This window comes from Streptomyces djakartensis, from assembly GCF_014651075.1.
GTDB lineage: Bacteria > Actinomycetota > Actinomycetes > Streptomycetales > Streptomycetaceae > Streptomyces > Streptomyces djakartensis.
In genome coordinates this window covers 288,358-344,958 of the sequence record NZ_BMWE01000004.1, presented here as the reverse complement: position 1 = coordinate 344,958, position 56,601 = coordinate 288,358, and the positions used below count along the sequence as shown (strand labels likewise).

The window sequence follows — 56,601 nt, the reverse complement described above, 5'->3', positions numbered from 1 at the left end:
GTCCCGGCTGGCCGGGCACCTGGACGATGTACTTCCGGGCGGCGAGCGTGGTCACGAGCTCGTGCACGGTGGTGCGCGGCAGCTGGAGCCTGCGCACGATGTCGGGAGCGGAGAGCGTCCCGTCCCCGTCGAGGAAGAGCTCGAGAATGTCGAGAGCCCGGGTCACGGCTGGCACGAGGCGTCCCACGTCCGGTCCCCCTCCCTATGTGTTCTCAGGCGCCTGCGTTCGAGATATCAACAGGCGATCGGCATGACGAACACAGGCTAGCCATAGTGAGGGGGCCGGGCAATGGGCAGCTCAGCTCCGGCGCCGGTGGCTCTTCCCGCCGAGCTCCCCCCGCAGCCGCTGCGCGCGCAGTACCAGTTCCAGTTCGAAGCGGCGGTCGGGGTCGTCTATCTCGTCGCCCCACAGTTCGCGGATCTGGCGGAGGCGGTAGCGGACCGTCTGGGGGTGGACGCCGAGGCGGGTCGCGACCTCGGGGGCTCCTCCCCTGGTCTCCAGCCAGGCCAGGAGGGTTTCGGCGAGGCGGCGGCCGTGGGTGGGGCCGCAGTGGGTCAGGGGGGCCAGGCAGCGCAGGGCGAGGTCGTCGATGAGTTCCTCGGGCTGGAGGAGGACCAGGGCCTCGGTGTGTTCGGTGCAGTGGAGGACCCCGCCGGAGGGGAGCAGGTCGCGTTCCATGAGGCGGACCGCCGCCTCCGCCCAGCGCAGCGACTTCGCCGCGTCGGCCAGCGGGACGGGCGGGCCGATCGCGCCGGACCAGCCGGCCAGGGCCCGGTGCAGCAGTTCGTGGCGGCCCGCCGCGTCGGGCTCGGGGACGACCATGCGGGGCTGCTCGTACTCCATGTCGAGCAGGACGTCCTGCCCGACCGCGGGGGCCATGGCCTCCCGGGCGGGGCGGAGCAGGACGCCGACCGCGACCTTCGCCGGGAGGGGCCAGCCGATGCGGGCGGCGCGTTCGGTGAAGGCCTCGGTGGGGTCGCCGCGGTGGTGCTCGGCCAGTAACAGCTCCATCAGGCGGCGTTGCAGACGCAGGCGTTCGCCGGCCTGGCGGGCGGCGGCCTCGGCGTAGCCGCGTACGGACTGGTCGACCAGGCCGTCGAGGTACTCGTAGCCCGCGTCGACGAGTTCGTACATCGCCGGGGGCGGTATCTCCACGCGCTGGCCGATGTCGGCGAAGCGGCGCCAGGCCAGGCGTACGCCCAGGCGGTAGATGGCCTGGAGGGAGTCGAGCGAGCGGCCGTTCAGCCCCTCGCCGCGGCCGAAGTCCTGGAAGACGCCGGGCGGGACGGTGGGCCGCCCCTCCGAGTTCTCCAGGTGCTGCACGAAGACCTCGATGGCGCGGCGGATCCCGACGAGGGCCATCGGCTCGCCGGAGTCGTCGAGGACGAAGGGCAGATGGGGGTACTCGCGCTGGATCTCCCCGAGGATCTCCTCGGCGAGCGCGGGCGCCTCGGCCATGGCGACGGCCGCGAACCGGCGCACCTGCAAGCGCGGTACGTCGTGCCAGGCCGAGCGGGTGGTGACGGTTCCGGTGCGGGCGGCCGCCATCCGTCAACTCCCCTGCCCGGTCTGCTCGTACGTGATCAGGGGCGTGTTGGGCTGGTCGGGCGTGGCTTCGAGCAGCGCGACGACGCCCAGCGCCGCGCCCACGGCGAGGGCGGCGGCGAGCGTGACGGTCAGCGCGGCGGCTACCAGTCTGGACATCGCAGGGTCAGCCTCTCTGTCCGGCTTCGTCCGGAGATCATCCGGAGGTCGTCCCCACCCCGGCGTCCCGTCCCTGCCCGTCGCGCCCAGTGTCGACAAGCATTGACACCCCGTCAAGAGCGGCCTACGGTTCCCGGCCCAGCCGCACGCGCCGCACGCCGAGCCGTGCCGCCCCCCTCGTACGTCGAGCCGTCCCAAGCCACTGGAGTGCCCGGATGCGCCGTACAACCTCTCCGTTTTCCCTGGTCCTGCTGGGTCTCGGCACTTTCCTGCTGGTGCTGGCACCACTGCTCGCCTGGTATGTGCAACCGCGTGCCGCGGTGAACCCGATCGACATCGACACCACCGCCGTCTACACCGGCCGGGGCAGCGTCTTCGACACTGACCGGATCGAGACGGTGCCCGGCCGGAAGATCACCGTGACCCAGCGGGTCCGGGGCGACGTCGAGGACAGCGAACGCAGCGGCGCTGCCGTGTGGGACGTGATCACGTCGGTCGACACCGACAAGTCGCTGCCGGCCGCCGACCCGCACGACGCGCTGGACTTCAAGCCGCACCGGTGGGTGATGGACCGGCAGACCACCAGGCCCGTGCACTGCTGCGGGGAGAAGCCGTACTTCGAGGGCGAGGCCTATCTGAAGTTCCCCTTCGACGTGCAGAAACGCTCCTACCAGTGGTGGGACAACACCCTCGGCGACACGGTCGTGCTGCGCTACCGGGGCACCGAGAAGGTCCAGGGGTACACGGGTTACAGGTTCACCGGCTCCGTGCCGCCGACCAGGACCGGTACACGGATGGTGCCGGGCCGCCTCGTCGACCAGAAGGACCGGCCGCAGGTGCTGGCCGAGGAGTGGTACTCCAACCACGGGCTGGAACTGGTCGTCGACCAGGCCACCGGCCGCGTGCTCTACGCGCAGACGGGACCCAGGCGGACCTTGCGGGCACCGGGCGGGAAGAAGGACGCGGCGGTGCTGCTGGACAGCCGGAAGGTCTCGTTCACCACCGGGACGCAGAGGGAAGCGGTGCGGCAGGCGAAGCGGGACAGCGGGCAACTGCGGCTGCTGGGCGAGACGTTGCCGATCGGGGCGGCAGCGGCGGGGTTCGTACTCGCGGTGACGGGCGGGGTTCTCGTGGCACGTGGACGAAAGGAACCGGATCAGCCTGTTTCATCCGAAACCTCCGATACGCCCCAGCCGACCCTCACGATGTGATGTGACGTCAGCTCCGACAAAGCCCGAAATTGTCACGCCGGTGAGTAGCCGTGGCGATGGTCCGGGCGAAAACTGTCCAACCCCACCCCGAACACGACCCGTCCACACTCCCCTCCCAGGAAGAGCTCAGGCCCCCCACAGGCCGATCCCCCGCATCGGTCCGCCCCACGTTCCCACGCTGAGTTCCGCACCCCGAACGAGTTGGAGCACCCATGCCCCAGCACGTACCGTCCCAGCTGCGCGCCGCGCCCCCCAGCGCGCCGCAGCACCGTCCGGCGCTCCCCCCACATCCGCGCCGGATCGTCTTCCTCGCCCATCGTGATCTGGACAACCCGTCCGCCGGCGGCTCCGAGCTGCTGGTCGACAGGCTCGCCGACGGCCTGACCCGGCTGGGCCACCAGGTGACCCTGCTGTGCGGTGGACCCGCGGCCTTCCGCGACTACCGTGTCGTGTCGGCGGGCGGGCCCTACGCCCACTACCTGCGCGCCCGGTCGGCCTTCAGCCGCCAGGTCGGCGACTGCGATCTGCTGGTCGAGGTGTGCAACGGCGTGCCCTACCTGGCGCCCCTGTGGCACCGGGGGCCCACGCTGTGCCTGGTCAACCACGTCCACACGGACTTGTGGAAGATGCGCTTCGGCGGGCCGCTGGCGCCCGCGGCACGGATCGGACGAAGACTCGAACACTGGGCGCTGACCGGGGCGCAGCAGCGGAGCCTGCTGGTCGCGGTGTCCTCCTCCACCGCTCAGGCGCTGGGTGCGATCGGTGTGGAGCGGGAGCGCATCCGTGTCGTGCACAACGGGGTCGAGGAGCCGGGACCGAGGGCCGAGCGCTCACCGGAGCCGTTGTTCGTCGCCGTCGGCCGGCTCGTCGAGTACAAGCGGATCGATCTGCTGCTGCGGTTGTGGGAGCGGGTGCGGCCGGTGACCGGCGGACGGCTGCTTATCGTCGGGGACGGGCCGGAGAGATCCCGGCTCGAACAACTCGCCGGTCCCGGAGTCGAGTTCACCGGTTACGTGTCGGAGGCCGAGAAGCACCGGCTGTTGTGCGAGGCCTGGTTGCTGCTGCATCCCTCCGCCGTGGAGGGATGGGGACTCGTCGTCACGGAGGCCGCGGCCCGGGAGACACCGAGTGTGGCCTTCGACGTTCCGGGGCTGAAGGACTCGGTGGTCGACGGTGAGACGGGGGTCCTCGCACGCGGTGAGTCCTCCTTCGCGGCCGCCTGGTGTGCGCTTGCCCTGGCCGGGCGGGAGCGGGAGTTGATGGGGAAGGCCGCGCGGGAGCGGGCAGCTTCGTATCGGTGGGACCGGACGGTTCGGCAGTTCAGGGCTGTCGCCACGGAGGCGGTGAGGGGCTGGGCCCCGTGACACCACTCATGCGCCCACGCGGCGGAGCCTCACATGTCACTGCCCCGCGCCCCTACGGGCACGATCCCTCGTTCCGACGATCTCTCGCCCTGTTCCGTGCCTTCCTGCGTGAGCAGGACGATCCCGAAGGCTGTTACTCGCTGCTCGCCCGCGACGCGGCCGACCAGGTCGAGGCGTACGACGGTCCCGTCGCCGGGCGCACCGTCGTCGATGTCGGCGGCGGCAGCGGGTACTTCACGGAGGAGTTCCGGCGGCGCGGGGCGCACGCGTTCCTCTTCGAACCGGACCTGACCGAACTCGGTGACAGGCCGCCCGACTCGGCCGTCGTTGCCGACGGGTACCTGCTGCCCCTCCGCGACGGGGTCGCCGACGTCACCTTCTCCTCCAACGTGCTGGAGCACGTGGCCGACCCGGAGACGTTCCTCAGTGAGCTGGCCCGGGTGACGCGGCCGGGCGGGCTGATCTACGTGTCGTTCACCAACTGGCTGTCGCCGTGGGGCGGGCACGAGTGGGCCCCGTGGCACTACTTCGGCGCCGAGCGGGCCCGGGCCCGCTACGCGCGGCGGACCGGCAGGCCCGCCAAGCACCGGCTCGGCGAGAACCTGTTCGCGGTGCACATCGGCTCCACCCTGCGGCAGGTGCGTGCCCGGGACGACATCACGGTCGTCTCGGCGCGCTCCCGCTACTGGCCGTTCCTCGCGGAGACCGTCGTCAAGGCGCCCGGGATCCGCGAGTTCGCCACCTGGAACCTCCTCCTCATCATGCGGCGGTGTCCCACTTGACTTCCTCCCCCTCATGAACGAGGGGGATTCCTACGGCTCGCGCCGTGGGGTTTTCTGCTTCATTGCCGACTGCCCGCCCGGAGTTCTCCGTTGAGGTCTTACACCGGCTCCACAGACAGACACCGCCAGCCCGGCGGCCAGAAGGTTGTTCGCCGCGTTCACGTCCCGGTCATGGGCCGTACCACAGCTCTCACACGTCCACATGCGGACGCTCAGCGGCATCTCCGGCTGGAGAGTGCCGCAGTGGGAGCACAGCTTGGAGGAGGGGAAGAAGCGGTCCACCGCGACCACCTCCCGCCCGTACCAGCTGGCCTTGTACTCCAGCATGCTCCGGAACTCCGCCCACGCGGCATCACTGATGGCGCGGGCCAGGCTCCGGTTCTTGACCATCGTGCGCACGGTCAGGTCCTCGATCACGAGCGTTTGGTTCTCACGCACGAGTCGAGTGGTCAGCTTGTGCAGCACATCCCGCCTGCGATCAGTGATCCGGGCATGGATCTTCGCCACCTTCGCCCGCGCCTTGCGCCGGTTGGCACCATCGCCCCTGGCCTTGCGGGACAGCTCCCGCTGCGCCCGGGCCAGGCGGACGCGGTCCCGACGCTCGTGCCGGGGATTGGCGACCTTCTCCCCGGTCGACAGCGTCAGCAGATGGTCCAGACCGACATCGATACCCACCGCTGTACCGGCAGCTACGAGCGGCTTGATGGAGGGATCCTCGCACAGCAGCGAGACGAACCAGCGCCCGGCGCTGTCCCTGCTCACCGTCACCGTGCTCGGTACGACCCCCTCGGGCAGGGGGCGGGACCAGACGATGTTCAGCGGGTCGGCCATCTTCGCCAGAGTCAGCAGGCCGCCACGGAACCGGAAGGCGGAGGAGGTGTACTCCACGCTCGCACGCGACTTCTTCTTCACCTTGAACCGCGGATACCTCGCGCGTTTGGCGAAGAAGTTCGCGAAGGCGCTCTGCAGGTGCCGCAGCGCCTGCTGCAGCGGAACGCAGGACACCTCGTTCAGGTAGGCCAGTTCCTCGGTCTTCTTCCACGCGGTCAGCATGGCCGAGGTCTGGTTGTAGTTGACCCGCTCCTGCCGCGCCCAGGCCTCGGTGCGGGCGGCGAGGGCCATGTTGTAGACCTTGCGCACGCATCCGAACGTGCGCGACAGCTCGGCCGCCTGCGCATCGGTCGGATAGAAGCGGTACTTGAACGCCCGCTTCACATGAGTGGCCATGACTCACAAACTATCATCACAACTTGTTGCCAAGCGGTGACTTTTAGTGATGAGCGTCGGTCCGTCCGGAAGGCGATTCAGCTTCCCCTGCCCTGCTCGGCAGGAGTCCGTTTCCTCCCCCGCCTGCAGACGGGGGTACCCACGGAGGAATCCAGATGACAACCACGGTCCAGGCTCCTCCACCGGCAGCCGTCCCCACCACCGCGGCCGCGGCGGGCCCGCCCGAGGGCCCGCGGTCGCGGCGCTGGCTGCTGGGCTTCTGGGCCGTGGTGTTCGTGTTGTTCCTGGTGGTGCGACCGGGGCGGCAGACCTTCGACACCAAGCTGGGTGTCACCGTCGATCCGGGGCGGTTCCTCGCCGATCTCGGGCAGTTGTGGCACGACCGGGCCGGTTTCGGCGGGATCCAGGACCAGTACGTCGGCTATCTGTGGCCGATGCTGCCGTTCTACTGGCTGGGCGACCTGGTGCGGCTGCCGGTGTGGCTGGCGGAGCGGCTGTGGTTGTCGGTCGTGGTGTCCGTCGCCTTCTGGGGGGCGTTGCGGCTGGCGGAGCGGCTGCGGGTGGGGAGCGGTGCTTCGCGGTTGCTCGCGGCCGTGGCGTACGCGCTGTGGCCGGTGTTCACGACCGTCATCGGGTCGACGTCGGCCGCCGCGCTGCCCGGCGCGTTCCTGCCGTGGGTGCTGCTGCCGCTGACGAACGAGAAGTACGCCGCCCGGGTCGCGGCCCTGCGATCGGCGCTGCTGGTCCCGTTCATGGGCGGGGTGAACGCCTCGGCGACGCTGGCGTCCCTGCTGCCGGCCGGACTGTATCTGCTGTCCCGGCCGCCCGGGCCTCGGCAGCGCAAGCTGATCGCCTGGTGGGCCCCGGCCGTGATCGTGGTGACGGCCTGGTGGTGGGTGCCGCTGCTGCTGCTCGGCGTCTACGGCGAGAACTTCCTGCCCTACATAGAGACGGCGCGGACGACGACCGACACCATGTCGGCCGCCGAGGCGCTGCGCGGCGCAGGGAACTGGGTCGCCTACCTGCACTTCGGTGAGGCGTGGCTGCCCGCGGGATGGGCCGTGGCCTCGTCGGTCGTGGTGGTCGTGTGCTCGGCGCTGGCCGCCGGGCTGGGGCTGGCGGGCCTCGCCCGGCGGGACATGCCCGAGCGGCGGTGGCTCGTGCTGACCGTGCTGGTGACGGCGCTGGTGCTGCTCGCCGGGTACGGCGGGGCGTTCGGGGCGCCGTTCCACGGGGTCGTGCAGGGCTGGCTGGACGGGTGGCTGTCGCCGTTCCGGAACATCTACAAGTTCCAGACGGGACTCGCGCTGGCGCTCGTGCTGGGTCTGGCCCATCTGGTGGGTGTGGCGGCCGAGCCGCGCGGGGCCCGGCCGGTGCGCGGCCGGCGTCTCGCCCCGCTGCTCGCGGCGGTGCTGATCCTGCCGGGGCTGCTGTGGCCGTACCTCAACGGCTCGATCCTCAACCCCGGTTCCTTCCGGAAGCTCCCCGCTTACTGGCAGGCCACGGCCGACTGGCTGGAGAAGTACTCGCCCGACTCGCGCGCCCTGGTCGTCCCGGCGACCGCGCACGGCCTGTACACCTGGGGCTCGCCGATCGACCAGCCGCTGGACGTGCTCGCCGAGTCCCGCTGGGCGCAGCGTGACTACGTCCCCTTCGGCACGCCCGGCAACCGGCGCGCGATGGACGCGGTCGAGCAGGCCCTGATGACGGGGGGCGAAGTCCCGGGCCTGGCCGACTATCTGAGCCGCGCCGGGCTGTACTACGTCGTGGTGCGCAACGACCTCGACCCGGACCAGATCGGCCACGTGCCGACCACGACCGTCAAACGGACGCTGGAGCAGTCGGGGTACGAGCGGGTGACGGGGCTCGGCCCGGTGATGACCGGCGGCAGGATCGCGCGGGGCGCCCCGCTCCAGGTCGAGGGGCTGTACCCGCGGCAGCGGGCGGTGGAGATCTACCGGCCGGCCGGGCAGGACGTGCTCCGGCCCGGGCAGGCGGGGCTGATGCCGGTCTCCGACACCGCTGTGGTGTCCGGCGGCCCGGAGGCGCTGTTGCCGCTGGCGTCCCGGCTGCGCGGGCGGCCGGCGGTGCTGACCGGTGACAACCACCCCGGGCTCGGCACACCCGCCGTGCAGGTGGTGGGCGACGGGATGCGGCGGGCCGACACCCGGTTCGGCCTGGTCAACGCCAACACGTCGTACACGTACACGCGTGACGAGCGCAACGCGCCCGACGGCGAGCAGGACCCGGGCGGGAAGCCGCGGCAGATCCTGCCCGTCGGGGGAAGCGGTCACCAGACGGTGGCGGAGTTGCGCGGCGCCCGCTCGGTGACGGCGTCCTCGTACGGCAACTGGCTCTTCCACCTGCCGCAGTTCGACCCGGTGAACGCCTTCGACGGCAACCCGGACACCGCCTGGACGGAGGGCGCGCCGGACACGCCGGACGGGCAGTGGCTGCGCATCGGCTTCACCGGCTCCTACGACCTGCCGGCCTCCTTCAAGGTCACCCCGTTGCCGCAGGAGAGCGTGCGGGCGGCGGCGACGAAGGTGCGGGTGGAGACGGAGAAGGGCTCGAAGACGAGCTTCCTCCAGCCGAACGGCAAGGCGCAGCGCGTCAAGGCACCGGAGGGCGCCACGCGGTGGATGAAGCTGACGATCGTGGACTCGGTGGAACGCCGGGCCGGACTCACCGGCGCGGGCTTCTCCGAGATCACCCTGCCGGACGTACGGGTGACCCGGCTGCTGCGGCTCCCGTCGGACGCCGACGAGGCGGCTCCGGCCGCCACGGTCGTCTCCCTGCACCGGGCGTCCGACCCGACGGGCCTGTCCGCGACCGGCACCGAGGCCGGGCTGCACCGCCGCTTCACGACACCGGCCGCCGGCACGTACGAGGTGCGGGCGAGCGCCGTACCCGTGCCGGGCGAGGCACTCGACCGGCTGCTGTACGAGGTCGCGCCCGAGCAGCGGTCCCGGATCGTCGCCACGGCCGACTCCACGGCGGGCCTCGGGGCGGGGCTGTCGGCACGCAACCTCACCGACGGCGACCTGACGACGGCGTGGATCGCGGGCGGCCGGCCGACGATCCACCTGAGCTGGGAGGGCGAGCAGCCGGTCGGCGAACTGGTCCTGGCCCCCGCCGGCGGCCTGTCCACCCGCGCGTCCCAGGTGCACATCAGCTCCCCGGACGGGGCGACGATCGCCGCCGTCGACGAGAACGGCTGGGTCCGCTTCCCGCCGATCACCACGGACCGGCTCGACATCACGGTCACCGACACCGCCCCGCTGACCCTGCACAACCCGGTCGCCGACGAGGACCTGCGGCTCCCCGTGGGCATGACGGAGGCGTACATCCCCTCCCTCGACCAGTACCGCACCCCGCAGCCGGACAGCACCCGGAAGTTCTCGCTGCCGTGCGGCAAGGGACCCGACGTGGCGCTGGACGGCGAGCTGTACCAGACGAGCGCGAGGGGAACCGTGCGGGACCTCACGGAGCGACGGCCCGTCGACATCACCCTCTGCCGCGAGGGCCAGGACGAGACCGAGGTGGAGCTGTCCTCGGGCGACCACCGGCTGGAGGGCGGTGACGCGGGCCCGCTCACGCTGACGGACGTGACCCTGACCCGCGGGACGGTCCCGGAGGCCGCCGCGGCCGGGCGTGAGCTGAAGGTCCGGGACTGGCTGGGCGACCGGCGCGAGGTCACGGTCGGCTCCGGCGCGGCCTCGTACCTGACGGCCTACGAGAACTTCAACGACGGCTGGAAGGCCACCCTGAACGGCAAGGAGCTGGCTGCGCTGCGGCTGGACGGCTGGCAGCAGGGCTGGCGGATCCCCGCCGGGGCGGGCGGCACGGTCAAGCTGTCGTACGAACCGGCCACCACCTACGACGCCGGCCTGATCGGCAGCGGCGTCGGTATCGCGGTGCTGCTGGGCCTCGCCCTGTGGCGCCGCCGCGCCCCCGATCCCGACGCACCGCAGCCCGCCCCGCCGCTGCCCGGCCTGTGGCTCGGCACGGTGGCGCTGACGCTGGTCGCGGCCGTCATCGCGGGCTGGCCGGCGCTGCTGGTCCCGGCCCTGGCGCTGCTCGCGGCGAGGCGGCACACGCTGCTGGTGCCGATCGCGTTCGTGGCCCTGGCGGGAGCGGGGATCGCCGCCGCGGTGGGGGCCGGGGAGCCGGTGGGGGCGGGCGAGGGGGCGTTCGGTCACCTGGCCCAGCTACTGGCGCTGACCGGTCTGTTCGCGGGCCTTGTGAGTCTGCGCGAACGGGGGGAGGACGAGCCCGCATGACGGCACCGGTACGCATCCCGTTCCCGGTGGTGGACGAGGTGTCCCGCCACTGCCTCCAGGAGGAGGAACCGGAAACGGTCCACATCGAGGTCCATCTGCCCGGCCCGCTCGACGAGCGGCGCCTGCGCAAGGCGTTCACCGAGGCCCTGCACCGGCACCCACGCATCCTGATGCGGGAGGCCCCGGGGTCGTGGTTCCGGCGCCGCTACGAGTGGGAGCTGACGGCCGATCCGGACACGGAGGTCGTGACCTTCACCCCAGCGGGCCCACGCGCCCTCCAGAACGCCCGGACCCGTGCCCTGGCGGAGGCCCCGCCCCTGTCGCTGTCGCCGCCGATACGGCTGGAGGTGGTCGAGCTCGCCCGCGCTGCGGGCGGTCGTGCCGCTGGGGCGGTCCCCCCTGCTCATGGGGGTCCCCCCTGTTCGAGCGAAGCCGAGAACTTGGGGGAGAAGCCGGGAGCTTGGGGGAGGGTGGGCGATGGGGGTCCCCCCTGCTCAAGCGAAGCCGAGAGCTTGGGGGAGGCACCCCGCAACGCCGGGTTGCGGAACCCCCCGCCCCCGGCACCGACGCCCAGCACCCCCGAAGGCACGGTCCTGCTCCTCACCATCAACCACACCGCCCTCGACGGCCCGGCCTGCCTCCGCGTCCTCGCGACCGCCGCGGAGCTGTACGGAGGCCGCGACAACGCCCCCGCCGCCCCGCCCACCCGCGCAGCACGGACGCCCCACGAAATCCCGGACCTCCCGGCCAACTGGTCACCCCCCGCCCGGGTGGCTCCAGGCACACCGGACCCCTCCCCCGGCAACGGCATGCTCGTGGCCGAACTCCCCCTCCCCCACCGCCCCAAGGGTTCCCCCTACACCGTCAACGACCAGCTCATGGTCACCACGGCCCTGACCATCGCCCACTGGAACAGGGAACACGGCACCCGCCCTCGCCCCCTGCGCATCACCATGCCCGTCGACGACCGCCCCCGCGACACCACGATGCCCATCGGCAACGGCACCCGCCTCGTGGAAGTCCCCTTCCTTCCCGCGGAGTTGGACGTCTCAGACATGTCCGCCCTCCTCCGCCGCACCGCGGAGCGAACCCGCGCCCTCAAGTCCCTGCCCCGTCCCCAGCTCGGCCACGGCGCCACCCTCCTCACCACCCCCTGGGCCCCCGTCGGCGTCCGCGCCGCCCTCACCCGCGGCCTGCGCAGAGCCGCCGCGCCCTGGACGTCGACGACCCTGCTCAGCAACATCGGCCGTATCCCGTACCCCTTGGACTTCGGCGAGGAGGCGGGCCGCGCGCACGCCGTCTGGTTCTCGGCGCCGGCCCGGATGCCCCGCGGCCTCACCGTCACCACCGCGTCCACGGCCGGCCGCCTCCACCTGGCCCTGCGCTGGTCCAGGTCGCTGCTCAGCCACGGCGACGGCGCCCGCCTCCGCGACCTCTTCGAGCACCATCTGCACACCACGGAGGTGACCCCGTGACACCGACGGCCCCCACCGCCGCGCCCCCGCCCCGCGAGCTGCGCGACTTCTACGAGAACCCGGCCGTGCCCGTCGCCTCCGGCACCTCACGCGGCGTTCGCCAGGCCCGCATGCTGGCCCGGGCGCTCGGCCCGGCCACCGACGGCACCGGCAGCCGCACCGTCCTCGACATCGGCTGCGGCGACGGCACCGCCGCCGCCACCGCCGCCCCGTTCCTGCCCGGCCACCGCGTCATCGGCGTCGACTGGTCCCAGGACGCCCTCAGACGGGCCCGCACCCGCATCCCGTACGCGGTGCGCGGCGAACTGACCGGCGGCGGGCTGCCGTTCGCCTCCGAGTCAGCGGACGCGGTGCTGTTCAGCGAGGTGATCGAGCATCTCGTCGATCCGGACGCCGCGCTGGACGAGATCCGCAGGGTCCTGCGGCCCGGCGGGCACCTGATGCTGTCCACGCCGAACCTGGCCGCCTGGTACAACCGCGCCCTGCTGCTGGCCGGTGTGCAGCCGGTGTTCTCGGAGGTCAGTCTGCGCGGCATCCACGGCCGTCCGGGCAAGGAGGTGGTGGGACACCTGCGCCTCTACACCGCCCGCGCGCTCCAGGAGTTCGTCGCCGTGTCCGGGTTCACCGTCGTACGGCTCGAAGGCGCTCCCTTCCACGGCGTACCGCGCCCGCTGCGTTTGCTGGACCGGCTGGCCTGCGTCCGCCCCCGCCTGGCGTCGATCCTGCTGCTGCACGCCAGGAGGACGTAGCCCATGTGGTGGGGAGTGGCCGCGGCCCTGCTGGCGAACACCCTGTACAGCCTCGGCTTCGTGCTGGAGAAACGGGCGCTCACCTCCCTGCCCGAGGTGACGATCCGGCAGCCGGCCCGGCTGCTGCGTCTCGTCCTCGGCAGCCCCCTGTGGATCGGCGGTTCCCTCGCGCTCGCCGCCGGTTTCGGAGCCCAGCTCGTCGTCTACCGCACCCTGCCGATCGCCGCCGCGCAGGGCATCTTCGTCTCCGGTCTGGTGCTGCTCGTGCTGCTGTCGGCCCGGCTGCTCGGGGAGGAGACGTCCGGCCGGGAGCGGTACGCGCTGGGCGCGATCCTGCTCGCCCTGCTGATGGTGGTGCTGTCGCTGCGCGAGGGCGCGGACAGCGTCAGCCAGGAGGCGCCCTACCCGTTGATCCTGCTGGTGTGCGTGCCGTCGCTGGCGGGCGGGGTGTGGCTGTACGGCTCCGCCGAGCGGCGGGCCCGCAACCGGCACCGGCGGCCCACGACCGGCGTCGAGTACGGGGTGGCCGTGGGCCTGCTGTACGGCGTCAGCTCGCTCGCCATCAAGGGCGTGTCCAGTCACCTGACGACCAGCGGGATCGGCGGCGCGGTGCTGGACCTGCTGGGCTCCCCGTATCCGTATCTGCTGCTGTTCACCGGTGTGTTCGGCCTGGTGATGTCGCAGGCGGCGCTGCAGCGCTGCCGGGCGTCGCTGATCGTGCCGGTGTGCACGACCGTGACCAGTCTGTTCACGGCGGTGCTCGGCACGCTGTCGTTCGGCGAGGCCCTGCCGGACGACCCGCTGCGGCTCGCGCTGCGGGTGGCGGGCACGGCCCTGGCGGTCGCCGTGCTGCTGACCATGCCGAAGCACGACTCCGCTCCCCGATCCCCCACACCTGCCGAGGAGTTGGCCTCACCGTGAAGCCCGACGACCCGCTGCTGAAGATCCTGGCCTGCCCGCTCGACAAGGGCCCGTTGCATCTGCTGCCCGAGGAGGCCGGGCAGGAGGAGGCCCGGCGGGAGGAGGCGCTGTACAACCCGCGGCTGCGCCGCCGCTATCCGATCGTCGACGGGATCCCGCAGTTGCTGCCGTCGTCGGGCGAGCAGGTGCCGGACGACGAGCACGAGGAACTCCTCAAGAGGATGTCACCGTGACCAGCCTGGCCGCCCGCCTCGCTCCCCTCCTGCCCCCGCGTCTGGTGGCCGCGACGGCCCGGGCGCTGTACCCCCGGTTCGAACCGGAGCTGGCCCGGCTCGCCGAGCTGTGCCCGCCCGGCTGCGGTACGGCCGTGGACGTCGGCGGCTGGTACGGGCCCTGGACGCACCGGTTGTCCCGCCTCGCCGAGCAGGTCGTCACGGTCGAGCCGGTGCCTCGTCTGGCCCGGGTGCTGACCGCCGCCGCCCCGCCGAACGTACGGGTGATCCGTGCCGCCGCCTCGGACCGGCCGGGCATCGCCCGGCTGTGGCTGCCGTCGGGCGACGAGGGTGACCGGGGCGTGTCGTCGCTGGTCCGGCGGGACATCCACGGCCGGTCGCTGGACGTCCCCTGCGTCACGCTGGACGAGCTGGCACTGCGTGACGTCGGCTTCATCAAGATCGACGTGGACGGCAACGAGCCGGCGGTCCTGCGCGGCGCGACAGGCCTGCTGGCCCGGGACCGCCCGGCCCTCTTCGTGGAGCTGGAGTCCCGCATCCAGCCGATCGCGCCGGTGGTGACGTACCTGTCCCTGCTGGGCTATGACGGCTGGGTGCTGCCGGGTGACACCTGGGTGCCGCTGGCGAGGTTCCCGCTGGAGGACCACCAGGCCCGCTCCGCCCACGTCGTCTCCCACGGCCTGCTCCGCCGCGTGCTGCCGTCCTCCCTCCTCAGGGGCCCGCGGTACGTCAACTCGGTCCTCTTCCTGCCGGACGGCCGCCGCCCGGGTACCGCCCCGGTGGGCGACGATGGGTCCCATGCCCTCCGGAAAGCGCCCCGCTAGCCCCTTCACCCCGCTCGACTTCCAGCTGGTGCTGCTGCGCCGCATGGCCGACCACAACCCGGGCCTGGTGGAGGACGCCCGCCACGAGCTGGGCGTGTCGATCGCCGACATGCGCGAGGCGAACAGGCGCTGGCAGGCGATGGTCCGCTCGCCGCGGTCCCGAGCGCCGCTTTCCCGCTACCGTTCCGTGCTGGGGGAGCCGGATTCCCGTGCGCCGCGCCGCATCGGCGATCTCGACTGCGAGGCCTGGCTGTGGCCCGTGCCCCTCTGGCCCTCCTTGCGCTTCGAGGTGCTGACCGCTCCGAACGGCGCCGTGTGGAACGAGTGGCTGGTCCGCGCCCCGGGCTCCGCGGGCCCCGGGCTGCGCACGTTCGACGATCTGGTCCCCTGGTCCTGCACGGTCGACGAGGCTGCCCGTGCCTTCGCCCCGGCCCGCCCCCTGGAGGGCACGGCACCGACCCGGTGGGGGCTGGCGTTCACCGCGCCTGACGCCGAGGGTGTGCGGTGGGAGGTCGTCGCGGAGTTCACCTGGGGTCTGTTGCAGCGGGTGTCCGTCACCGGCCGTCAGGGCTGAGGGGCTCCTCGGTCCCGCGGAAGGCCTCGGCGTCGTGACGTGGTGCGGGTAGTAGGGACAGGAGCGGTTACGTCCGCCCCCGCCCGTCGGCACCGGTTCCGTGCGCCGCGCCGCAGGTCGGCGTCGGCGGTCCGGCGCCCTCACCGGGCGAGGAACAGCAGCACCACCCCTACGACGAACATCACCAGACCGCCGCCGCCCATCACCTGTACCAGACGCCGCTCGGCGCGGAAGTCGATCTCCTGCCGGGTCCCGATCTTCGCCCGGCGTGGCTTCCTGCTGTCGTAGACGACAGGCATGACCGTGCCGACCGGCCCCGGCGAGGTCAGGAACAGCTCGTAGAACTCGGATCTCGGCTCGCCTTCCGGCAGCCGGACCTCGAAGTGGACGCGCGCCTGCCCGGCCATGACGTCCTGCCGTACGGCTATCGCCTCACCCTCGACCCCGTGCCGCTCGAGAGCGGACAGGAGGCGGTGGGTCAGATAGCTCTCCAGCTGCGTGATCAGACTGATGGTGGCCAGGAACACGAGTCCGAAGCCCGAAGCGAGAAGTACGGCGGTCGACGTTGCCACATCGGCAAGGTAACAGCCATCGCTCATGTCAACTGCTCTTACTGCGAACGGCTGTCCTCGGTACGCACCGCCACGCGAGGACCGCCGCCGTCAGGTAGGCCAGTGCGCCGATGCCCATGCTGGTCCGGATCCCGGCCTCGTAGCTCGCGGCCGACGCGAGAAGGCTGCCGCCGAGGGCGACGCCGGTGGCGCTGCCGATCTGCCGGGTGGTGTTGAACAGGGCGGCGGCAGCGCCCGAGTACGCCGCGGGCGCGGCGCCCATCACCGTGGCGGTGGAACCGGTGAGGGCGAAGGACGTTCCGAATCCGGCGGCCATCATCGGAGCCACCAGCAGGGCGTAGGCCGGGTCGGCGCCCGCGGCTGCCCAGCCGGCCAGTCCCAGGGCGGCCAGGAGCATGCCGGAGACGACCAGCGGCCGGTCGCCGGTTCGGCGGGTGAGCCGCCCGGACAGGACGGAGGCGAACATCGTCATGGCCACCGCCGGGAACAGGGCGAGTCCGGTACCGAGGGCGCTGTAGCCGCGCTGGTGCTGGAACTCCAGGCTGGCGGTGAACACCATGCCGTAGAAGCCGAAGTTGAACAGCAGGCCGATGGCGGCCCCGCCGCTCATGGCGCGCGAGCGCAGCAGGCCCAGCGGGAGTGCGGGAGAGCGGGCCAGCCGCTCGCGCAGCGCGAACGCCGCGGCGGCCAGGACGGCCAGCCCCACGCCCGCGAGCACGGCCGGGTCGGTCCAGCCGCGCCGCCCGGCCTCGTTGAGCGACGCGGTCAGCAGCGCCACCGCCGCGACGACCGCCACCTGCGCGGGCCAGTCCAGGGCCCGGTCGGCGCGCCGGGGCGAGCGGGCCATGTGCCGCAGCGTCAGGGCCAGGCAGAGGGCGCCGACGGGCAGGTTGATGAGGAACACCCAGCGCCAGCCCACTGTGGAGACGAGCAACCCGCCCAGCAGCGGCCCGGCGGAGGCGGCGATGCCCGCCATGGAGCCCCACAGTCCGAAGGCCCGCGCCCGTGCGGTCGTCTCCGGGTAGGCCTGCTGGAGCAGTGCCAGGGAGCCGGGCACGATGAGTGCCGCGCCGAGCCCCTCCACCAGCCGGGCCACCACGAGGAAGGGCGCGTCGGGCGCGAGCGCGCACGCCGCCGAGGACACGGTGAACACCGCCACGCCCGCGCAGAACACCCGGCGGTTGCCGAGCCGGTCGCCGAGCGCGCCGCCGGTCAGCAAGAACCCGGCGAAGACCAGGGTGTACCCGTCGGTGATCCACTGGATGCCGGTGAGCGAGGCCGACAGCTCCCGCCCGATCACCGGCACGGCGACGTTGATGACCGTGACGTCCAGGATCACCATGAAGTACCCGGCGCACACCGCGAGCAGCGGGGCCCAGGCCCGTCACTCGGAGGGCATGGTGGTACCACTACACCAAAAGCCTCAGCGAGGGACGTATGCCTCGCGTTCCGGGCTCAGCAGGCGGCGGCCAGCACCGCCTCCACGACCCTCGGCAGGGACTGCGGGTGCAGCCACAGGAACAGGTTCGGCTCGATCAGCTCCAGCTCCATCACACACGGCTGGCCGTCCTCCCCGGTGACGAGGTCCACCCGGGCGTACAGCAGCTCCGGCCGCCCGGGGACGGCGGCCAGGGCCCGCTCGGCGACGGACAGTTCGGCGGCGGTCGGCTCCCAGGGGCGGATGTCCGGGTGGGCGACCTTGTCGGCGTCGTACGGTGTGCCGGGGGCGAGGACGGCGCCCTTGACGCCGGCGTGCAGCAGGCGCCCGCCGAAGAACTGCAGGGCCCGCTCGCCGTGGGTGTCGATGCCGGTCAGATAGGGCTGCACCATGACGGTGAACCCCTCGGCGTGCATGCGCTCCGTGTGCCGCAGGGCCGAGGCGCGTTCCCCGGCCGGGTAGCGGGCGGCGTACCGGGCCCCCGCGCCGGAGGTGGGCTTCACGACGTACTCGCGGTCGGCGGGCAGGTCCACCGGCTCGCCCGGCGCGAAGTACCGGGTGGGCACGGCGGGCACCCCGGCGTCCGCGAGCTGCCCGAGGTACCTCTTGTCCGCGTTCCACCGCACGACGTCCACCGGGTTGGCCAGCCGGGTCACCTTCCCGCACCGCTCGGCCCACGCCGTGAACTCCCCGGCCCGCCAGCTGTAGTCCCAGGTGGAGCGTATGAGGGCGAGGTCGAAGGCGGCCCAGTCGGCGCGGGGATCGTCCCAGTGGACGGCGGTGGCCTCGGCCCCGGCCTCCCGCAGGGCGTCCACCAGTACCGGCAGGTCCCGGTCCTTGCTCTCCTCGCCCCCGGGGTCGTAGGTGACGAGCGCGATACGCGGGGTGCCGGCCACGGCGACTCCATTCTCGGGCGTCTTCCGGCGCAGCAGGCTAACAACCGGTTCCGGAACCGCGACACCGTGTCCGCACGGGCGTCGGCCGTGAGCGTTTCATCCGGCGGCCGATGGTGTACGGAGGGATCGTGGTCCCGGTCGTCCCCGCGGCGGCGCAGGCAGACAGAGCTCAGGCAGACAGCTAAGGAGACGTGACGCGTGACCCCTCTCTTCCCGGCCCTGACCGACGCCCCCGCCGACCGGCCGGCCGTACGGTTCGGCGAGCGCTCGCTGACCTACGGCGAGCTCGCCGCGGCGGCCGGTGCGACAGCCGGACGCCTCCGGGACGCCCGGCGGGTCGCCGTCTGGGCGACCCCCACGATGGAGACCGCCGTCGCCGTCGTCGCCGCGCTGCTGGCCGGTGTGCCCGCCGTGCCGCTCAACCCGAAGTCGGGCGAGAGGGAGCTCGGGCACATCCTGTCCGACAGCGCGCCCGGCCTGGTGCTCACCGCTCCGGACGACCGGCTTCCCGCCCCCGTGCGGGACCTGCCCCGCCTCGACGTCGACGTGCACGGCACCGGTCCCGTCCCCGTGCCCGAGGCGCACGCCGAGGAGTCCGACCCGGCGCTGATCGTCTACACCTCCGGCACCACCGGCCCGCCCAAGGGCGCGGTCATCCCGCGCCGGGCGCTCGCCTCGACCCTGGACGCGCTGGCCGACGCCTGGGAGTGGACCGGTGACGACGTCCTCGTGCACGGGCTGCCGCTGTTCCATGTGCACGGCCTGGTCCTGGGCGTCCTCGGCCCGCTGCGGCGCGGCGGGTCGGTGCGGCACCTGGGCCGCTTCACCACCCAGGGCGTCGCCCGTGAGCTGAACACCGGGGCGACCATGCTGTTCGGGGTGCCGACGATGTACCACCGCATCGCGGAGGCGGTGACCGGCGATCCCGAGCTGGTCAGGGCGCTGACCGGGGCGCGTCTGCTGGTGTCCGGATCCGCCGCGCTGCCCGTGCACGACCACGGCCGGATCGCGACCGCGACCGGGCGGCGCGTGATCGAGCGGTACGGCATGACCGAGACGCTGATGAACACCAGCATCCGTGCCGACGGCGAAGCCCGCCCGGGCACGGTCGGGGTGCCGCTGCCGGGCGTGGAGCTGCGGCTGGTCGAGGAGGACGGCTCGGAGGTCGCCGCGTACGACGGGGAGACGGTCGGCGAGATCCAGGTGCGCGGCCCGAACCTGTTCACCGGGTACCTCAACCGGCCCGACGCCACCGCCGCCGCCTTCACCGCCGACGGCTGGTTCCGCACCGGTGACATGGCGGTGCGCGACCCCGACGGCTATGTCCGGATCGTCGGCCGCAAGGCCACCGACCTGATCAAGAGCGGCGGTTACAAGATCGGGGCCGGTGAGATCGAGAACGCGCTGCTGGAGCATCCTGGGGTGCGGGAGGCCGCCGTCACCGGGGAGCCCGACGACGACCTGGGCGAGCGGATCGTGGCGTGGATCGTCCCGGCGGATCCCGAGTCGCCGCCCGCCCTGGAGGAGCTGGCCGCCCATGTGGCGCGGCGGCTGGCCCCGCACAAGCGTCCGCGGGTCGTGCGTCACCTGGACGCGCTGCCCCGCAACGACATGGGGAAGATCATGAAGCGGGCACTGGCGCATGGCTGAGCGCCTCTCCGCCCGGGGCGTGGTCACCGCCGTCGCCGACGACTCCACCTTCGGCGAACTCCCCGTCCCCACGGGTGAGTCGAGGCCGGACGGGCCGCTCTGCTGGCCGGGCTACGACGCCTCGCTCGCCCGTGCCGCCGAACGCACGGGCGAGACGGAGTCCGTCGTCTGCGGCACCGCCCGCGTCGGCGGCGTCCGGGCCGTGCTGATCGCGTTCGAGTTCGGCTTCCTCGGCGGGTCCCTCGGCAGGCGCACCGGCGACCGGCTGGAGGCGGCGTACACGTACGCCCGTGAGCACCGCCTCCCGGTGGTGCCGCTGGTGGCCACCGGCGGCAGCCGGATGCAGGAGGGCATGCTCGCCCTGACCCAGCTCCAGCGGGTGGCCCGCCAGTCGGCCCTGACCCGGCAGGCCGGTCTGGCCCAGGTCGCCGTCGCGCGCGACCCGACCACCGGGGGCGGCTGGGCCACGCTCGGCGCGGGGGCCGACGTGGTCCTCGCGCTGCCCGGGGCCCAGATCGGCTTCGCCGGCTCCCGGGTACGGCCGGCGGACGCGGACCCGGCCGCGTACACGGCGGAGGCGCAGGTCGCGGCGGGGGCGGCGGACGCGGTCGTACGGCCCGAGGAACTGCGCGAGACGCTGGGGCGGTGGCTGCGGCTGCTGACGTGCCCGTCCACCACGCCCGCACCGCCGCCCGAACCGCTCGGCGACACCGCGGTGCTGCCCGCCACCGGCTGGGACGCCGTCCGGCGCGCCCGCTCGCCCCGGCGCCCACGCGCCGCCGCCTACCTGGACGCCTACTTCACCCACCGGGTCCCGGTCAGCGGCGACCGCTGCGGCGGCACGGACCCTGACGGCATGCTGTGCGGGTTCGGCGAGCACGGGGGCCGTACCGTCGCGTACGCGGCGCAGACCGGGACCGCCACCCGCCCGGCCGGCTACCGGACCGCCGCCCGGCTGATCCGCCTCGCGGACCGGCTGGGCATCCCGGTGCTGACCCTCGTGGACACCCCGGGCGCCGCCAATGACGCGGAAGCCGAGCGGCAGGGCGCGGGCCCGGCGATCGCCGACCTGTTCGGGGCGGTGGCGTCCGCCCGTACGCCGGTGACGACGCTGGTGATCGGCGAGGGCGGCTCCGGGGGTGCGCTGGCCCTGGCGGCACCCGGCAACACCTGGGCCACGCCCGACAGTTACTTCTCGGTGATAGCCCCCGAACTGGCGGCGGCCATCCTCAAGCGACCGCCCAGGGAGGTCGACGCGACCGCGGACCAGCTCCGCATCCGGCCGCAGGATCTGGTGGAGCTGGGGGTGATCCGGGGGGTCGTCGGGCGGTGAGTTCAGGGACTGTACAAACCCCCCGTTCGGCGGCGCCCCGCCCGGCCCCCTCAGAAAGGCGGTCCCGCCGCCTCCCGCGCACGATGCGAGGGAGGACCGCCACCCGGCGGCCCCACGTCTGCGAGGCCCGCCACCTGGCGGCCCCCCACGGTCTGTGCTCTCGGGAGGACCTGCCATGACCGCCAGTCTGGAGCAGTTGCGCCGCTGCCACTTCGCCGTCGACCTGGGGGCGGCCCGCACCCGCGTCTACGTCAAGGGCGCCGGGCTCGTCGTGGACCAGCCGTCCGCCGCCGCCGTGAACACCCGCACCGGGGCGCTGATCGCGGTGGGCGAACTCGCGGAGAAGATGACCGGCCGCACCCCCGACTACATCCGGGTGGTACGGCCGGTCACCGGCGGCACCGTCGTCGACATCGAGATGGCGCAGCGTATGCTGCGGCACCTGCTCGGCGACAAGATGCGCCGCAGCCTGCGCCGCAAGCCGATCCTGCGGGCGGCGGCCTGCACCCCGCACGACGCCGACCCGCTGGCCCAGCGCGCCGCGATCGAGACGCTGGTCGGTCTGGGGGCACGGCGCGTGGAACTGGTCGACACGCTGATCGCCGCCGCCGTCGGCTGCGGGCTGCCCGTGGACCAGCCCGAGGCCACCATGATCATGGTGTGCGGGGCGGCGGCCACTCAGGTGGCGGTGCTGTCCCTCGGCTCGATCGTCACCGCCGAGCGCATTCCGGTGGGCGGGGAGGCCGTCGACCACGCGATCGTGCAGCACCTGCGGCACGAGCACGAGCTGATGCTGCCCAGTCAGTCGGTACGGCCGCTGCAGATCGCCCTGTCCGGCAACGGCCTCACCCCGCACGGCCCGGCCTCCACGGAGATCCACGGCCGGGACGTCGCCACCGGACTGGCCCGCTCCGTCCAGGTCGACACCGCCGCCGTACGGGACGCCATCCAGACGCCGCTCACCGCCGTCCTCGACGGTATCGGGCAGGTGCTGCGGGACTGCCCGCCCGACCTGGTGGCCGACCTGGCCGACCGGGGGATCATGATGGTCGGCGGCAGCGCGCTGCTGCCGGGCCTGGATCAGATGCTGCGGCAGGCGACCGGCATGCCGGTGCACATCGCCGAGCGTCCGGACGTGTGTGCCGTGCAGGGCCTCGGCGCGATGCTGGAGGGCCGGATCGAACCGCTGACGCTGGATCCGCTGGGGAGTTGAGCCGCTCCTCAGCGGGCGAACCAGCAGCGTACGGTCGTCCCGTCGGCGCCCGTGTGCACCCGCACCAGGTCGGAGATCAGGTTGACCAGCAGAAGTCCGCGTCCGCCGCGCTGACCGCGGGGTACGGGCCGGCGTCCGGCCAGGAGGTCCACGAGGCGCCCCTGGTCGCGCACCTCGCACACCACGTGGCCGTCCTCGGTCCACACCCGCATCACGCCCGAGCCGCCCCCGTGCACCACGCTGTTGGTGGTGAGTTCGGCCACGGCGAGGGCCAGGTCGTCGAGCTTGACGCCGGTGAGGCCGTGCCGGGAGCCCTCCCCGACGGCCACGTGCCGGGCCTGTGAGAGGGAGTCGGCGTCGAAGGCGAAGGTCAGCGCGTCCGGTACGAGCGGCAGCGGCTCGTTGTAGCGGGCGACGACGTCACCGGGCGCGTACGTGCCGCTGTCCTGCTCCTGCCGGGATCCGGAGCGGATGACGGTGGGGTGGGTGGCGTGCGCGTCGGCGAGGACCTCTTCGGGCAGCCGCTCGACGTCGTACGGGCACAGGATGGTCGCCGCGCGGCCCTGGAAGGACGCGTTGATGAGCGCCTCGTGCTGGGCGCAGGCGGGGTACTCGAGGTCGGAACGCCCGGCCCAGATGGGCTCGCCGATGATCCGCACCCGGCTGCCGGGCGGCTGGGCGTCGGCGAAGGACCGCAGCACGCCGGGGATGATCCGTCCGGGGTTGCGTCCGGCCTCGCGCATGTCGAGGAGCCGCACCGAGGCGGCGGCGTCGCCCAGCGCGTCGCGGATCAGCTCCAGCCTCTCACCGGGCACGGCGACCGCCACCGGCTCGCCGGCCGCCAGGGCGTCGCGCACGAAGGGGACGGTGACGTCGAGGTATTCCCGCTCGTCCCGGTAGAAGAAGGCGGGGTGGACGAAGGGCTCCGGGGGGCCGAAGGGCTCGGACACGGCTGCTGTCATGACGTCGACACCTCGATACCCGCCTGGTCCGGCCAGAGCAGGTCCAGGGTGCGGCGCAGGGCCGACGGCGGCCGCCGCACCACGAAGCGACGCCCGTCCTGGAGCCGCCCGGCGGCGGCCGCGAGCGCACTCGCGCCCGCGACGTCGACGAACGTCACGTCCGACAGCTCCAGGTAGTACACGTCGTCATCCTCGAGAACGGCCTCTTCGAGTACACCTTCCCAGATCGCGCGGGTCGTCAGGGCGATCTCACCCGCCGCCCGGACCCCGCTCCGCCCGGCCAGCGGAAACACCGCCAGGCGCGGCACGGAGCCGCGTGCGGCGGAGGCCGGTACCTGATGCGGAGTGTTCACGCCCCTCTCCCCACGTTCTGGCAACACCGCGCTCATACCCCTCCGGGGGAATCCCATGCCCCAGCTTCGGGTGTAGTAGGCCGCAGGGCGGGCAGGCGCACCTCACACGGACGTCCACGGGGGCGAGTGACGTCGTGCAGTTCGGTGAGAACGGACCCGACCGACGAGGACCGAGAAGGCGGTGACATGACCTCTTCGGCATCACCACATCTCACAGGAGGGCTGAATCCACTGCTCATCAGTGGTCGCGTGTGTGCCGAAAGGGCGGAGCTGACCCCGCGTGGTGAGCTCGTCAACGGCTGCACCGAAGCCTTGGCCAGAACTTTGGCCGAGCTGCCGCACACCATCACGCGGGTCGACCTGGACATGGGGGACGTGCACTTCATGGACACCGCGGGTCTGCAGTTCCTGGACGTTCTGACCGACTTCGGCCGGCAGCGTTCGCTGACGATCACGACCACCAACTGGAACGGCCAGCCGCTCCGGATCCTGGAACTGGCGGGCCTGGACACCTCGGACCCGCTGCGTTCCGCGACGCACCAGGGCGCCCCGGCCCTGGGCTCCTCCGTGGTCTCCCTGGAACGCGCGGAGCGTCTGCACGTCCTGCAGGAGGAGGTCGAGCAGCTCCGCCAGGCGATCGCCTCCCGCCCGGTCATCGACCAGGCCCGGGGCATCCTCATGGCCATCCACGGCTGCACCTCCGACGAGGCCTGGCACATCCTCCGCGAGACGTCACAGCTCTCCAACACCAAGCTCCGGGACGTGGCCGCCGCGGTGACGGCCAGCGCGGAGACGAACGGCCCGCCCCCGCCACCGGAACTCCGCACCGCCCTGCAGAGGGCCATCGCCCGCCGCCAGGGCTGAATCCCGGCCCGGCGGGATCCTGGGCCGGGGCGGAGGGAGGTGTCGTCCCGAGCGCATGGGCCCGGCCGTTTTCGTCCCTGGCCCCCGGGTACTCGGCGGCGGCCCGCTCCGGTCTGCCGAGGAGTACCCCCCATGGGTTTCAACCCTCTTGAGCACCAAGGCATCCCTCTCGACCGTCAGCTCCGCAGCTGGCGGGAACTGGACGTCGAGCCGGTCGATCCCGACCGCAGTGACCCTTACACCCGCTGCCGCGTCATCACGATGAACGGCATCGAGGTCGAGGCGATCCTCTTCAGCCACCAGTTCGCCCGCCGCTGCCCCGACCCGGAGGTCAAACGGCAGCTCGCCGAGGTCCGCTACGTCGAGCACCAGCAGCAGAAGGCCGTCAACTGGCTGCTGCCGGGTCTCGCCTCCGTCCTGGAGACGACCATCGCCTACGAGCAGGTCGCCGTCGACCTCACCGGCTGGGTCGCCCGCCACGAGCCCGACCCGTACCTGAAGCAGGCGTACGAGTTCGGCGTCCTGGAGGACTTCGACCACCTGTACCGGTACGCCAACCTCTACGAGATGATCGAGCACCGCAAGGCGGAGTCGATCGTCGACGGCCTCACCGAGGTGATGCCGGGGCGGCCCACGAAGTTCCACCACCGCCACCCGCACGACAACGTGCGCGAGCCGTACGACCGGTCGACCACGAACCCGCTGTCCAAGCTGCACGCCCTGACCATCATGTCGGCGGAGCAGCAGACCATGAACTTCTACATGAACGTCGGCCCCCAGTACATGGAGCCCATCGCGCGGCAGCTCTACCAGGAGATCGGCCTGATCGAGGAGGAGCACGTCACCCACTACGAGTCCCTGGTCGACCCGGGTGAGACGTGGTGGGAGCAGCTCGTCAACCACGAGTACAACGAGTGCTACCTCTACCACTCCTTCATGGAGCAGGAGAGCGACCCGAAGGTGAAGGCCGTCTGGGAGCTGCACCTGAACATGGAGCTCGAGCACCTGCGGATCGCCTGCGACCTGATGCGCCGTCATGACGGCCGGGAGCCTGAGGAGATCCTCGCCCCGGAGCTGCCGAACGTGCTCACGTTCGAGCAGAACAAGGCGTTCGTACGTGACCTGCTGGACACCCAGATGGACCTGACCACGCTGGGCACCGGCTACGTCCGGGACGCGCACGAGCGGTTCGAGGAGATGCAGGAGCGGATCCACGGCGGCGAGGAGCCGCCCAGCGAGCGCGTGCTGGCCCAGCACCACGAGATGTTCGGCCGTGAGTACCGCATGGAGACCGAGGGGGAGCACCCGGACCCCGCTCTGAGGGAGAGGGGCTGACCGTGGCCGAGATCGCCGCGAGCGACGCCGACGTCGTGGCCCTGCTGACGCGTCAGCACGGCGACATCCGGAACCTGTTCGACGAGGTGGAGCGGACCAGCGGGGACGAGCGGCGTGACGCGTTCCGCCGGCTGGTCCGGCTGCTGGCCGTGCACGAGACGGCCGAGGAGGAGGTCGTCCGTCCCTTCACCCGGTCGAACGTGCCGGGCGGTGAGCAGGTGGTGGAGGACCGTCTGGACGAGGAGCGGGAGGCGAAGGAGGTCCTGTCCCGGCTGGACGGCATGGACACCGACGACCCGAAGTTCCTGACGGAGCTCCTCGCCCTGCGGCTGGACGTGATGGCCCATGCCCGGGCCGAGGAGCGCTACGAGTTCATCCGCATCCGCCGGCACGCGGACAAGGACCGTCTCGCGTCCATGGCCTCGGCTCTGAAGGCCGCCGAGGCCATGGCCCCGACCCACCCGCACCCGGGCACGGAGTCCGCGGCGAAGAACATCGCCCTCGGCCCGCTCGCGGCCGTGGTCGACCGCACCCGCGACGCCGTCCGCAAGGCCTTGGGCAAGGACGGGTGAGCGACGGCCGTCGACTGACCCGTGGGGCACCGCCGGGAGAGGCCCGCCCGGCGGTGCCCCCCGGCCGGCCCGCACCCCGGCTCGCGGTTCAGGTACTGCGGCGGTGACGCGGTGGTGATCGCCCTGGCCGTGCTGCCGGCGTCCCGGAGGTATCGCGCGCGGGGCCGGTGCCCGCGCGCCCACCGGGGTACACGGCAGCCGACAGCGGCTTGGCCGGCTGCGGTTCAAGGAGGCAACGTGATGAGCGACCAGACCCCGTCGCAGGCCGAAGGCGACCGCGACGACGAGCAGGACCCGACGCCCCGGCCCACCCCTTCCCAGGCGGAGGGCGACCGCGACGACGAGAGCGCGCCGGGCGACGGCGGCGAGGACGAAGACGGCCGCGACGGCCGAGGCGGCACGGCGGGCACCGGCGACGGGGAAGCCACATAGAGGCGCCGTGGCGGGGCACTTGTCCACTCCCACCGGTCAAAGGAGGTAGTTCGTGATCGTCGCCGTCGTCATCGCCGGATGTGTGGTCCTGGCCGTGCTGGCCTTCCTCGTTCCCCGCCTGTCCCGCCACCCCGAGCGCGGCACACAGCGTTCGCTCGGGGCCGGCGCGCGCGCCGGCGGCAAGGCACCCGGCATACTGGGCAGGCTGCTCAGCAAGCCCTTCCACACCAGTTCCCGCGCCGTGGGCCGCAGCGGCTCGGCCGGCCGTCGCACCCGGGGCCGTATGCCGTTCTGACGCCTGACGCCTGACGCCTGACGGGAGGAGACCTTCTCGATGGGCACCGCCGTGCACGTCCCGCAGACGCGGGACATGATCGGGGAGGAACTCTCCGGGGACGAGGCGTTCACCGCGCTGCGGCGCTACGGAGGCCGCCGGCTGTTCCTCGACGCGTTCACCCGGTTCCGCTACGCCGACGGCTTCAGCAGTTCCCGCTCCCTGGCCTTCCAGGTGGTCCTGGGCATGGTGCCGTTCACCATCGCGCTGGTCGGCGTGGCCACCACGGTGCACACCGAGAGCGTGGGCCGGATCATCGAGCTGACCCTGGGCCGGATCGTGCCCGGTGCCAGCGCGAGCCTGGTCGAGGACGCCCTGGACAGCACCGCCCGCAGCGCGGGCTCCAGCGTCTGGGGCGCCGTCGCCATGTGGCTGGGCCTGGCCTTCGCCCTGGTCAACCTGGCCTCGGCGATGGCCCAGGTGGAGCGCGGCGCCAACCGCATCTACGGCATCGAACGCGACCGGCCCTTCCTCGCCAAGTACGGGCGGTCCCTGCTCCTCGCCCTCGCCGCGGGCATGCCGATGGTGCTGGGGTTCCTGGTGCTGGTGGCGGGCGACGCCGTCGGAAGTGCGGTGGTGCGGGCCCTCGGCTGGTCCGGCACCTGGCTCGACTGGTGGGGTTCCCTCGACGTGCCGCTGGGTGTGGCGCTCGCCTGGATCGCCTCGGCGGTGATCTTCCGCTGGTCTCCCCGCCGGGACCAACCGGGCTACACCTGGCTGGCGTTCGGCTCCGCGGTCCATCTGGTGCTGTGGATCGCGGCCACCTGGCTGCTGACGCTCTACGTCGAGCGGAGCGGCTCCTTCGGCGCCGTGTACGGGCCGCTGACGGCCTTCGTCGCCCTGTTGCTGTGGGCCAACCTGACCGGTGTGGCACTGTTCCTCGGCATCGCGTTCGCCGCTCAGCTCGAGGCGGCCCGGGCCGGCATCACCGAGGCCGTGCGGCCGGACCCGGGGCCGGGACCGTGACGTAGCCGGCCTACGGCAGCGGCAGAAGCGGGCCGAAGCGGTGCAGGCCGGATCGCCCACGCCTACCGGGCCCCTGTGATCAACACGCCCAACCAGGACGTATGGTCCTAGTTGTGAGCGATGCGCCTCCCGCGACCACAGCAGCGGCAGACCGACCGGCTACGACCGGCCCGTCGGTGACCGGCGACGATCCGTCCCTGCGGGCGGCGTACCGGCTGTGCCGGCGCCTGACCAGGGAACAGGACCCGGCGGAGTACGCGCTGATCCAGCTGGTGCCCGCGCCGCTGCGCCCGGCGCTCCACGCCCTGTGGGCGGCCGCCAACGCCCTCGACGACCTGGGCGACGACCGTACGGTCCCCGCCGCCGAGCGGGCCGCCCGGGTGGAGGCCTGGATCGCCGCCCTGCACCGCGAACTGGCCACCGGAGCCGGCCCGGACCCGGTCCGCCACGCCCTGGTGGACACCGCGAACCGCTGGCGCCTGGACCTGTCCGAACTGCGCGACGCCATGATCCAGGTCAGGGACGACACCCGCGGCAGGCGCTTCGACGACTGGGCCGCGTGGCGTGCCTGGGGCCGGGAAAACCTGCTGCCCTGGTTCGGCCAGGTCCGCGCCGTCTTCGACCGGGCCGGCGTCCCCGTGGCCCTGCGCCTGGACACCCGGGAGAGCTACGAGGAGTTCCTGGACGGCGTCCGGCTCACCGACATCCTCACCGACCTGTCCGCCGACCTGGCCCAGGGCGACCTCCTCCTGCCCGACGAGGCCCTCGGCCGGTATCCCGGTTCCGCGGCCGATCTGGCGGAGCGCCGCTGGAGCCCCGCCGTGGCCGGCCTGATCACCCACCTGACCGGCCTCGCCCGCCAGTGGGTGACCCAGGACGGCCTCACCCGTGGCATGCACCCCGGTCCCGCCACCGTCCTGCACACCATGGCCGCCCTGCTGCACGCCCAGCTCGACGCCGTCGACTCCGCCGGTCCTGACCTCCTGCGCGCCCAGCCCCGCCCCTCGCTCCTCACCCGCGCCCGCATCCTCGCCCCGGCCCGGGCCCGCGCCGCCCTGGCCTGGTCCCTGACCCCCCTGACGGTCCCGCCGTCCCGGCAAGCCGGCCCGCACGAGCCGCCCGCGCCCGCCCAGCCGTCGCCCGCCGCGGCCTTCCGGCCCCCGCCGCCCCACCCCAGCGGGGAGCGGCCACCGCGGATCCCGTCCGGCGACCTGCCCGCCCACGTCGCCGTGATCATGGACGGCAACGGCCGCTGGGCCCAGCGGCGCGGCCTGCCACGGCACGAGGGCCACCGCGCCGGCTCCGGCGCCGTCCGCGAGATGGTCCACGGGGCCCTGGAGATCGGCCTGCGCCACCTGACCCTCTACACCTTCTCCACCGAGAACTGGAAGCGCGGCGCCGAAGAGGTCGACGCGATCCTCGACCTGCTGCGCCGCGAGCTCGCCGACGACCCCTTCGGCGACATGGACGTGCGTCTGCGCTGGCACGGCCGCACCGGCCGTCTGCCCGCCGACCTGGCCGATCTCCTCCACCTGCGGGAACGCACCACCCGCACGCGCACCGGCCTGACGCTGACGATGTGCATCGACTACGGCGGCCGGGACGAGCTCACCCGCACCGCCGCCGCCCTGGCCCGCCGGGTCCGGGCCGGTCACCTCGACCCCGACCTGATCACCGAGGAGGACTTCGCCCGGCATCTGCCCCTCGCCGACCTGCCGGACGTCGACCTGCTCTGGCGCACCGGCAGCGAACAGCGCACCTCCAACTTCCTCCCCTGGCACACGGCCTACGCCGAACTGCACTTCACCCCCGACCTGTGGCCCGACACCGACCGCCGGCACCTCTGGCAGGCCGTCACCGCCTACACCCACCGCCAGCGCCGCCACGGCACCGCCCCGGCCACGCCCTGAGCCGACAGCTCTAGAGCGCGTCCACGGCGCTCACCTTCCAGCCCTCGGAGGTGCGGGTGAGCGTCATCCGCACCCGGTTCAGGTCCACGCGGGACCCCGTGACCTGGGTGCTCGTGGTGACCTGGTTGACGAACAGCAGCACCACGGCCTTGTCCGGCCCGGCCGACACGACGGACTCCGCGGGCCGGTCACCGCTCGCGGGTGCGGCCACCGTCGCCTTCACCACACCGTGGTACTTCCTGGCGGTCGGTCCGACGACCTTGGCCGTCGTCCTGCCGTACTCGTCACGGAAGGCGCCGGTCAGATGGGTGCGGGCCCGGGCGAAGTCCCGGTCGAGGCGCCGGTAGTCGTACGACAGGACGACGGGCGCCGCCTCCCGCGCGGCCGTGAGCGCCTCGCCCCGCGCCTGTTCCGCGCGCCGCCCCTCGCGGTACTGCCAGCCGAGCACCGCGACGGCGGCCAGGCCTGCCGCGAGGAGGACGCAGAGCGCCACGGTGAGCGGCCGTCGCCAGAACCGCCGTACGGACGCGCTCTCCTCCCGGACCTCCCCGGCCTCGGGCGCCTGTTCCGGCTCCGGCTTGGGCTCCGGCTCCGGCTTGGGCTCCGGCGGGTCGTCCCACCCGCCCGGAGCGTCGATCACCAGCGTGCGCCCGGAGGACGGCTCCTCGGCACGCGGGGGCGCCCCGTCCCCGGGGTGCTCTCCGCGCCGGGTGCGCTTGGCCGCCGCGCGGGCGGCCGCGGTCATGGTGCGGCGGGCGGGCGAGCCGGCGCCGCGGCCTCGCGTGTTCGTGTTCGCCACGGTCTCTCTCCTCACCTCGGGTGTCAGCCCACGAACTCGACGTCGGACGTCAGCCAGTGGCCGTTCCTGAGCACGAGGTCGAGCTGGAGCCGGTAGGTGCGCGGCTCTCCGCCCGGTACGGCCGTGTTGGTCACCTTGCTGTCGGCGACGACCAGGACCCGGGCGGACCGGTCGTCGGACCGCACGATGCCCGCTTCGAGGACCTGCCCCTGGGACACGGACTTGTTCTGTGCGACGAGTCGGGTCAACTGCTCGGTCTGCGCGGCGAACTGCTTCTTGAAGTCGCCGGTGGCGCTCTTGAGCACGTTCTGGCTGTCCCGGCCGTAGTGGCGGTAGTCGAGCGAGGTGAAGTTCAGCGCCGACTGACGGGCCGCCGCCAGGATGTCCTGCCGCCGCTGCTCCGCCGAGCGCTGCCCGGCCAGCCCCACGGCCAGCCAGACCGACAGCACGGTCGTCAGCACGGTCGCGACGACGAGTCCGGCGGACAGCGCCCCGCGGCGCACCCGCTCCCCACCGCCGAGGTTCATGCCATCGGTCCGACGAGTAGCCATTGCCACGACTCCTTTCCGAAGACGGTCTGTTCGCCGCCCGTCGAGCCGATCTCGACGGGTGTCCCGTCCGGGCCGGTGGCGGTGCCACTGTCCGGGTCGTACGGGGTGACGTGAGCGGCCCCTTCGGCGCCGTACGCACCCGTCGGCGCGCCGGGGGCGTTCTGCGCGCCGCGCACCGAGGTGTCGCTGCCGCGCGGCGCCGCGCAGTGCGCGCCGGTGTTCGCCGGGCGCGTGCTGGTGTCGGCGGGGTCGCGCCGCCGCGTCCCGCCGTACCCCTGGGTGCACGGCGGCGGGTCGTCTGCGCCCAGGACGAGGCCGAAGTGGGTGGTGCCGTCGCCCGGGATCACCGTGTAGCTGCCGGCGACGACGACCGGGAAGGTGACCAGGGCCTGTTCGACTCCGGGCAGCCGAGCCACGGTGACCTGGCCGCCGCTGATGAGGTTGGCCAGCAGCACGGGCAGATCGGGCCGGGTGGACTTCAGCAGGGAGTCGATCTCCTGCCCGGCGGGCGTCGCGTTGCCGATCAGCCGGCGCAGGTCGCCGTCGCTCGACTTCAGCTCCCCCGAGAACGCCGCCAGATCGCGGGAGAAGGATCTGATGGCCGAACCCTGGTCGGACTGTGTCTTGAGGACCGTTCGCGAGTCCTCGATCAGCGAGACCGTCTCCGGCAGCGTGTCGGACGCCGCCTCGACGAGTTCGTTGCCGGAGTCCACCAGCCGGCTCAGCCGTGGCCCGGTGCCGGAGAAGGCCTTGCCCAGTTCGTCGACGGTGGTCCGCAGATCGTCCTTGCCGACCGAGTTGACCAGACGGTCGAGGCTGACGACGAGGTCGGTGGTGGGCAGCGGCACCCGGGTGCGCTCGCGCGGTATCGGGCTGCCGTCGAGCAGGTACGGGCCGCCGCCGCGGCGGGGCTGCAGATCGACGTACTGCTCGCCCACCGCCGAGCGGTTGGCGACGACCGCCAGGGTGTCGGCCGGGATACGGGGGGCGTCGTCCTCGATCTCCAGGGCCACCGACACCCCCGAGCCGGCCAGCCGCAGCTCACCCACCCGGCCCACCGGCACGCCCCGGTAGGTGACCTCGGCGCCGGAGAAGATGCCCCCGGACGCCGCGAAGTCGGCCCGCACCGTGTAGCCGCGGTCCAGGACGTCGTCCACCAGGCCCGTGTACTCGGCGCCGACGTACGACACGCCGACGCCGGTAAGGACGGCAAAGGCGAGCAGCTGAGCCTTGACCGTACGTGTGATCACGGCTGTATTCCCTTCAGCATGAGCTCGGCGAGCGCGAGGTCGATCCCGGCCGGGAGGCGGCCGGAGTCCCCTCGGGGGCCGTAGCCGGCGGTGCACACCGGCGGGCACAGCGGATCCCCGCCGTCCGAGGGCGCCGAGGGCTCGGCCGGAGTCCGCGGAACCTTGGGCAGCCCGCTCGGTGCCGGGACACCGGGCACCTCCGGGAGGTCCGGCACCTTCGGCGGGTCCGGCAGATCCGGCAGGTCCGGGGTGCCGGGGCCGTCGTCCCCCTCACCGGATCCGCCGGACCCGCCGGGCTTGTCCTCGACGTTGCCGTAGATGCCCGCCAGGTCGAGGTCGGCGGTGACCGAGAGGTTGACGTAGTCGCCCCTGACCGCGTCGACCACGTTGCGCGGGAACGGATAGGTGGTGAGCAGTTCGAGGGCGTTGGGCAGGTCGTCGCCCGCTTTGACGAGCTGCTGCAGGATCGGCCTTAGCTGCTTGAGATCGGCGACGGCGTCGTCGCGCGATGCGTTCACGACCCGGGTGCCGGTCCTGCTCAGTTCCGACAGGGCGGTGAGCATCCGCGTCAGGTCGCGGCGCTGGTCGGCGAGGACCTTCAGCGCGGGTGGCAGCGTGTCCACGGCCTCGGCGATCGTCTCCCGCTCCGTCCGCAGGCGCTTGGCCAGCCGGTCGATGCCCTTGAGCGCGCGGACGATCTCCGCGCGCTGCCCGTCGAGGCCGCCGAGGAAGGTGTCGAGTTCCGTGAGCAGGGACCTGACCCGGTTCTCGCGGCCCTCCAGGGCCTTGTTGAGCTCGACGGTGATCGTCTTCAGCTGGGCGACACCGCCGCCGTTGAGCAGCGCCGACAGGGCGGACAGCACCTCCTCGATCTCCGGGTTGCGGCCGCTGCGGGACAGCGGCACGTGGTCGCCGTCGCGAAGCCGTCCGACGGGCGCGGTACCGGCCGGCGGGGACAGTGCCACGTACTTCTCGCCGAGCATGCTGGTCTGCCTCAGATCGGCGACCGCGTTGGCGGGCAGCTTCACCGAGTCTGCGACGCGCAGCCGCACCCGGGCGTGCCAGCCGTTCAGCTCCACTTTCTCGACCGCGCCCACGGTGACGTCGTTGACCTTGACCGCCGACTGGGGCACCAGGTCGAGGACGTCCTTGAACTCGACCGTGACGTGGTAGGCGCGGTCGTCCGCCGCCGCTCCTCCGGGCAGCGGGAGGTCGTACCAGCCGTTGAACTCGCAGCCCGTCAGCAGCAGCGAACCGGCAGCGGCCCACGCGGCCACGCCTGTCGTGCGGGAGACGCTCATGCCCGTGCCTCCAGGATTCCGCCGAGCGTGCGGTCGACCGTGCCCGTCGTGACGGGGGCCTTCGGTACCTCGGGCAGGGAGTCGAAGAGCTTCTTCAGCTCCGCGCACTCCGGGTTCTCGCCGCCCTCGTCGCCGGTCGTCCTCAGCAGGGAGCACAGGACGGACGCCGGGTCCTGCGGCCCCTGGGCGTTGTTGCGGGTGTCGAGCGTGCCGGCGGAGGCGTTGTAGGCGTTCTGCAGGTTCGACAGGCCCGTGGGGGCGACCGCCAGCAGTTCCTCCAGCGCGGCGCGCTGGGTGACCAGGACCTTGGTGACCTTGCTGAGGCCCCGCACGTTGGAGGTCAGTGACGTCTTGTTCTCCTTCACGAACTGCGACACGTCGCCGAGCGCGGCGCCCAGGTGCTTCAGTGCCTCCGCGAGGTCCTTGCGCTCCGCGGCGAGCTGCTCCGCCACGTCGGTGAGGCTGCGGTTGAACGACCGGACGCTCCGGTCGTCGGCCGCCAGCGCGGCGGTGAACACCTGGAGGTTCTGTACGGTGCCGAACAGGTCACCCCGCCCGTCGGACAGGGTGGTGACGGCCTGCGAGAGATCCTCGACGGTCTGGTTGATGTTCTCGCCCTGGCCTTCGAGGTTGTCCGCGCTCACGCCCAGCAGCCGCGACAGGGATCCGTCCCTGTTGGCGCCCTTCGGCCCGAGCGCCTCGGAGGTGGTGTGCAGGCTGTCGAAGATGCGGTCCAACTCGACGGGGACGGCGGTGCGCGACTCGGGGATGACGTCGCCGTCCCGCAGCACCGGGCCCTTCCGGTACACCGGCAGCAGCTGCACGTAACGGTCGCTGACCACCGAGGAGTTGATGATGGCGGCCTGCGCGTCCGCGGGCAGCTTGCGGCCCTCCTCGTACTCCAGCTCGACGCGCACCCGGCCGCCCTCCGGCGTGATCCGCTTGACCTCGCCGATGCGGATGCCGAGGACGCGGACGTCCGAGCCGGGGTAGACACCGACGGTGCGCGGGAAGTACGCGGTGACCCGGACGGTGCCGGGGCGCGGCCAGAGCATGACGGCGAGCGCGGCGAGGACCGCGAGCGCGGTGAGCAGCACCAGGGTGCGCCGGACGGGTGAGCGCCGGGTCATCGTGAGCCTCCCGTACGTGGCACCACCGGGGCGGCGACCAGGTTCTGGACGTAGGAGTCGAACCAGCGGCCGTTGCCGAGGGTGTTGCTGAAGACCCGGACGTAGGGCGCGATCAGCTTGACGCTGCGTTCCAGGCTCGCCTGGTTGCGTTCGAGCATCCTGACGAACGTGTTGAGGTTTCTCAGCGCGGGCCCGATCTCCTTCCGGTTGTCCTCGACCAGGCCGGAGAGCTCGATGCCCAGCAGGGCGGAGCTCTTGAGCAGCTTGTGGATCGCGGCACGCCGCCTGCTGATCTCCTTGAACAGCTTGTCGCCGTCCTTCACCAGCGCGGAGAAGTCCTCGGAGCGCGCGGCCAGCACCTTCGTGACCCCGTTCGCGTGGGCGAGGAGCTCGCGCAGCGCCTCGTCGCGGGAGGCCACCGTCCGGGAGATCCGGGACAGTCCCCTGATGGAGGCCCGGACCTCGGCGGGTGAGTCCTGGAAGGTGGTGGAGATCGTGTCGAGCGCCTTCGCGAGCTGCTCGGTGTCGACTTCCTCCGTCGTGGTCGTCAGGTCGCTGAACGCCCGTACGACGTCGTAGGCGGACACCGTCCGCCGCAGCGGGATCTCGCTGCCCGGCCGCAGCCGGCCCGGTCCCTTCGGGTGCAGCGCCAGGTACTTCGCGCCGAGGATCGTCTTGACCCGGATGGACGCGCCGGTGCCGGTGCCGAACTCCGGGTCGTCCTTGACCTTGAAGGTCACCTTGACGTGGTCGCCGTCCAGATCGACGTTCTCGACCTTGCCGACCTTGACCCCGGCGATCCGCACCTCGTCGCCGGGTTTGAGGCCGCCCGCCTCCGAGAAGGCGGCGCTGTACGTCTCGCCGCCGCCGATCACCGGCAGGCTGTCGGCGTTGAACGCGGCCACGGTCAGCAGCGCGAGGGTGGTGAGCCCGGCCACGCCGACGACCACGGGGTTGCGGTCCCGGAAGGGCTTCAGCCGCGGGCGGCCCGCCTTCCGGGACAGCCTGATCCTCGGCAGCTTCGGTGGCAGGACGCGCACCTTCACCAGGGGCTCGGGGCGGCGGCGCCGCGTCCGGCGCGGCGCGATGCGGATCCTCATGCGCCGCACCTCGCCCGCGCCACCTGGAACTGGGGGGTGAGCGCCCGCTTGGTCTTCGGCAGCACGATCCGTCCGTCGAAGTCACAGAGGTAGAAGTTGAACCACGAGCCGTAGGACGCCGTCCCGGTCAGCTCGGTGAGCTTGTTCGGCAGCCGCTTCAGCACGCCCTCCACGGTCTTCTCGTTCTTGTTCAGCGTTCCCGTCAGTTCGCCCAGCCCGGCGATGTCGTCCTTCAGTGGCGGCCGGGCGTCGTGCAGGAGCCCTGACGTGGCCTCGGTGAGGTCGCCGATGCTCACCAGGGACTCCCCGATGGGTTTCCGGTCGGCGGACAGTCCGGAGATCACCCGCCGCAGCTGCTTGAGCAGTTCGGAGAAGCGGGCACCGCGCCGGTCGAGGGTCTTCAGGACGGAGTTGAGGTTGTCGATCACGGAACCGATCAGCTCGTCGCGGTCGGCGAGCGTCGTGGTGAGCGACGCCGTGTGCGCGAGCAGGCTGTTCACCGTGCCGCCCTCGCCCTGCAGGGTCTTGATGATCTCGGTGGCGAGCTGGTTGACGTCGTCCGGGCTGAGCGCGGCGAACAGCGGTTTGAAGCCGTTCAGCAGCGCGTTGAGGTCCAGCGCGGGCTGCGTCCGGGACAGCGGGATGGTGCCGCCGGGCCGCAGCCGGGTGCTGCCGCCGACGCCCTCGGTGAGCGCGATGTACCGCTGCCCGACCAGGTTGCGGTAGCGGACGACCGCGCCGGTGCTGGTGAACAGGGGGCGGTCCGCGGTGACCGTGAAGGTGACCTCGGCCAGCGTCCGGTCCTTGATCCGGATGCCCTCGACCTCGCCGACCCGTACCCCCGCCACGCGGATGTCGTCGCCCTTCTCCAGGCCGGTCACATCGCTGAACACCGCCCGGTAGGTGTCCTTCGGGGTGAGGGAGACGTTGACGATGGTGGCGGCGAGCAGGGCCGTCGCCGCGATCGTGACCAGCGCGAAGAGGCCGAACTTGGCCAGTGGGGCGGCCGCTTGACGGGCTCCCTGGGTCCTCATGCGACGCTCACCGCCGTTCCCCGGGCCATCGGACCGAACAGCAGCGTCGTGACGGGCGGCACCTCGTCCGCCGGTACGCCGAGGACGGGGGCCACGAGCGAGCCCACGGCCCGCTGCTCGGCCTCGGTGGCGGACACCTTGACACCTCCGGGCAGGGCGCCGCCCGGGCCACCGGGCGACGTACCGTCGTTGAGCTTCGTGTGCGGTGCGGGCACCTGGGGGCGGGGCAGGCCCCGGCAGTTCGGCCCGGACCGCTCGGCGTACCGCGGTTCCTCGCCGGGCCGGTAGCCGGCCTGCGGGCGTACGACCTCGAGGGTGATCCGCATCCGGCCGCCCCGGAAGGCCTCCTGGGAGGCCTTGTCCTGCCGGACCAGGCCTTCGAGGAGGCAGGGGTACTCGGGTGAGTAGCGGGCGAACAGCTCCAGGGTGGGCCGGGAGACCCGGCCCAGCGTGATCAGCCGGTCGCCGTTCACGTCGAGGAAGTCCTCCCCGGTGCGCGCCGCGGTCGCCGTGGTGCGCAGCGCGGCGGCCAGCCGGTCCTTCTCGTCGACGATGGTGCGGCTGGTGGTGACCGTGTTCCGCAGGATGCGCATCAGGTCGGGGGCCGCGTCCCCGTACACCTCCGCCACATCGGCGAAGCGCGAGATGTCCTTCTTCAGGGACGGCAGATGCGGGTTGAGGCGGCGCAGATAGCTGTCGACGCGGGTGAGGTTGTCGCCGATCCGGTCACCGCGGCCCTCCAGCGCGGTCGCGAACGCGGAGAGGGTGGCGTTCAGTTGGGCCGGCTCGACCGTGCGCAGCAGCGGCAGCAGGTCGTTCAGCAGCCGCTGGAGTTCCATGCCGGCCTTCGTGCGGTCCTGGGTGATGACGTCCCCGTCCCGGATGGGCCGGGCCGCGGAACCGCGCGGCGGCACGAGGTCGACGTACTTCTCGCCGAACAGCGTCTTGGGCAGCAGCCGGGCGTGCACGTCCGACGGGATGGAGGCGACGTGCTCCGGTTTGAGGGCGATGTCCAGGGTCGCCTTCTCGCCGTCGGCGCGCACCGAGCGCACCTCCCCGACCAGCAGCCCGCGGAGTTTGACGTCGGCGCGCGGATCCAGCTGGTTGCCGAGGCTGCCGGCCTGCAGGGTGATGCGCACCACCGAGGTGAACGCCTGCTGGTAGACGGCCACGGCGAGCGACAGCAGCAGCGCGAGGACCACCAGGAAGGCGATGCCGTACAGCCTGAGTCTCAGTACTCTCATCGGTCTCACCCCGCGATCCGTACGGTCGTGTTGGCGCCCCAGATCGCGAGGCTCAGGAAGAAGTCGAGAACGTTGACGGCGACGATCGAGGTCCGTACCGCGCGGCCCACCGCGACGCCGACCCCGGCGGGTCCGCCGCTCGCGTAGTAGCCGTAGTAGCAGTGCACCAGGATGATCAGTACGGCGAAGACGATCACCTTGCCGAAGGACCACAGCACGTCGACGGGCGGCAGGTACTGCTGGAAGTAGTGGTCGTAGGTGCCGGTCGACTGCCCGTAGTAGACGGTGGTGATGGTGCGGGCGGCGAGGTAGGAGGACAGCAGGCCGATCACGTACAGCGGGATCACGGCGACGAAACCGGCGATCATCCTGGTGGTCACCAGGAACGGCAGCGAGGGAACGCCCATCACCTCCAGGGCGTCGGTCTCCTCACTGATCCGCATCGCTCCGAGCTGTGCGGTGAACCCGGCGCCGACCGTGGCGGACAGGGCGAGCCCGGCCACCAGCGGGGCGATCTCCCGGGTGTTGAAGTACGCCGACAGGAAGGCCACGAAGTTGGAGGTGCCGAGCTGGTTGAGGGCCGCGTAGCCCTGCAGGCCCACCTCGGTGCCGGTGAAGAACGACAGGAAGGCGATGACGCCGACCGTGCCGCCGACGACGGCCAGTGCCCCGCGTCCGAAGCTCACCTCGGCGAGCAGCCGGACGATCTCCTTCTTGTAGCGGCGCAGCGTGCGGCCCGTCCAGGCGAGCGAGCGGCCGTAGAAGGAGAGCTGGGTGCCCAGTTCCTCCAGACGTTGCAACAGCGCCATGCCTCAGCCCCTCTGCGGAACGACTTGGAAGTACACGGCGGTCATCACGAAGTTCGTCACGAACAGCAACATGAAGGTGATCACCACGGACTGGTTGACCGCGTCGCCGACGCCCTTGGGGCCGCCTTTCGCGGTGAGCCCCTTGTACGAGGCGACGATCCCGGCGATCGCCCCGAACACCAGGGCCTTCACCTCCGCCGCCCACAGGTCGGAGAGCTGGGCGAGGGTGGTGAAGGACGCCAGGTAGGCGCCGGGCGTGCCGTTCTGGAGGATCACGTTGAAGAAGTAGCCGCCGGCCACGCCCACCACCGACACCAGGCCGTTGAGCAGCACGGCCACCACCATGGAGGCCAGTACGCGGGGTACGACCAGCCGGTGGATGGGGTCGATGCCGAGCACCTGCATCGCGTCGATCTCGTCCCGGATCTTGCGGGCTCCGAGGTCCGCGCAGATCGCGGTGCCGCCCGCGCCCGCGATCAGCAGTGCGGTGACGATCGGCGAGGCCTCCCGCAGGACGGCGAGGACGGAGGCGGCGCCCGCGAAGGACTGGGCGCCGAGCTGCCGGGTCAGGCTGCCGATCTGCAGGGCGATGACCGCCCCGAAGGGGATCGACACCAGGGCCGTGGGCAGGATGGTGACGCTCGCGACGAACCAGGCCTGCTGGATGAACTCCCGGGCCTGGAAGGGCCGCCGGGGGATGGTCCGCACGACGTCCAGCGCCATCGCGAACAGGTTGCCCGAGTGCCGCAGCGCTCCGGTCGGCGACAGGCTCACGCTCCGGCCACCTCCCTCCGGCGCAGTGCGCCCTCCCGCTCCGCGATGGCCTGCCAGCGGGCCGGTCTGGTGATGCCCGGGCCCGGCAGCAGGCGGGGAGGGAGTTCCTGACTGCCGGGCGTCGTGGTGTGCCCGGCGTCGCCGAGCTGTGCCAGTTCCTGCTCGACCTGCGCGGCGTCCTTCTCCTCGGCCATGCCGATCGGCCCCTGCATCCGGCCGTTCAGGAACTGGCGCACCACGGGCTCGTCGCTGGTCAGCAGCTCCTCGCGCGGGCCGAACATCACCAGCTCACGCCGGAACAGCAGTCCGATGTTGTCCGGCACCTGGCGGGCCGAGGCGATGTCGTGCGTGACGATCAGGAAGGTGGCGTCGATCTGCGCGTTGAGGTCGACGATCAGCTGGTTGAGGTAGGCGACGCGTACGGGGTCGAGGCCCGAGTCGGGCTCGTCGAACAGGATGATCTCGGGATCCAGCACCAGGGCCCGCGCCAGTCCGGCCCGCTTGCGCATACCGCCGGAGATCTCGCCGGGCAGTTTCCCCTCGGCGCCGATCAGCCCGACCATGTCCATCTTCTCCAGCACGATGCGCCGGATCTGGCTCTCGGACTTGCGGGTGTGCTCGCGCAGCGGGAAGGCGATGTTGTCGTACAGGTTCATCGAGCCGAACAGCGCGCCGTCCTGGAACAGCACCCCGAACAGCTTCCGCACCTCGTACAGGTCGTGCTCGCGGAGCCTGGTGATGTCCCTGCCCTGGATCGTGATCGAGCCGCGTTCCGGCTTCAGCAGCCCGACGAGCGTCTTGAGGAACACCGACTTGCCCGTGCCCGAGGGGCCGAGCATGACCGACACCTCCCCGGCGGGCAGGGTCAGCGAGACGTCCTGCCAGATGACCTGGTGACCGAAGGACTTGGTCAGCCCTTCCACACAGATCTCGACGCCCATCCGGTCCACCCTTCAGCCGTGGAGCAGCTCCGACATCTGCTCTACGGGGAGGGGCGGGGCGTCCGTCGCGAGGTGACCGGTTTTTTTCCGACGGGTTTCCGGGCCGGTTCGTGGCGGGGGTCGCGGACGGCGGTGCGGGCTGTCCTACACGCCGGGCGGTACGACGGAGGTGCCAGGAACCGGCGACGTCGACGACACGGGCGTCAGCGACGGAACGGCGGACTCGAGCGGCGGATCCGGCAGGTCGGTCATGTCCGGTGCGTCCGGCGTGCCCGGCAGCCCGGGCGCATCGGTGACCTCGGGAATCCGGGGAACGCCGGGAACCTCCGGCGCCGGCAGTTCCGGAAGCGAGGGCACCGAGGCCTCGGGCAGGGACGGCACGGACAGCGGCAGCACCGGCCCGCCGCCGGCCGCCGATCCCGTCGGGCGATCGCCGGGAGCCGCGGACACGGGCGACGACCGGCGCGGCTCCGGCGCACGCCGCGCCTCACCGTCCCCGTCGACCGTGACCGTCTCCGGGGGCCCGGAAACGGAGGCCCGCGGAGCCGGACCGCCCCCTCCCCCGCCGCCGTCGAGCGTGTACGGCAGCACGAACCCCGCCACCACCAGGGTCGCCGCCGTCGACGCGACGGCCACGGCCTGCGCCTTCCCGCCTCCCCGCGGCCGTCCGCGGCCGAGCAGGAACACCACGACCCCGAGCGTCCCGGCCAGCGAGGCGCGCAGCGTCCGCCGGGCCCGGGCGAGCAGCGACTCGACCGTCCGGTAGCTCAGCCCCATCCGCACGGCGACCTGGCCGACGTCCAGGTCCTCGGACTTGAGCCGCAGCGCCTCCGCCTGCCGGGCGGGCAGTTCCCCGCTGCGCACGGCCAGCCACTTCGCCTCGGCCCGGTCGCACACCGCCTCCTCGACGGGCACCGGGCCCGGCGCGACCAGCGTGGGGCTGGTGCGCACCTGGGCCTCGCGGTTGACCTGCCGGTACCGGTCGAAGCACAGCCGCATGGTGACGGTCGTCAGCCAGGCGCCGAGGCGCTCGTCGTCGAGGTCCGGGCGCTCGGCGGCGCGCAGCATCGCCTCGTGCACGGCGTCCTCGGCGTCCTCCTGGCTCATCGACCTGCGCCGGGCCACCTTGAGCAACTGCTCGCGGTGGCCCCACATACGCTGCCAGCGCTCGTGGTCCGGCTCCGTCCCAGCAGCTATGGCCGCCTCTGTCTCAGCAGGCATGTCCGTCGCCATGAGGACCCCTTCGTGCTCACTCCGCCGTCTCGTGCCGTCCGGCGGGGGGCGACATTACCGCCCGGTATCCATGCTTGTGGAGGGGGACGGGCGCATCGTGTCCACACCGTTGCTGGTCAGCAGACCGGCGCCGGGCGATGCGGCGCGGCAGTTTGATCGTGCATGATCAAGGCGAGCCGTTGACCGCCCCCGAGCGGCGGGGAGGCGACACGCTGATCACGTAGGGAGATGGCCTTGTCCGTCTGGGAAGCACTGGCCGTCTTCGCGGCGGGCATCGGAGCCGGCGCGATCAACACCGTCGTCGGCTCCGGCACCCTGATCACCTTCCCGGTGCTGCTGGCCATCGGCCTGCCGCCGATCACCGCCAACGTCTCCAACACGCTCGGCCTCGTCCCCGGCGCCATCAGCGGGGCCATCGGGTATCGCGCCGAACTCCGCGGACAGGGCCGCCGCGCACTCGTCCTCGGCACCACCGCCCTCATCGGCGGACTCGGCGGCGCCATCCTCCTGCTCGCCCTGCCCTCCGAGGCCTTCGACACGATCGTCCCCGTCCTGATCGCCCTCGCGCTCGTCCTCGTCCTGTTCCAGCCCCGCCTCGCCAGAGCCCTGCAGCGCCGCCGCGAGAACGACGGCGCAGCCGGCCGCACGTACGGCGGACCTGTCCTCCTGGTCGGACTGCTCCTCGCCAGCGCGTACGGCGGCTACTTCGGCGCCGCCCAAGGGATCATCTATCTCTCGTTGATGAGCCTGCTCCTCGACGATGACCTGCAACGCGTCAACGCCGTCAAGAACGTTCTCGCGGCCGTCGTCAACGGTGTCGCCGCCTGCTTCTTCCTGTTCGTCGCAGAGTTCGACTGGACAGCGGTCCTGCTGATCGCCGTCGGCTCCGCCCTCGGCGGGCAGATCGGCGCCGGGGTCGGCCGCCGGCTCTCGCGCACCGCCCTGAGGGCCGTCATCGTCGCCGTCGGCGTCGTCGCCATCGTGCAACTCCTGCTGCGCTGACCGATCTCCACGCCGTGGAGTCCTTACCCGTCCGCCACTGTCCGTGAGCGGCCGACTGCCCGTCCCCCCTGCCGACTGGCGGGAGCCACCCCGCCGTGTGGCCCGGAGCTGCCGCTCGCCGGGCCACCGGGGCCCCTCCTGGCTTTAGGGTCGAGTCGGCATGGGCCGGACAGCATGAACGAGGATGAGGCGGAGCGCGTGATCCGGGTAGTGGTGGTGGACGACGAGGCACTGGTCCGCTCGGGTTTCGAGCTCATTCTGGGCGCGTCCGAGGACATCGAGGTCGTCGCGACCGCGAGCGGTGGCCAGGCCGTGGAAACGGTCCGCCGGGAGCGGCCGGACGTGGTTCTGCTGGACATCCGGATGCCGGACGTCGACGGGCTCACCGTGCTGCGCGAGCTGCGCACGATGCCGGACCCGCCGGTGGTGGCGATGCTGACCACGTTCGACGCCGACGAGTACATCCTGACCGCGCTGCATTCCGGCGCGGCGGGTTTCCTGCTCAAGGACACCGAACCGGACCAGCTCGCCCACCTGGTGCGCACCCTGGCGGCGGGCGGCGTGGTGCTCTCCCCCAAGGCGTCGCGGACCCTGCTGCACAGCCACCCCGGCAGCCGGGCGGCCGCCGACGAGGACGCCGCACGGGTCCGGCTGCTCACCGCCCGCGAACGCGACGTCCTCGTCCTGGTGGCGGAGGGCCTGTCGAACGCCGACATCGGGGCGCGCGTCCACCTGGGTGCCGGCACGGTCAAGGACCACGTCAGCGCCATCCTCGCCAAGCTACGGGTGTCGAGCCGGGTGCGGGCCGCGCTGCTGGCGCAGCGGGCCGGACTGCTCGACGAGCACCCACGGGCGAGGGCCGGACGGTGAGACGTGCCCGGGCACTGCGGGACCGTGTGCCCGCGCCGGTCGCCGACCTCGCCCTGGTGGGGGCGGCGGCCGTGGATCTGCGGCTGAACCTGCTGGACGACACGCGCCTCGGTATCGCGCTGGCCACGCTCGGCTGCGCCGCCTTGGCCTTCCGGCGCCGGTTCCCGCTCGGCGTGTTCCTGCTCACCCTGCCCATCTCGCTGACACAGCCTGTCGCCGTCGCTCCGCTGGCGGCGCTGTTCACCCTGGCCGAACGCTCCCGCAACCGCCCCCTCCTCGCCGCGTGCGTCGCCCTGACCGCGGTCGCGAACAGCACTCCGTGGCCACTGGCCGGCCTCGCCGAGGTCGGCCGGACCATGACGCTGCTCACCTTCGTCTACGGCCTGGCGACCGCCGCCGCACCGGTCCTCATCGCACAGCTTCTCCAGGCGCGCCGGGACCTGGCGCGGCGGCTTGTCGAGATCGAGGAGGCGAGGGAACACGAGCGGGCGCTGCACGCCCAGGCGGTGCTCGCCCGCGAACGCGCCCAGCTGGCCCGCGAGATGCACGACGTGGTCTCCCACCAGGTCAGCCTCATCGCCGTACGCGCCGGGGCGTTGCAGGTCGCCACCAAGGACGCGGACGCGAAAGAGGCCGCCCGCACGATCCGTTCGCTGAGCGTCACCACCCTCGACGAACTGCGCACCATGGTCACGCTGCTGCGCGCCTCCGGCGGCCACGCCACGGAGCTGACGCCTCAGCCCACCCTGGGCGACCTGCGCACACTGGTGGAATCCAGCGGCACTCACACGGAACTGTCGGGCGAGCTTCCCTCCGCGGTGGGCACACCCGCGCAGCGGGCCCTCTACCGCACGGTCCAGGAGGCGCTGACCAACGTCCGCAAGCACGCCCCCGGCGCCACGGCGCAAGTCGAGCTGTGGCAGGACGGCGCCGACGTCGGAGTGACCGTCACCAACACCCCTCCCACACGCCCCTCCCTGTCCCTGCCCGGTTCGCGGCAGGGCTTGGTCGGCCTGCGGGAGCGGGCCGAGATCCTGCACGGCACCCTGGACGCGGGCCCGACCGCCGAGGGCGGCTACCGGGTCCGGCTGCGGATACCCCTCAGCGCGGACTGACCGGGACCCTCACTGTTGTTCCCTCCGCTTGCGGCTCACTGGGTATGGAAGGTGGCGTCGGCCCGGTCGGTCGCCGTGCTGAGAGCCTGGACCCGCAGCAGGTAGTCGTAGTGGCGGATGTAGCGGCCCGGGAGGTTGTACGACTCGTACGAGACTCCGGCGGAGTCCGCGAGACCGGCCCGGGCGCTGAAGGAGGCGTCACCGGCGAACAGCGACGTCCCGTCGTTCTTCTCCACCCACACGTCGTGGTTCCTGTGGCGCAGGAAGTAGCCGGGAAAGTTCGCCGACTCCAGGGAGACGGTGCCGGCGCCGGCGAGACCGGTCACGACACGGAACTGCGAGTCGGCCAGCGGCGAGACGTTCGGCTCGATCCTGGCGCGGTATTCCCAGTGCCGGACGAACCGGTCGGGGAAGTTGTACGAGGAGAGCCGGATCGGGGTGGGACCGTCGGCGACCGGAATGCCGAAGTCGGGTGTGCCGTCGGCCTTCCAGTAGATCTTCTGCACGCGGGTGCGGCGGTTGGGGTCGTTGAGCGGGGCACCGCTGATGTCCTTGTAGCCGCGGTCGTGGTAGACGAGGATGTCCGACCTGCCGTCCTCGGAGACCGTGAACTGGTTGTGCCCGGGGCCGTACTGGCTGGTGGCGGCGTTGCTGGCGAAGACCGGGCGCCCGGTCTTCGTCCACGACGACGCGTTCAGCAGGTCGGCCGAGGCGGACGCGGTCAGCAGGCCCATGCAGTAGTTGGCGTCGGTGGCACTGGCCGAGAAGGTCATGAAGACCTTGCCGCCCCGCTGGATCACGGCCGGGCCCTCGTTGACCGTCTCGCCTCCGGCGGTCTCCCAGGAGGCGGTCGGCCGGCTGATCATGACCGGTGTGCCGGTGATGGCCCACGGGCTGGACATCCGCGCCATGTACAGGTTGGTGCCGCGTCCGACGGCGGGGTCGTGCTGCGCCCAGGCGAGGTAGCGGGTGCCGTTGACGGCGAAGGTCGTCGCGTCCAGGGAGAAGGTGTCCAGCGGCAGCGCGATACGGCCCTTCTCCGTCCAGGTGCCCGTGACCGGGTTCGCTGCCGTGCACTCCAGGACGTAGGGACGGATCCTCCAGATGTCGTTCGCGGCGCCCGCGGCGAAGTAGACGTACCACTTGCCGTCGATGAAGTGAATCTCCGGAGCCCAGATGTGGGCGCCCATCTCGCCGGTGGAGTGCTTCGTCCAGATGCTCGTCTCGGCGGCCGACGTGAGCCCCTGGATCGTGGTGGCCCGGCGCAGCACGATCCGGTCGTACTCCGGCACGGTGGCGGTGAAGTAGTAGAAACCGTCGGTGTGCCGGAAGATGTGCGGGTCGGCCCGCCGCTCGGCGATGGTGTTCGTGTACGTCACACCGGGTGACGTGGGCACGGCGGCGTGTGCGGTACCGGCGGCCGGGACGCCGGTGGCGGTCGCCGCGGCCGAGCCGGCGATCATGCCGAGGACCGTTCGGCGGGTGAGCGAAGACCTCACGGGACACTCCCTCTGGTGCTGGTGGTGCGGAGATACCGCCCGCGCACACCCCTTCGGCATTTCGAACGCCGTTCGCGAACTCGGCCAGAACATAGGGTCTGCACTCGCCCCAGTCAACACGTCGGTCACGAACGGAAGTTGTGGCGCCCGGAGCCGGTCGGACGTATTGACGCACCCGGTTCTCCCCACCTAATGTCTGCCCGATTCTTCGAACGCCATTCGATATGTCGCACAACTCGGCGGGGTGGAAAGCGAGTTGGCCACGAAGGCCACTCCTCGCCCGGTGGTGGCCTCCGGAGGCCTTCGGTGGCGTTCACGGAAAGACAGGAGATGCACATGTCCGCGCTCCGCGTCCGCCTGTCGGCGATATTCCTCGCCGCATGCCTGCTCTTCACAGGCCACGCCCTGACCGCGCCGGACCGGGCGGCCGCCGCCGACCCGGGTTACCTGATGACGCACTTCATCGGTGAGGGAGCGACCGGTCAGCAGATCTACTTCTCGCACAGCTCGGACGGCCTGAACTGGACGGATCTGGGCGGCGGCGGGATGGCTCTGCGCTCCACGGTCGGCACACGCGGCGTCCGCGACCCCGCACTGGTGCGCTCTCCCGACGGGAGCCGGTACTGGATCATCGCGACCGACCTGTGCATCGGCTGCGGGCAGACGTGGAGCCAGGCCATCAACGACGGCAGCCGCAGTCTTGTGGTGTGGGAGTCCGCGGACCTGGTCACCTGGTCGCAGCCGTGGTTGCTGAACGTCGCCGGCGCGATCCCCGACGGGCGCAACGCCTGGGCGCCGGAGGCGATATGGAACCCGGCGACCAACGACTACGTCCTGTACTGGGCGACGAACAAGCCCCTCGACGGCGCGACGAAGCACCGCGTCTACTACGCCCGCACCAGCGACTTCCGCTCCATCACCACCCCGCAGGTCTACATCGAGCGCCCCGGCACCCAGGAGATCATCGACACCCAGATCGTCGAGATGCCGGCCGGCGTCGGCGGTTTCCGCTACGTGCGGGCCTCCGGTGACGGTCAGATCACCATCGAAGGCAGCGACTCGATCCTCGGTACGTGGACCAACCTCGGCAACCTCTCCGGCATCGGACTCACCGGCTCCCAGGTCGAGGGCCCGATGTGGATGAAGTTCCGCGACCGCGGCGAGTGGACCCTCTACCTCGACCAGTACGCCTCCGGTCGCGGCTACCTGCCCGTCCTGACTCCCGACCCGTCCGCCACCGGCACCTACCGACTCCCGGCATCGGGAAGCTACTCCATGGGCGGCACCAAGAAGCGGCACGGCTCGATCCTGAACCTGACGGCCGCCGAGGAGGCGCGCGTCCACGCCCGTTGGGCCGGCACCCCGGTCAACCGGCTCCAGTCGTACAACTTCCAGGACCGGTACGTGCGGCACGCCGACTTCGACGTGCGCATCGACCAGAACATCAGCGGTCCGGACGCCCGGTTCAGGCTGCGCCCCGGCCTGGCGGGCTCCGGGACCGTCTCGTTCGAGTCGGTGAACTTCCCCGGCTACTTCCTGCGGCACGCGAACCACGACTTCCGACTGGCCCACAACGACGGCACCACCCGGTTCGCCGCGGACGCCACCTTCCGCCAGGTCGCCGGCCTCGCCGACTCGGGCTGGTCGTCGTTCCGGTCGTACAACTTCCCCGACCGGTACATCCGCCACTACGCCTACGAACTCCGGCTCGACCCCGTCACCACCGCCACGGCCCGCGGCGACGCCACCTTCCGCGTGACGAGCTGACACGTCAGTCCGGTCGCGCCGGACCGGCCGGACCGGGACTCCGCCGGTCGGCAGAGCGGTACCCGCCGACCGGCGGGGCCGTCACCGAAGACTGCCGGATGGTCCGCCCCTGTGCGGGCACGCGAGATTCGCCGTATGACACAGACACAGCCGCCGCAGGAGACGTCAGCCCCGCAGGAGAACTCGCCTCCGCGGCCCCGGTCCTCACCCGACTCCGCCGGGCCGGCCTCGCCCGGCCCCTCGATGGGACGCCTCGTCGGGGTGGACCTGGCCCGCGCGCTGGCCGTGTTCGGCATGTATGTCGTGCACATCGGCCCCCCGCTGTCCGCCACGACCGGCGTCGCCAGCTGGATCCGGTACATATCGGAGGGTCACTCGTCGGTCCTGTTCGCCACCCTCGCCGGGTTCTCACTGATGCTGATCGCCGGCCGCCGCGAGCCCAAGACCGGCCTGGCCGGCCGGCAGGCCAGGGCCCGCATCGCGATCCGCGCCGTGGTCCTGCTGGCGCTGGGCACCGCGATGGCGATGGAGTACGGAGGAGTCATCATCCTCGGCTTCTACGGGGTCTACTTCCTCCTCGCCCTGCCCCTGGTGCGACTGCGCGCCAGGACCCTCGCGATCATCGCGGCCGCGCTCGCCCTCGTCACACCGCAGCTGGCGTTCGTCTTGACCTCGATGCCGAGCGAGTCGGTCCAGCAGAGCATCAACGCCTACGACCCGCTCCGCCGCCTCAGCGAGGTGGGAGTGCTCGATCTGCTGCTCACCGGCTTCTACCCGGCGCTCACCTGGATGTCCCTCGTGATCGCGGGCATGGCACTCGGCCGCCTCGACCTGTCCTCCGGTACGGTCCAGCGGCGCCTCGCCGCCCTCGGTGCCGCCCTCACCGTGACCGCGTACGGCGTGTCCCTGCTGCTCGCCGGCAAGGACGCGTTGCGGAGCCTCGCGGAAGACGGGCCGTCGTCCGGCGGCTCCGGGTCGATACCCCTCGACGGCGGGTCGTTCCCCGACATGCCGGCGTCGTCGCTCCTGGCGGCCGGGCCGCACAGCGGCACCACGTTCGACATCATCGGCAGCGTCGGAGTCGCGATCCTCGTGATCGTGGGCGCGACGGTGGCGATGCACCGCCTGCCGCGACTGCGCCGCCTGGCGAAACCGGTCATCGCCGTGGGCACCATGTCCCTGACCGCCTACGTCGGCCACTTCCTCGCCCAGTCCGCACTGTCCGTGCCCGCCGGGACCACCACCCAGCAGTCCTGGGTGCCGCTGATCATGTTCGTCCTCGGGGCGACCGTGTTCGCCGCGATCTGGTCCCGCTTCTTCCGCCGAGGCCCCCTGGAGCACCTCCTCAACGCCGCCACCAAGCCGGCGAAGTACCTCCGATGATCCCCGGCCGGGGTGGGATGCCTCCACATCCCACCCCGGCATGGAGGCTGAGAGATCCCGTCGCGTCGCGAGTGATGCCGTTGCGGAGGTCCCCGAGGGGTCCGGCCTCCTTCCGGAGCGGCAGCCGTGCGGGGATGCTGACGCTGCGGTCGCCTTGACCGCCGCAACTTATATAAGGGATCAGTTACACTGATATACGCCAACGTGTACACGGGGAGTCGCTGTGAGCCGGACTGTCATCGACCTCGACGACGAGGCACTGGAAGCAGCCGCCAGGGAACTCGGTACCACCACCAAGCGCGACACGATCAACACCGCCCTGCGCGAGGTCACCGCTCGTTACCGGCGTCTGCGCGCACTCGAAGACGCCCGGCAACTGGCGGCCGACGGGGCCCTGGACATCGACGTCCTCCTGGACAAGAGCCAGTACCGGCCGTGACCGTCGACTACCTCATCGACACCTCCGCCCTCGCCCGCGTCCTGCTCGCCCAGAACACGGCCGAGTGGGACGACAGGATCGCCGCCGGCCTCGTCGCGATCTGCGACATCACCGAACTTGAGGTCCTCTACTCCGCCCGCTCCCCCGCGGACCGCGCACGGCTGAAGGCGGCACTCGACGCCCACTACGTGTGGTGTCCGATGCCGGACGGCATCTACCGCCGCTCCCGGTGATCCAGGAGCAGCTCACCGCGAAGGGCGAACACCGCAGCGCGGGCGCGGTCGGCCTCCTGGTCGCAGCCGCCGCCGAAGAAGCGGGCCTCACCCTGCTGCACTACGACCGCGACTTCGAAACCATCGCCCGGACCACCGGACAGCCGGTACGCACGATCGACCTCAGACAGTGATCTTTCTCCAGCCGCACCATGAGGCGTCGTAAAGGACGAGGACACCCTCGACGACGACGGTGACGCGGTTGGCTCTGCGGCGGACTGCTGTACGTGACCAGCGCAAGTACCGGAGGCGCGTGCAGGAGGTGGCGCTCAGGCGGAGTCGGGGAGCGGGCGCCGGGCGACCTCGTGGGCTTCGTCCGGTGGCACGCCCAGCATGCGCAGGACCATCTCGGCCAGGTTCAGCGCGGCCTCGTCGCCGTCCAGGTCGGGGCGGGCGAACCGCAGCTCCACCAGCGAGAGCAGGGTGCCGCCCAGTGCGGAAAGGGCGACCGCCGGGTCGACGGCGGTGAAGCGGCCCGAGGCCATGCCGACCTCGAGGTCGCGAAGTGCCCGCCGGGCCAGGCCGTTGTCCGAGTGGATGTGGCCGAGGCCGCGACGGCGCAGGACCTGCATCAGCTCCGGGTGGGAGTCGGCCATGCGGGCGCTGAGGCGGAAGCCGGCCGCGACGAGCTCCGCCGGGTCGTCGATCCCGGCCAGGCGCTCGTCGAAGCTCTGGCCGTACTCCTCCAGGGCGTCGACCACCGCCGCCTCGAACAGCTCCGTCTTCGACTCGAAGTGGTTGTAGAAGGAGCCGAAGCCGACGTCCGCGCGCTCCGCGATCGCCTGGATGCTCGCGCTGGTGTCCCCCGTCTCGGCGAGTATCCGCCTCGCGGCGCGAATGAGCGCGCGACGGGTCTCGGCGCGGCGCCGCTCGAACCGGTTGCTGGGCGGGGCTGACGTAGACATGCGCAGAGTCTAACCGCGAGGCGATGGCCACAGCAGATCTGATGAATTCATCATTTCCTTCGTGAACGCCTTGACGACGAGACTGTCAAACTTGATGATTTCATCATCACGACGATGTCGCTCGGAGGGCACCATGTCTGAAACCCGCGTCCACGGGCCCGATGTCAAGACGGCCCACCAGGACCTGCACAGCGAACAGGGCGCCCTGCGCGGGGAGCATCCCGGCCGCTCCCGTAATCCCGTGATCAAGGTGGCGGACCTGGCCTGGCTGGAGTTCGAGAAGCCGGACCTTGATCGGGCCGAGATCTTCGCCCGGGACTTCGGCTTCCAGGTCGCCGCGCGCACGGAGAGCGAGTTGTGGCTGCGGGGCACCTTCGCCGGCACGCCGTGCATGGTGATCCGGCGCGGGCGTACGTCCCGTTTCATCGGCCCGGCGTTCCGCGCGGCGGAGCGGGCCGATCTGGACCGGCTGGCGCGCGCCACCGGCTCCGACGTGCGGGACGCGGACGTGCCGGGCGGCGGCAAGGCGGTCGGCCTGCTCGATCCCTCGGGCTTCCCGGTGCGGGTGGTGCACTGCGGCGAGCAACTCCCGGCGCTGCCCGAGCAACGCCCGCTGCTGCTCAACTTCGGCACCGATCACCGTCGTACGAACGCCACACAGCGCCCGCCGCGCGAGCCGTCCCGCATCCAGCGACTGGGGCATGTCGTCCTGGAGACCCGCGTGTTCAGCCGGGCCCTGGACTGGTACCTGGACACGCTGGGGATGATCGTGTCCGACTTCCAGTTCCTGGACGGGCAGCGCGAGCGAGGTCCCGTCATGGCTTTCATCCGCTGCGACCTCGGCAGTGTGCCGGCCGACCATCACACGCTGGCCATGCACCTGGGCCCGGGCACCGGCTATGTCCACTCCGCCTACCAGGTCACCGACCTGGACTCGATCGCCGCCGGCGGCGAGTACCTCAAGGAGCGTGGCTACCAGCGCAGTTGGGGCATCGGCCGGCACGTCCAGGGCAGCCAGCTCTTCGACTACTGGCGCGATCCCGACCGCTTCATGCTGGAGCACTTCGCCGACGGCGACCTGTTCTCCTGCGACGTCGAGCCCGGCTGGGCGCCCCTGTCGGCCACCGGCCTCGCCCAGTGGGGACCGCCGGCCACCCGCGACTTCCTCGGCGCCGGCCCCTCCCCCCAGCGCGTCCGCGATGTCGTCCAGGCCCTGCGCGGCGACAACGAGATGGACCCGGCGCGCCTGTTGGGCCTGCTCAAGGCCGCCAAGTCCTGACCTCCCCGACTCCCTCACGAAAGTACCGACATGAGCACCAACGTCCTGCGCACCGCCGATGGCTGGTGGGTGGTCCTCCCCCAGGCTCTCGACTCCGCTCGAGCAGGGGGGACCCCCATCGACCGGGCCGTCCCCGTCGACACCAAGGCCGTCACCACCGCCGAGCTGATCGCCGACCGTGACGCCGTACGGGACGCGGCGCTGTCGGCCGAGGCGGGCACGCCCGTCTCCGACCTGGTCGCCCTCTCGCCGGTCACCACCCCCTGCCGGGTGGTCGCCCAGATGGTCAACTACCGTAGCCACGCCCGCGATTCAGGCTTCACCGGCGACATCCCGCCCACCTTCTTCCGCAAGGCGTCCGGCTCGGTCAGCGGACCCGGCGATGCCGTCGTGCGGCCCTCCCACGTGAAGTTCCTCGACTACGAGATCGAACTCGGGCTCGTCATGGGCGCGGCCCTGCCCGTCGGCACCGTGGTGGAGGAGCGGGACCTGCCGTCGTACGTCGCCGGGCTGGTGATCACCAACGACGTCAGCGCCCGCGATGTCCAGCTGACCAAGACGCAGTTCTACGAGAGCAAGTCGTACCCGACCTTCACGCCGACCGGCCCGTACCTGGCGCTGCTGGAGCCGGAGGACTTCGCCCATCTCCTCGATCTGCGCCTGAAGTTGTCCGTCAACGGCGACCTGCGCCAGGACCGAACCCTCGCCGACATGATCGTCCGCCCGGCGCAGGCCCTGACCCTGCTGGCCCGCTTCCAGACTCTCGACCCCGGCGACCTGCTGCTGACCGGTACGCCCGGCGGCACGGCGCTGAAGGCCCCGCCGAAGCCGGTGGAGAAGATCGGCGCGCTGCTGCCGCTCGCCGTGAAGTGGAAGGCGTTCTTCAAGTCCCAGGCGAAGAACCCGCACTATCTGCACGCGGGCGACGTGATGACAGCGACGATCGCGACCCCGGACGGCCGGATCGACCTCGGCGAGCAGCGAACCCCCGTCGCGGACGCCCATGAGACCCCGAGGTGAGCCGCACATGACCGTCCGACGCAACGGGGCCGACGTACCCGTGGTGATCATCGGCGCCGGACCGGTGGGCGTGACCGCCGCCCTCCTCCTCGCCCGGCGCGGAGTCCGCACCGTCGTTCTGGAACGCCACCAGGGCGTCTACCCGCTCCCGCGCGCCGTCGCCAGCGACGACGAGGTCCGCAGGATCCTCCAGGCCGCGGGTGTGGAGGAGGAGTTCACCGCGATCGCCCGCCCGGCGAACGGGCTGCGGCTGCTGGACGCCCGGCACCGGGTGATGGCCGAGTTCCGCCGCACCGGGCACGGCCATCACGGGTACCCGCAGACCAGCATGTTCGACCAGCCCGAGCTGGAGCGGTTGCTGCGCGACGCCCTCGCCCGGCGCCCGGAATGCGAACTGCGCGGCGGTGCGGAGGTCACCGGCGTCGGCCCGGACACCGCCGGCCCCGTGTGCGTGACCTATCGCGACGACGACGGCGAACACGAGCTGTGGGCCGAGGCGGTCCTCGGCTGTGACGGTGCCAACAGCCTCACCCGCGACGCCATCGGCGCCGTGTGGGAGGACCTGCGCTTCGAGGAACGCTGGAGCGTCATCGACGTCCGCACGAACGCCGACGTCCGCTGCTGGGAGGGCGTCGACCAGGTCTGCGACCCGCGTCGCCCGGCGACCTTCATGCGCGTCGGCGAGGACCGCTACCGCTGGGAGTTCCGGCTCGGGGACGCCGAGGAGCCGGTCGGCGAGCTGGTCGCGCCATGGCTGCCGCCCTCCTGCGACGGGGACTTCGAGGTCATCCGCGAGGCGCGGTACACCTTCCGTGCGCGCGTCGCCGACCGATGGCGCAGCGGACGGGTCTTCCTCCTCGGTGACGCCGCCCACCTCACCCCGCCGTTCATCGGGCAGGGACTGTGTTCGGGGCTGCGGGACGCCTACAACCTCACCTGGAAGCTCGCCCGCGTCGTCCAGCACGGCGCCGACGAACGGCTCCTGGACACCTACGAGAGCGAGCGCAAGCCGCACGCCCGGCATGTGATCAAGCTCGCGGTCGCCATGGGCTGGGCCATGACCGGCGGCCAGGACGGCGCCGCCCTGATCCGCCGAAGACTCCTGGCCGCGGCCTGCCGCATACCCGGCCTGACCTCGGTGGCCGGCCACCTCAGCCCGCCCCTGACCGCAGGGCCCCTCGTCCGGCGCCGCACGCGCAGGAGCCTGGTGGGCACCCACTGCCCGCAACCGTGGATCACCGCCGAGGGACGGCGCATGCGCCTCGACGAGGTGCTGGGCGACTCCTTCACCGTCCTGACCGCCGCGGAACCCTGGCCCTCGCTCAGCGCCCTCGCCCAGGCGCTCGGCGGCCGGGCGATTCCGGTGACCGGCCTCGGCGACGACGGCACGCTCACCGCCTGGCTGCGCGCCGGCCGGGCCGACGCCGTCCTGCTGCGCCCCGACCGCGTCGTCATGGACGTCGTCCCGGCCGGGGCCCGCGCCTTCACCGACACCGCCACCTGGGCGTCCCTTCTGCACACCACGCACAGCCGCCTGCCACCCCGACGGACCGTCCGGAACAGCCTGCAGAGGAGCGCCACCCGATGACCGTGCCCGAGCCTTTCACGACGCCCGATCCGCAGGCCGTCGCGAACAGCCACATCACGGACTTCGCCCGCCACGTCGGCATGGCCGGCTCCGACTATGCCGCCCTGCACCGCTGGTCGGTCACCGACCTGGAGGGCTTCTGGGGCGCGGTCTGGGAGTACTTCGACATCGACGCGGACACTCCGTACGAGCAGGTGCTGGCGCAGGAGCGGATGCCCGGCGCCCGCTGGTTCCCCGGCGCCACCCTCAACTACGCCCACCACGCCCTGCGCAACCTCGCCGACGACGCCGTGGCGATCATCGCCCTCGACGAGACCGGCTCCTGCTACGAGGTGGCCGGAGGCCGGCTGCGTGCCCAGGTCGCCTCCGTCGCCGCCACCCTGCGCGACCTGGGCGTCGGCAAGGGCGATCGCGTGGTGGGCTACCTGCCCAACACCCCGCACGCGATCGTCGCGTTCCTCGCCGCCGCGAGCCTGGGCGCCGTGTGGTCGGTGTGCGGGCAGGACTACGCCCCCAATGCCGCCGCCGACCGCTTCGCCCAGCTCGAACCCACCGTCCTGATCGGCGCCGACGGCTACCTCTTCAACGGCACCACCCACGACCGCCGCGACGCCACCCTCGAACTCGCCGGCGCCCTGGCGACGTTGAAGGCCACGCTCCTGGTGGACCAGGTGGGCCTCCCGTGGCCGTCGCAGGCGTACCCGTCGCTGGTCGTCAGGTGGGAGGACGCCGCCACCCGCACGGAGGAACTCACCTGCACCCCGGTGCCGTTCGACCACCCCCTGTGGGTCGTCTTCTCCTCCGGCACCACCGGCCTGCCCAAGGGCATCGTCCACGGCCACGGTGGCGTCCTGCTGGAGCATCTGAAGACCCTCGGCCTGCACTCCGACCTGGGACCAGGCGACCGCCTGCTGTGGTACACCACCACCCACTGGATGATGTGGAACCTGGTCGCCTCCACGCTGCTGACCGGCGCCACCACGTGCACGTACGACGGCAGCCCGGCGCCCTTCGCCAAGCCCGACGTCCTGTGGGAACTGGCCGCGCGCCACCGGGTGACCGTCTTCGGCACCAGCCCCCAGTACCTGCTGGGCATGGCCAAGTTCGGCATCGACCCC

Annotated in this window: 53 protein-coding genes and 1 pseudogene (2 of these 54 cut by a window edge); 31 read left to right on the top strand and 23 right to left on the bottom strand. The window is 72.0% G+C overall.

Translation table 11 applies throughout. The features are described from left to right. The 3 genes from IE212_RS09475 to IE212_RS09465 form a co-directional block, all read right to left on the bottom strand. Positions 1–187, bottom strand: the start of a protein-coding gene (locus IE212_RS09475; RefSeq protein WP_190197281.1) for an IclR family transcriptional regulator. The gene continues 587 nt to the left of window position 1, outside the view; 187 of the gene's 774 nt are visible here — the first part of the coding sequence; its start codon is at positions 185–187; its stop codon lies off the left edge, out of view. A gap of 111 nt (positions 188–298) precedes the next feature. Further along, the gene (locus tag IE212_RS09470) at positions 299–1,549 is read right to left on the bottom strand and encodes a PucR family transcriptional regulator (RefSeq protein WP_190197280.1); all 1,251 of its coding nucleotides are present in this window, start codon (positions 1,547–1,549) and stop codon (positions 299–301) included. A gap of 3 nt (positions 1,550–1,552) precedes the next feature. Then, positions 1,553–1,705 carry a hypothetical protein gene (locus IE212_RS09465; protein ID WP_190197279.1) on the bottom strand — a complete coding sequence of 51 codons (153 nt, stop codon included), beginning with the start codon at positions 1,703–1,705 and terminating at the stop codon, positions 1,553–1,555. A 215-nt stretch (positions 1,706–1,920) separates the two neighbouring features. Here IE212_RS09465 and pgfA point away from each other — a divergent pair, with 215 nt between their 5' ends. The 3 genes from pgfA (at position 1,921) to IE212_RS09450 (ending at position 5,062) form a co-directional block, all read left to right on the top strand. Further along, positions 1,921–2,916, top strand: a complete 996-nt coding sequence (pgfA, locus tag IE212_RS09460) for a cell envelope lipid trafficking protein PgfA (RefSeq protein ID WP_190197278.1) — start codon at positions 1,921–1,923, stop codon at positions 2,914–2,916. Between the two features lie 212 nt (positions 2,917–3,128). Continuing rightward, positions 3,129–4,280 carry a glycosyltransferase family 4 protein gene (locus IE212_RS09455; protein ID WP_190197277.1) on the top strand — a complete coding sequence of 384 codons (1,152 nt, stop codon included), beginning with the start codon at positions 3,129–3,131 and terminating at the stop codon, positions 4,278–4,280. Positions 4,281–4,288: 8 nt separating this feature from the next. After that, a complete protein-coding gene (locus IE212_RS09450; RefSeq protein WP_190197371.1) occupies positions 4,289–5,062 on the top strand; it encodes a class I SAM-dependent methyltransferase in 774 nt (257 codons plus the stop codon). Positions 5,063–5,092: 30 nt separating this feature from the next. Here the strand turns inward: IE212_RS09450 and IE212_RS09445 are convergent, their stop codons facing one another. Then, on the bottom strand, positions 5,093–6,289 hold the full coding sequence (locus tag IE212_RS09445) for an RNA-guided endonuclease InsQ/TnpB family protein (protein ID WP_190197276.1): 1,197 nt from the start codon (positions 6,287–6,289) through the stop codon (positions 5,093–5,095). A gap of 155 nt (positions 6,290–6,444) precedes the next feature. Here IE212_RS09445 and IE212_RS09440 point away from each other — a divergent pair, with 155 nt between their 5' ends. From IE212_RS09440 to IE212_RS09410, 7 genes are read left to right on the top strand one after another with little or no spacing between them, the layout of a single operon-like run. After that, positions 6,445–10,572: an alpha-(1->3)-arabinofuranosyltransferase domain-containing protein gene (locus IE212_RS09440; protein ID WP_190197275.1), complete on the top strand. Its 4,128-nt coding sequence runs from the start codon at positions 6,445–6,447 to the stop codon at positions 10,570–10,572. Next, a complete protein-coding gene (locus IE212_RS09435; protein ID WP_190197274.1) occupies positions 10,569–12,047 on the top strand; it encodes a condensation protein in 1,479 nt (492 codons plus the stop codon). Before IE212_RS09440 ends, IE212_RS09435 begins: the two co-directional genes overlap by 4 nt. Next, entirely contained in the window at positions 12,044–12,796 is a 753-nt protein-coding gene (locus IE212_RS09430) for a class I SAM-dependent methyltransferase (protein WP_190197273.1), read from the top strand. The genes IE212_RS09435 and IE212_RS09430 overlap by 4 nt, the downstream gene beginning before the upstream one ends. 15 nt (positions 12,797–12,811) lie before the next feature. After that, positions 12,812–13,717: a hypothetical protein gene (locus tag IE212_RS09425; RefSeq protein ID WP_190197370.1), complete on the top strand. Its 906-nt coding sequence runs from the start codon at positions 12,812–12,814 to the stop codon at positions 13,715–13,717. Then, positions 13,714–13,950 carry a Trm112 family protein gene (locus IE212_RS09420; protein WP_190197272.1) on the top strand — a complete coding sequence of 79 codons (237 nt, stop codon included), beginning with the start codon at positions 13,714–13,716 and terminating at the stop codon, positions 13,948–13,950. Before IE212_RS09425 ends, IE212_RS09420 begins: the two co-directional genes overlap by 4 nt. Next, positions 13,947–14,774, top strand: a complete 828-nt coding sequence (locus tag IE212_RS09415) for an FkbM family methyltransferase (RefSeq protein WP_190197271.1) — start codon at positions 13,947–13,949, stop codon at positions 14,772–14,774. The genes IE212_RS09420 and IE212_RS09415 overlap by 4 nt, the downstream gene beginning before the upstream one ends. Further along, the gene (locus tag IE212_RS09410) at positions 14,749–15,348 is read left to right on the top strand and encodes a hypothetical protein (protein ID WP_190197270.1); all 600 of its coding nucleotides are present in this window, start codon (positions 14,749–14,751) and stop codon (positions 15,346–15,348) included. Before IE212_RS09415 ends, IE212_RS09410 begins: the two co-directional genes overlap by 26 nt. Positions 15,349–15,488: 140 nt before the next feature. Here IE212_RS09410 and IE212_RS09405 read toward each other — a convergent pair whose 3' ends face one another. From IE212_RS09405 to IE212_RS09395, 3 genes are all read right to left on the bottom strand, one after another. Beyond that, a complete protein-coding gene (locus IE212_RS09405; protein WP_190197269.1) occupies positions 15,489–15,920 on the bottom strand; it encodes a DUF3592 domain-containing protein in 432 nt (143 codons plus the stop codon). A gap of 28 nt (positions 15,921–15,948) precedes the next feature. Further along, positions 15,949–17,280: an MFS transporter gene (locus IE212_RS09400; protein ID WP_229864170.1), complete on the bottom strand. Its 1,332-nt coding sequence runs from the start codon at positions 17,278–17,280 to the stop codon at positions 15,949–15,951. A gap of 95 nt (positions 17,281–17,375) precedes the next feature. Beyond that, positions 17,376–18,254 (bottom strand): ATP-grasp domain-containing protein, encoded by an 879-nt coding sequence (locus IE212_RS09395; RefSeq protein WP_190197268.1) that lies wholly within the window; start codon positions 18,252–18,254, stop codon positions 17,376–17,378. A gap of 198 nt (positions 18,255–18,452) precedes the next feature. Here IE212_RS09395 and IE212_RS09390 point away from each other — a divergent pair, with 198 nt between their 5' ends. The 3 genes from IE212_RS09390 (at position 18,453) to IE212_RS09380 (ending at position 22,450) form a co-directional block, all read left to right on the top strand. Next, positions 18,453–19,904: an acyl-CoA synthetase gene (locus IE212_RS09390; RefSeq protein WP_190197267.1), complete on the top strand. Its 1,452-nt coding sequence runs from the start codon at positions 18,453–18,455 to the stop codon at positions 19,902–19,904. Next, positions 19,897–21,237: a carboxyl transferase domain-containing protein gene (locus IE212_RS09385; RefSeq protein WP_190197266.1), complete on the top strand. Its 1,341-nt coding sequence runs from the start codon at positions 19,897–19,899 to the stop codon at positions 21,235–21,237. Before IE212_RS09390 ends, IE212_RS09385 begins: the two co-directional genes overlap by 8 nt. A gap of 175 nt (positions 21,238–21,412) precedes the next feature. Further along, a complete protein-coding gene (locus IE212_RS09380) occupies positions 21,413–22,450 on the top strand; it encodes a rod shape-determining protein (RefSeq protein ID WP_190197265.1) in 1,038 nt (345 codons plus the stop codon). A gap of 8 nt (positions 22,451–22,458) precedes the next feature. On the opposite strand, the gene IE212_RS09375 is transcribed toward IE212_RS09380, so the two are convergent. Both IE212_RS09375 and IE212_RS09370 read right to left on the bottom strand, forming a co-directional pair. Beyond that, positions 22,459–23,412 carry an anti-sigma factor RsbA family regulatory protein gene (locus tag IE212_RS09375; RefSeq protein ID WP_190197264.1) on the bottom strand — a complete coding sequence of 318 codons (954 nt, stop codon included), beginning with the start codon at positions 23,410–23,412 and terminating at the stop codon, positions 22,459–22,461. Further along, entirely contained in the window at positions 23,409–23,765 is a 357-nt protein-coding gene (locus tag IE212_RS09370; protein ID WP_229864167.1) for an STAS domain-containing protein, read from the bottom strand. Before IE212_RS09370 ends, IE212_RS09375 begins: the two co-directional genes overlap by 4 nt. 186 nt (positions 23,766–23,951) lie before the next feature. On the opposite strand from IE212_RS09370, the gene IE212_RS09365 reads away from it, so the two are divergent. From IE212_RS09365 to uppS, 7 genes are all read left to right on the top strand, one after another. Continuing rightward, on the top strand, positions 23,952–24,629 hold the full coding sequence (locus tag IE212_RS09365; RefSeq protein ID WP_190197262.1) for an ANTAR domain-containing protein: 678 nt from the start codon (positions 23,952–23,954) through the stop codon (positions 24,627–24,629). Positions 24,630–24,761: 132 nt separating this feature from the next. After that, entirely contained in the window at positions 24,762–25,964 is a 1,203-nt protein-coding gene (locus tag IE212_RS09360; RefSeq protein ID WP_190197261.1) for a hypothetical protein, read from the top strand. A gap of 2 nt (positions 25,965–25,966) precedes the next feature. Then, the gene (locus IE212_RS09355; RefSeq protein ID WP_190197260.1) at positions 25,967–26,536 is read left to right on the top strand and encodes a hemerythrin domain-containing protein; all 570 of its coding nucleotides are present in this window, start codon (positions 25,967–25,969) and stop codon (positions 26,534–26,536) included. A gap of 240 nt (positions 26,537–26,776) precedes the next feature. Further along, positions 26,777–26,968 carry a hypothetical protein gene (locus IE212_RS09350; RefSeq protein ID WP_190197259.1) on the top strand — a complete coding sequence of 64 codons (192 nt, stop codon included), beginning with the start codon at positions 26,777–26,779 and terminating at the stop codon, positions 26,966–26,968. A gap of 52 nt (positions 26,969–27,020) precedes the next feature. After that, the gene (locus IE212_RS09345) at positions 27,021–27,263 is read left to right on the top strand and encodes a DUF6411 family protein (RefSeq protein ID WP_190197258.1); all 243 of its coding nucleotides are present in this window, start codon (positions 27,021–27,023) and stop codon (positions 27,261–27,263) included. 39 nt (positions 27,264–27,302) lie between these two features. Continuing rightward, entirely contained in the window at positions 27,303–28,268 is a 966-nt protein-coding gene (locus IE212_RS09340; RefSeq protein ID WP_190197257.1) for a YihY/virulence factor BrkB family protein, read from the top strand. 113 nt (positions 28,269–28,381) lie between these two features. After that, on the top strand, positions 28,382–30,178 hold the full coding sequence (gene uppS, locus IE212_RS09335) for a polyprenyl diphosphate synthase (RefSeq protein ID WP_229864165.1): 1,797 nt from the start codon (positions 28,382–28,384) through the stop codon (positions 30,176–30,178). Positions 30,179–30,188: 10 nt separating this feature from the next. Here uppS and IE212_RS09330 read toward each other — a convergent pair whose 3' ends face one another. From IE212_RS09330 to IE212_RS09275, 12 genes are all read right to left on the bottom strand, one after another. Further along, positions 30,189–30,977, bottom strand: coding sequence for an Rv1363c family protein (locus IE212_RS09330; RefSeq protein WP_190197255.1), 789 nt, complete (start codon positions 30,975–30,977; stop codon positions 30,189–30,191). A gap of 23 nt (positions 30,978–31,000) precedes the next feature. Then, positions 31,001–31,528 (bottom strand): Rv1363c family protein, encoded by a 528-nt coding sequence (locus IE212_RS09325; RefSeq protein ID WP_229864163.1) that lies wholly within the window; start codon positions 31,526–31,528, stop codon positions 31,001–31,003. Continuing rightward, positions 31,501–32,778 (bottom strand): MCE family protein, encoded by a 1,278-nt coding sequence (locus tag IE212_RS09320; RefSeq protein ID WP_190197254.1) that lies wholly within the window; start codon positions 32,776–32,778, stop codon positions 31,501–31,503. The genes IE212_RS09325 and IE212_RS09320 overlap by 28 nt, the downstream gene beginning before the upstream one ends. Next, on the bottom strand, positions 32,775–34,079 hold the full coding sequence (locus IE212_RS09315) for an MCE family protein (protein WP_190197253.1): 1,305 nt from the start codon (positions 34,077–34,079) through the stop codon (positions 32,775–32,777). Before IE212_RS09315 ends, IE212_RS09320 begins: the two co-directional genes overlap by 4 nt. After that, positions 34,076–35,209 carry an MCE family protein gene (locus IE212_RS09310; RefSeq protein WP_190197252.1) on the bottom strand — a complete coding sequence of 378 codons (1,134 nt, stop codon included), beginning with the start codon at positions 35,207–35,209 and terminating at the stop codon, positions 34,076–34,078. The genes IE212_RS09315 and IE212_RS09310 overlap by 4 nt, the downstream gene beginning before the upstream one ends. Next, a complete protein-coding gene (locus tag IE212_RS09305) occupies positions 35,206–36,309 on the bottom strand; it encodes an MCE family protein (RefSeq protein ID WP_373301365.1) in 1,104 nt (367 codons plus the stop codon). Before IE212_RS09305 ends, IE212_RS09310 begins: the two co-directional genes overlap by 4 nt. Beyond that, positions 36,306–37,343, bottom strand: a complete 1,038-nt coding sequence (locus tag IE212_RS09300; RefSeq protein WP_190197251.1) for an MCE family protein — start codon at positions 37,341–37,343, stop codon at positions 36,306–36,308. The genes IE212_RS09305 and IE212_RS09300 overlap by 4 nt, the downstream gene beginning before the upstream one ends. After that, positions 37,340–38,587 (bottom strand): MCE family protein, encoded by a 1,248-nt coding sequence (locus IE212_RS09295; RefSeq protein ID WP_190197250.1) that lies wholly within the window; start codon positions 38,585–38,587, stop codon positions 37,340–37,342. The genes IE212_RS09300 and IE212_RS09295 overlap by 4 nt, the downstream gene beginning before the upstream one ends. Before the next feature lie 5 nt (positions 38,588–38,592). Further along, the gene (locus tag IE212_RS09290) at positions 38,593–39,396 is read right to left on the bottom strand and encodes an MlaE family ABC transporter permease (protein ID WP_190197249.1); all 804 of its coding nucleotides are present in this window, start codon (positions 39,394–39,396) and stop codon (positions 38,593–38,595) included. Between the two features lie 3 nt (positions 39,397–39,399). Next, positions 39,400–40,170, bottom strand: coding sequence for an MlaE family ABC transporter permease (locus IE212_RS09285; RefSeq protein WP_009313612.1), 771 nt, complete (start codon positions 40,168–40,170; stop codon positions 39,400–39,402). Next, on the bottom strand, positions 40,167–41,111 hold the full coding sequence (locus tag IE212_RS09280) for an ABC transporter ATP-binding protein (RefSeq protein ID WP_190197248.1): 945 nt from the start codon (positions 41,109–41,111) through the stop codon (positions 40,167–40,169). Before IE212_RS09280 ends, IE212_RS09285 begins: the two co-directional genes overlap by 4 nt. 144 nt (positions 41,112–41,255) lie before the next feature. Beyond that, positions 41,256–42,332 carry an RNA polymerase sigma factor gene (locus IE212_RS09275; RefSeq protein ID WP_229864161.1) on the bottom strand — a complete coding sequence of 359 codons (1,077 nt, stop codon included), beginning with the start codon at positions 42,330–42,332 and terminating at the stop codon, positions 41,256–41,258. A gap of 240 nt (positions 42,333–42,572) precedes the next feature. Between IE212_RS09275 and IE212_RS09270 the strand changes: the two genes are divergently transcribed. The 3 genes from IE212_RS09270 to IE212_RS09260 all read left to right on the top strand — a co-directional run bounded on the left by IE212_RS09270 (position 42,573) and on the right by IE212_RS09260 (position 45,331). Next, on the top strand, positions 42,573–43,346 hold the full coding sequence (locus tag IE212_RS09270) for a sulfite exporter TauE/SafE family protein (protein WP_190197246.1): 774 nt from the start codon (positions 42,573–42,575) through the stop codon (positions 43,344–43,346). A gap of 174 nt (positions 43,347–43,520) precedes the next feature. After that, positions 43,521–44,216, top strand: coding sequence for a response regulator (locus tag IE212_RS09265; protein ID WP_190197245.1), 696 nt, complete (start codon positions 43,521–43,523; stop codon positions 44,214–44,216). Then, complete coding sequence (locus tag IE212_RS09260) at positions 44,213–45,331, top strand: sensor histidine kinase (RefSeq protein WP_190197244.1); 1,119 nt, start codon at positions 44,213–44,215, stop codon at positions 45,329–45,331. Before IE212_RS09265 ends, IE212_RS09260 begins: the two co-directional genes overlap by 4 nt. Before the next feature lie 35 nt (positions 45,332–45,366). Here IE212_RS09260 and IE212_RS09255 read toward each other — a convergent pair whose 3' ends face one another. After that, the gene (locus IE212_RS09255) at positions 45,367–46,794 is read right to left on the bottom strand and encodes a family 43 glycosylhydrolase (RefSeq protein ID WP_190197366.1); all 1,428 of its coding nucleotides are present in this window, start codon (positions 46,792–46,794) and stop codon (positions 45,367–45,369) included. Positions 46,795–47,166: 372 nt separating this feature from the next. Between IE212_RS09255 and IE212_RS09250 the strand changes: the two genes are divergently transcribed. From IE212_RS09250 to IE212_RS09235, 4 genes and pseudogenes are all read left to right on the top strand, one after another. Continuing rightward, on the top strand, positions 47,167–48,597 hold the full coding sequence (locus tag IE212_RS09250; protein WP_190197243.1) for a glycoside hydrolase family 43 protein: 1,431 nt from the start codon (positions 47,167–47,169) through the stop codon (positions 48,595–48,597). Positions 48,598–48,732: 135 nt separating this feature from the next. Continuing rightward, positions 48,733–49,980 (top strand): DUF418 domain-containing protein, encoded by a 1,248-nt coding sequence (locus tag IE212_RS09245; protein ID WP_190197242.1) that lies wholly within the window; start codon positions 48,733–48,735, stop codon positions 49,978–49,980. Positions 49,981–50,203: 223 nt separating this feature from the next. Further along, entirely contained in the window at positions 50,204–50,419 is a 216-nt protein-coding gene (locus IE212_RS09240; protein ID WP_190197241.1) for a type II toxin-antitoxin system VapB family antitoxin, read from the top strand. After that, positions 50,416–50,825: pseudogene (locus IE212_RS09235) on the top strand (PIN domain nuclease). Before IE212_RS09240 ends, IE212_RS09235 begins: the two are co-directional and overlap by 4 nt. Before the next feature lie 135 nt (positions 50,826–50,960). On the opposite strand, the gene IE212_RS09230 reads toward IE212_RS09235, so the two are convergent. After that, positions 50,961–51,596, bottom strand: a complete 636-nt coding sequence (locus IE212_RS09230; RefSeq protein ID WP_190197240.1) for a TetR/AcrR family transcriptional regulator — start codon at positions 51,594–51,596, stop codon at positions 50,961–50,963. Between the two features lie 133 nt (positions 51,597–51,729). Here IE212_RS09230 and IE212_RS09225 point away from each other — a divergent pair, with 133 nt between their 5' ends. The 4 genes in view from IE212_RS09225 to IE212_RS09210 are tightly spaced (at most 30 nt apart) and all read left to right on the top strand, a layout consistent with a single transcriptional unit that may run on beyond the window. Further along, positions 51,730–52,875: a VOC family protein gene (locus IE212_RS09225; protein ID WP_190197239.1), complete on the top strand. Its 1,146-nt coding sequence runs from the start codon at positions 51,730–51,732 to the stop codon at positions 52,873–52,875. A gap of 30 nt (positions 52,876–52,905) precedes the next feature. Then, positions 52,906–53,895 carry a fumarylacetoacetate hydrolase family protein gene (locus IE212_RS09220; RefSeq protein WP_190197238.1) on the top strand — a complete coding sequence of 330 codons (990 nt, stop codon included), beginning with the start codon at positions 52,906–52,908 and terminating at the stop codon, positions 53,893–53,895. Between the two features lie 7 nt (positions 53,896–53,902). Then, the gene (gene mhpA / locus IE212_RS09215) at positions 53,903–55,483 is read left to right on the top strand and encodes a bifunctional 3-(3-hydroxy-phenyl)propionate/3-hydroxycinnamic acid hydroxylase MhpA (RefSeq protein WP_190197237.1); all 1,581 of its coding nucleotides are present in this window, start codon (positions 53,903–53,905) and stop codon (positions 55,481–55,483) included. Next, positions 55,480–56,601: the 5' portion of an acetoacetate--CoA ligase gene (locus IE212_RS09210; protein WP_190197236.1), read on the top strand. The gene runs 879 nt beyond the window's last position; the window shows 1,122 of its 2,001 coding nt (coding positions 1–1,122); it begins with the start codon at positions 55,480–55,482; the stop codon falls past the right edge of the window. The genes mhpA and IE212_RS09210 overlap by 4 nt, the downstream gene beginning before the upstream one ends.

What these genes read in the sequence shown, in the direction of transcription:
- IE212_RS09470 (WP_190197280.1), bottom strand. Translation starts at nt 1,549, where the DNA reads ATGGCGGCCGCCCGCACCGGAACCGTCACCACCCGCTCGGCCTGGCAC.
- IE212_RS09465 (WP_190197279.1), bottom strand. Translation starts at nt 1,705, where the DNA reads ATGTCCAGACTGGTAGCCGCCGCGCTGACCGTCACGCTCGCCGCCGCC.
- pgfA (WP_190197278.1), top strand. Translation starts at nt 1,921, where the DNA reads ATGCGCCGTACAACCTCTCCGTTTTCCCTGGTCCTGCTGGGTCTCGGC.
- IE212_RS09455 (WP_190197277.1), top strand. Translation starts at nt 3,129, where the DNA reads ATGCCCCAGCACGTACCGTCCCAGCTGCGCGCCGCGCCCCCCAGCGCG.
- IE212_RS09450 (WP_190197371.1), top strand. Translation starts at nt 4,289, where the DNA reads ATGCGCCCACGCGGCGGAGCCTCACATGTCACTGCCCCGCGCCCCTAC.
- IE212_RS09445 (WP_190197276.1), bottom strand. Translation starts at nt 6,289, where the DNA reads ATGGCCACTCATGTGAAGCGGGCGTTCAAGTACCGCTTCTATCCGACC.
- IE212_RS09440 (WP_190197275.1), top strand. Translation starts at nt 6,445, where the DNA reads ATGACAACCACGGTCCAGGCTCCTCCACCGGCAGCCGTCCCCACCACC.
- IE212_RS09435 (WP_190197274.1), top strand. Translation starts at nt 10,569, where the DNA reads ATGACGGCACCGGTACGCATCCCGTTCCCGGTGGTGGACGAGGTGTCC.
- IE212_RS09410 (WP_190197270.1), top strand. Translation starts at nt 14,749, where the DNA reads ATGCCCTCCGGAAAGCGCCCCGCTAGCCCCTTCACCCCGCTCGACTTC.
- IE212_RS09385 (WP_190197266.1), top strand. Translation starts at nt 19,897, where the DNA reads ATGGCTGAGCGCCTCTCCGCCCGGGGCGTGGTCACCGCCGTCGCCGAC.
- IE212_RS09380 (WP_190197265.1), top strand. Translation starts at nt 21,413, where the DNA reads ATGACCGCCAGTCTGGAGCAGTTGCGCCGCTGCCACTTCGCCGTCGAC.
- IE212_RS09375 (WP_190197264.1), bottom strand. Translation starts at nt 23,412, where the DNA reads ATGACAGCAGCCGTGTCCGAGCCCTTCGGCCCCCCGGAGCCCTTCGTC.
- IE212_RS09365 (WP_190197262.1), top strand. Translation starts at nt 23,952, where the DNA reads ATGACCTCTTCGGCATCACCACATCTCACAGGAGGGCTGAATCCACTG.
- IE212_RS09360 (WP_190197261.1), top strand. Translation starts at nt 24,762, where the DNA reads ATGGGTTTCAACCCTCTTGAGCACCAAGGCATCCCTCTCGACCGTCAG.
- IE212_RS09350 (WP_190197259.1), top strand. Translation starts at nt 26,777, where the DNA reads ATGAGCGACCAGACCCCGTCGCAGGCCGAAGGCGACCGCGACGACGAG.
- IE212_RS09340 (WP_190197257.1), top strand. Translation starts at nt 27,303, where the DNA reads ATGGGCACCGCCGTGCACGTCCCGCAGACGCGGGACATGATCGGGGAG.
- IE212_RS09325 (WP_229864163.1), bottom strand. Translation starts at nt 31,528, where the DNA reads ATGGCTACTCGTCGGACCGATGGCATGAACCTCGGCGGTGGGGAGCGG.
- IE212_RS09315 (WP_190197253.1), bottom strand. Translation starts at nt 34,079, where the DNA reads ATGAGCGTCTCCCGCACGACAGGCGTGGCCGCGTGGGCCGCTGCCGGT.
- IE212_RS09310 (WP_190197252.1), bottom strand. Translation starts at nt 35,209, where the DNA reads ATGACCCGGCGCTCACCCGTCCGGCGCACCCTGGTGCTGCTCACCGCG.
- IE212_RS09305 (WP_373301365.1), bottom strand. Translation starts at nt 36,309, where the DNA reads ATGAGGATCCGCATCGCGCCGCGCCGGACGCGGCGCCGCCGCCCCGAG.
- IE212_RS09300 (WP_190197251.1), bottom strand. Translation starts at nt 37,343, where the DNA reads ATGAGGACCCAGGGAGCCCGTCAAGCGGCCGCCCCACTGGCCAAGTTC.
- IE212_RS09295 (WP_190197250.1), bottom strand. Translation starts at nt 38,587, where the DNA reads ATGAGAGTACTGAGACTCAGGCTGTACGGCATCGCCTTCCTGGTGGTC.
- IE212_RS09290 (WP_190197249.1), bottom strand. Translation starts at nt 39,396, where the DNA reads ATGGCGCTGTTGCAACGTCTGGAGGAACTGGGCACCCAGCTCTCCTTC.
- IE212_RS09280 (WP_190197248.1), bottom strand. Translation starts at nt 41,111, where the DNA reads ATGGGCGTCGAGATCTGTGTGGAAGGGCTGACCAAGTCCTTCGGTCAC.
- IE212_RS09275 (WP_229864161.1), bottom strand. Translation starts at nt 42,332, where the DNA reads ATGCCTGCTGAGACAGAGGCGGCCATAGCTGCTGGGACGGAGCCGGAC.
- IE212_RS09270 (WP_190197246.1), top strand. Translation starts at nt 42,573, where the DNA reads ATGGCCTTGTCCGTCTGGGAAGCACTGGCCGTCTTCGCGGCGGGCATC.
- IE212_RS09265 (WP_190197245.1), top strand. Translation starts at nt 43,521, where the DNA reads ATGAACGAGGATGAGGCGGAGCGCGTGATCCGGGTAGTGGTGGTGGAC.
- IE212_RS09255 (WP_190197366.1), bottom strand. Translation starts at nt 46,794, where the DNA reads ATGATCGCCGGCTCGGCCGCGGCGACCGCCACCGGCGTCCCGGCCGCC.
- IE212_RS09250 (WP_190197243.1), top strand. Translation starts at nt 47,167, where the DNA reads ATGTCCGCGCTCCGCGTCCGCCTGTCGGCGATATTCCTCGCCGCATGC.
- IE212_RS09245 (WP_190197242.1), top strand. Translation starts at nt 48,733, where the DNA reads ATGACACAGACACAGCCGCCGCAGGAGACGTCAGCCCCGCAGGAGAAC.
- IE212_RS09230 (WP_190197240.1), bottom strand. Translation starts at nt 51,596, where the DNA reads ATGTCTACGTCAGCCCCGCCCAGCAACCGGTTCGAGCGGCGCCGCGCC.
- IE212_RS09225 (WP_190197239.1), top strand. Translation starts at nt 51,730, where the DNA reads ATGTCTGAAACCCGCGTCCACGGGCCCGATGTCAAGACGGCCCACCAG.
- IE212_RS09220 (WP_190197238.1), top strand. Translation starts at nt 52,906, where the DNA reads ATGAGCACCAACGTCCTGCGCACCGCCGATGGCTGGTGGGTGGTCCTC.
- mhpA (WP_190197237.1), top strand. Translation starts at nt 53,903, where the DNA reads ATGACCGTCCGACGCAACGGGGCCGACGTACCCGTGGTGATCATCGGC.